38 protein-coding genes, 4 pseudogenes and 1 riboswitch (1 of these 43 cut by a window edge) are annotated in these 57,671 nt (G+C 63.8%); of the genes and pseudogenes, 24 read left to right on the top strand and 18 right to left on the bottom strand.

The features are described 5' to 3' along the window. Positions 1 to 1,405 carry the 5' portion of a GAF domain-containing sensor histidine kinase gene (locus MSIMFI_RS04935; protein WP_318187374.1) on the bottom strand. 74 nt of this gene lie to the left of the window's left edge, so the window shows 1,405 of its 1,479 coding nt (coding positions 1–1,405); its start codon is at positions 1,403 to 1,405; its stop codon lies beyond the left edge, outside the window. 86 nt (positions 1,406 to 1,491) lie between these two features. Beyond that, positions 1,492 to 2,162: pseudogene (locus MSIMFI_RS04930) on the bottom strand (response regulator). A 195-nt stretch (positions 2,163 to 2,357) separates the two neighbouring features. On the opposite strand from MSIMFI_RS04930, the gene MSIMFI_RS27805 reads away from it, so the two are divergent. After that, entirely contained in the window at positions 2,358 to 2,534 is a 177-nt protein-coding gene (locus MSIMFI_RS27805; protein ID WP_224770277.1) for a hypothetical protein, read from the top strand. On the opposite strand, the pseudogene MSIMFI_RS04920 reads toward MSIMFI_RS27805, so the two are convergent. The 4 genes and pseudogenes from MSIMFI_RS04920 to MSIMFI_RS04910 form a co-directional block, all read right to left on the bottom strand. Continuing rightward, positions 2,502 to 3,025: pseudogene (locus MSIMFI_RS04920) on the bottom strand (class I SAM-dependent methyltransferase); the annotation flags it as partial. The gene MSIMFI_RS27805 and the pseudogene MSIMFI_RS04920 overlap by 33 nt on opposite strands. Before the next feature lie 444 nt (positions 3,026 to 3,469). Continuing rightward, positions 3,470 to 4,282 (bottom strand): annotated as a pseudogene (locus tag MSIMFI_RS04915) (SAM-dependent methyltransferase); the annotation flags it as partial. Continuing rightward, entirely contained in the window at positions 4,239 to 4,340 is a 102-nt protein-coding gene (locus MSIMFI_RS29555) for a hypothetical protein (RefSeq protein WP_396820139.1), read from the bottom strand. The pseudogene MSIMFI_RS04915 and the gene MSIMFI_RS29555, both read right to left, overlap by 44 nt. 372 nt (positions 4,341 to 4,712) lie before the next feature. Further along, complete coding sequence (locus MSIMFI_RS04910) at positions 4,713 to 5,384, bottom strand: response regulator (RefSeq protein ID WP_191496357.1); 672 nt, start codon at positions 5,382 to 5,384, stop codon at positions 4,713 to 4,715. A gap of 573 nt (positions 5,385 to 5,957) precedes the next feature. Here MSIMFI_RS04910 and MSIMFI_RS04905 point away from each other — a divergent pair. From MSIMFI_RS04905 to MSIMFI_RS04870, 9 genes and pseudogenes are all read left to right on the top strand, one after another. Continuing rightward, the gene (locus MSIMFI_RS04905) at positions 5,958 to 7,241 is read left to right on the top strand and encodes an MFS transporter (RefSeq protein WP_224770078.1); all 1,284 of its coding nucleotides are present in this window, start codon (positions 5,958 to 5,960) and stop codon (positions 7,239 to 7,241) included. A 295-nt stretch (positions 7,242 to 7,536) separates the two neighbouring features. Further along, positions 7,537 to 7,767, top strand: a complete 231-nt coding sequence (locus tag MSIMFI_RS04900) for an MbtH family protein (RefSeq protein WP_191496355.1) — start codon at positions 7,537 to 7,539, stop codon at positions 7,765 to 7,767. A 64-nt stretch (positions 7,768 to 7,831) separates the two neighbouring features. Further along, a pseudogene (locus MSIMFI_RS29965) lies at positions 7,832 to 16,159 on the top strand (amino acid adenylation domain-containing protein); the annotation flags it as partial. A gap of 90 nt (positions 16,160 to 16,249) precedes the next feature. Continuing rightward, on the top strand, positions 16,250 to 21,424 hold the full coding sequence (locus MSIMFI_RS29960) for an amino acid adenylation domain-containing protein (RefSeq protein ID WP_449870717.1): 5,175 nt from the start codon (positions 16,250 to 16,252) through the stop codon (positions 21,422 to 21,424). A 678-nt stretch (positions 21,425 to 22,102) separates the two neighbouring features. Continuing rightward, a complete protein-coding gene (locus tag MSIMFI_RS04890) occupies positions 22,103 to 23,386 on the top strand; it encodes an MFS transporter (protein WP_224770077.1) in 1,284 nt (427 codons plus the stop codon). A 151-nt stretch (positions 23,387 to 23,537) separates the two neighbouring features. Continuing rightward, complete coding sequence (locus tag MSIMFI_RS04885; RefSeq protein ID WP_191496353.1) at positions 23,538 to 25,160, top strand: PE family protein; 1,623 nt, start codon at positions 23,538 to 23,540, stop codon at positions 25,158 to 25,160. Positions 25,161 to 25,293: 133 nt separating this feature from the next. After that, a complete protein-coding gene (locus MSIMFI_RS04880) occupies positions 25,294 to 26,958 on the top strand; it encodes a PE family protein (protein WP_191496352.1) in 1,665 nt (554 codons plus the stop codon). 152 nt (positions 26,959 to 27,110) lie between these two features. Continuing rightward, entirely contained in the window at positions 27,111 to 28,820 is a 1,710-nt protein-coding gene (locus MSIMFI_RS04875) for a PE family protein (RefSeq protein WP_191496351.1), read from the top strand. Positions 28,821 to 28,967: 147 nt separating this feature from the next. Then, complete coding sequence (locus MSIMFI_RS04870) at positions 28,968 to 30,698, top strand: PE family protein (RefSeq protein WP_191496350.1); 1,731 nt, start codon at positions 28,968 to 28,970, stop codon at positions 30,696 to 30,698. A 6-nt stretch (positions 30,699 to 30,704) separates the two neighbouring features. Here the strand turns inward: MSIMFI_RS04870 and MSIMFI_RS04865 are convergent, their stop codons facing one another. Genes MSIMFI_RS04865 through MSIMFI_RS04845 form a run of 5 tightly spaced genes read right to left on the bottom strand, consistent with a single transcriptional unit; the run spans position 30,705 to position 36,048 of the window. Next, complete coding sequence (locus MSIMFI_RS04865) at positions 30,705 to 31,673, bottom strand: NADPH:quinone oxidoreductase family protein (RefSeq protein ID WP_191496349.1); 969 nt, start codon at positions 31,671 to 31,673, stop codon at positions 30,705 to 30,707. Positions 31,674 to 31,678: 5 nt separating this feature from the next. Next, positions 31,679 to 32,539, bottom strand: a complete 861-nt coding sequence (locus MSIMFI_RS04860) for an SDR family oxidoreductase (RefSeq protein WP_191496348.1) — start codon at positions 32,537 to 32,539, stop codon at positions 31,679 to 31,681. 14 nt (positions 32,540 to 32,553) lie between these two features. Then, positions 32,554 to 33,987 carry an aldehyde dehydrogenase family protein gene (locus tag MSIMFI_RS04855; protein WP_191496347.1) on the bottom strand — a complete coding sequence of 478 codons (1,434 nt, stop codon included), beginning with the start codon at positions 33,985 to 33,987 and terminating at the stop codon, positions 32,554 to 32,556. A 32-nt stretch (positions 33,988 to 34,019) separates the two neighbouring features. Then, positions 34,020 to 34,835 (bottom strand): tyrosine-protein phosphatase, encoded by an 816-nt coding sequence (locus tag MSIMFI_RS04850; RefSeq protein ID WP_186241149.1) that lies wholly within the window; start codon positions 34,833 to 34,835, stop codon positions 34,020 to 34,022. 1 nt (position 34,836) lies between these two features. Then, the gene (locus MSIMFI_RS04845) at positions 34,837 to 36,048 is read right to left on the bottom strand and encodes an acyl-CoA dehydrogenase family protein (protein WP_191498028.1); all 1,212 of its coding nucleotides are present in this window, start codon (positions 36,046 to 36,048) and stop codon (positions 34,837 to 34,839) included. A gap of 190 nt (positions 36,049 to 36,238) precedes the next feature. Then, positions 36,239 to 36,349, top strand: a riboswitch (glycine riboswitch). Between the two features lie 46 nt (positions 36,350 to 36,395). On the opposite strand from MSIMFI_RS04845, the gene MSIMFI_RS04840 reads away from it, so the two are divergent. The 5 genes from MSIMFI_RS04840 to MSIMFI_RS04820 all read left to right on the top strand — a co-directional run bounded on the left by MSIMFI_RS04840 (position 36,396) and on the right by MSIMFI_RS04820 (position 42,223). Then, a complete protein-coding gene (locus MSIMFI_RS04840) occupies positions 36,396 to 37,829 on the top strand; it encodes an amino acid permease (RefSeq protein ID WP_191496346.1) in 1,434 nt (477 codons plus the stop codon). Beyond that, on the top strand, positions 37,826 to 39,214 hold the full coding sequence (locus tag MSIMFI_RS04835; protein ID WP_191496345.1) for an L-serine ammonia-lyase: 1,389 nt from the start codon (positions 37,826 to 37,828) through the stop codon (positions 39,212 to 39,214). The genes MSIMFI_RS04840 and MSIMFI_RS04835 overlap by 4 nt, the downstream gene beginning before the upstream one ends. Positions 39,215 to 39,372: 158 nt before the next feature. Then, positions 39,373 to 40,464, top strand: coding sequence for a Re/Si-specific NAD(P)(+) transhydrogenase subunit alpha (locus MSIMFI_RS04830; RefSeq protein WP_191496344.1), 1,092 nt, complete (start codon positions 39,373 to 39,375; stop codon positions 40,462 to 40,464). A gap of 2 nt (positions 40,465 to 40,466) precedes the next feature. Next, on the top strand, positions 40,467 to 40,802 hold the full coding sequence (locus tag MSIMFI_RS04825) for an NAD(P) transhydrogenase subunit alpha (RefSeq protein ID WP_186241153.1): 336 nt from the start codon (positions 40,467 to 40,469) through the stop codon (positions 40,800 to 40,802). After that, the gene (locus MSIMFI_RS04820; protein WP_191496343.1) at positions 40,799 to 42,223 is read left to right on the top strand and encodes an NAD(P)(+) transhydrogenase (Re/Si-specific) subunit beta; all 1,425 of its coding nucleotides are present in this window, start codon (positions 40,799 to 40,801) and stop codon (positions 42,221 to 42,223) included. Before MSIMFI_RS04825 ends, MSIMFI_RS04820 begins: the two co-directional genes overlap by 4 nt. Before the next feature lie 20 nt (positions 42,224 to 42,243). Here the strand turns inward: MSIMFI_RS04820 and MSIMFI_RS04815 are convergent, their stop codons facing one another. Then, positions 42,244 to 42,369: a hypothetical protein gene (locus MSIMFI_RS04815; RefSeq protein ID WP_023369539.1), complete on the bottom strand. Its 126-nt coding sequence runs from the start codon at positions 42,367 to 42,369 to the stop codon at positions 42,244 to 42,246. Positions 42,370 to 42,521: 152 nt separating this feature from the next. Between MSIMFI_RS04815 and MSIMFI_RS04810 the strand changes: the two genes are divergently transcribed. Then, positions 42,522 to 43,145: a TetR/AcrR family transcriptional regulator gene (locus MSIMFI_RS04810; protein ID WP_186241155.1), complete on the top strand. Its 624-nt coding sequence runs from the start codon at positions 42,522 to 42,524 to the stop codon at positions 43,143 to 43,145. 8 nt (positions 43,146 to 43,153) lie between these two features. On the opposite strand, the gene MSIMFI_RS04805 is transcribed toward MSIMFI_RS04810, so the two are convergent. Together MSIMFI_RS04805 and MSIMFI_RS04800 are read right to left on the bottom strand one after the other, a co-directional pair. Beyond that, a complete protein-coding gene (locus MSIMFI_RS04805) occupies positions 43,154 to 44,569 on the bottom strand; it encodes a PE family protein (RefSeq protein WP_191496342.1) in 1,416 nt (471 codons plus the stop codon). 94 nt (positions 44,570 to 44,663) lie between these two features. After that, entirely contained in the window at positions 44,664 to 46,181 is a 1,518-nt protein-coding gene (locus MSIMFI_RS04800) for a PE family protein (RefSeq protein WP_191496341.1), read from the bottom strand. A 186-nt stretch (positions 46,182 to 46,367) separates the two neighbouring features. On the opposite strand from MSIMFI_RS04800, the gene MSIMFI_RS04795 reads away from it, so the two are divergent. From MSIMFI_RS04795 to MSIMFI_RS04785, 3 genes are read left to right on the top strand one after another with little or no spacing between them, the layout of a single operon-like run. Next, the gene (locus MSIMFI_RS04795; RefSeq protein WP_191496340.1) at positions 46,368 to 47,456 is read left to right on the top strand and encodes an NAD(P)H-dependent amine dehydrogenase family protein; all 1,089 of its coding nucleotides are present in this window, start codon (positions 46,368 to 46,370) and stop codon (positions 47,454 to 47,456) included. 16 nt (positions 47,457 to 47,472) lie between these two features. After that, a complete protein-coding gene (locus MSIMFI_RS04790) occupies positions 47,473 to 48,222 on the top strand; it encodes a glucose 1-dehydrogenase (protein ID WP_191496339.1) in 750 nt (249 codons plus the stop codon). Positions 48,223 to 48,234: 12 nt separating this feature from the next. Continuing rightward, positions 48,235 to 49,584, top strand: a complete 1,350-nt coding sequence (locus tag MSIMFI_RS04785) for an FAD-binding oxidoreductase (RefSeq protein WP_191496338.1) — start codon at positions 48,235 to 48,237, stop codon at positions 49,582 to 49,584. Here MSIMFI_RS04785 and MSIMFI_RS04780 read toward each other — a convergent pair. The 3 genes from MSIMFI_RS04780 to MSIMFI_RS04770 are packed head-to-tail and all read right to left on the bottom strand — an operon-like array spanning position 49,568 to position 51,765. After that, positions 49,568 to 50,116 (bottom strand): TetR/AcrR family transcriptional regulator, encoded by a 549-nt coding sequence (locus MSIMFI_RS04780; protein WP_186241161.1) that lies wholly within the window; start codon positions 50,114 to 50,116, stop codon positions 49,568 to 49,570. The two genes, MSIMFI_RS04785 and MSIMFI_RS04780, sit on opposite strands and share 17 nt — an antisense overlap. Further along, on the bottom strand, positions 50,113 to 50,946 hold the full coding sequence (locus MSIMFI_RS04775; protein ID WP_191496337.1) for a thioesterase family protein: 834 nt from the start codon (positions 50,944 to 50,946) through the stop codon (positions 50,113 to 50,115). Before MSIMFI_RS04775 ends, MSIMFI_RS04780 begins: the two co-directional genes overlap by 4 nt. After that, complete coding sequence (locus MSIMFI_RS04770; protein WP_191496336.1) at positions 50,947 to 51,765, bottom strand: SMP-30/gluconolactonase/LRE family protein; 819 nt, start codon at positions 51,763 to 51,765, stop codon at positions 50,947 to 50,949. It lies immediately after the preceding gene. A 131-nt stretch (positions 51,766 to 51,896) separates the two neighbouring features. On the opposite strand from MSIMFI_RS04770, the gene MSIMFI_RS04765 reads away from it, so the two are divergent. From MSIMFI_RS04765 to MSIMFI_RS04755, 3 genes are read left to right on the top strand one after another with little or no spacing between them, the layout of a single operon-like run. Further along, on the top strand, positions 51,897 to 52,787 hold the full coding sequence (locus tag MSIMFI_RS04765) for an acyl-CoA thioesterase (RefSeq protein WP_191496335.1): 891 nt from the start codon (positions 51,897 to 51,899) through the stop codon (positions 52,785 to 52,787). 5 nt (positions 52,788 to 52,792) lie between these two features. Then, positions 52,793 to 53,713 carry an LLM class F420-dependent oxidoreductase gene (locus MSIMFI_RS04760; protein WP_191496334.1) on the top strand — a complete coding sequence of 307 codons (921 nt, stop codon included), beginning with the start codon at positions 52,793 to 52,795 and terminating at the stop codon, positions 53,711 to 53,713. After that, positions 53,714 to 54,877 carry an acyl-CoA dehydrogenase family protein gene (locus MSIMFI_RS04755; protein ID WP_191496333.1) on the top strand — a complete coding sequence of 388 codons (1,164 nt, stop codon included), beginning with the start codon at positions 53,714 to 53,716 and terminating at the stop codon, positions 54,875 to 54,877. Here the strand turns inward: MSIMFI_RS04755 and MSIMFI_RS04750 are convergent. After that, a complete protein-coding gene (locus MSIMFI_RS04750) occupies positions 54,853 to 55,431 on the bottom strand; it encodes a DUF427 domain-containing protein (RefSeq protein WP_191496332.1) in 579 nt (192 codons plus the stop codon). The two genes, MSIMFI_RS04755 and MSIMFI_RS04750, sit on opposite strands and share 25 nt — an antisense overlap. Positions 55,432 to 55,816: 385 nt before the next feature. Between MSIMFI_RS04750 and MSIMFI_RS04745 the strand changes: the two genes are divergently transcribed. Continuing rightward, the gene (locus MSIMFI_RS04745; RefSeq protein ID WP_224770076.1) at positions 55,817 to 57,181 is read left to right on the top strand and encodes an OFA family MFS transporter; all 1,365 of its coding nucleotides are present in this window, start codon (positions 55,817 to 55,819) and stop codon (positions 57,179 to 57,181) included. Positions 57,182 to 57,217: 36 nt separating this feature from the next. Beyond that, a partial coding sequence (locus MSIMFI_RS04740; RefSeq protein ID WP_191496330.1) for a DUF222 domain-containing protein occupies positions 57,218 to 57,671 on the top strand: 454 nt, incomplete at its 3' end.

Genomic DNA, 57,671 nt, shown 5'->3' with positions numbered 1-57,671 from the left:
CTTCTACTCGGTCGATCAAGCCGACAATGCCGGACCCCTTGTCGCAGTCCGCGCCACCGGCGCCGTCGTCGCGAATGGAGAGCAGCAGATCCGAACCTTTGGTTTTGGCGTCGATGTCTACCCCGGAAGCGCGTGCGTGTCGAGCGACGTTCGTAAGTGCTTCGGAGACAACGTAATACGCAGCGATCTCGGCCGACTCCGATAGTCGTCCTTCAATGGCCACATTAAGCCGGACTGGGATGGGACAGCGGCGGGCGAGGGCCTTGAGCGCCGGGCCGAGGCCGCCAGTGGAAACGATCGCCGGATGAATGCCCCGGGCAATCTCTTGGAGATCTGCCGAAGCCGCGGCCAGGTTGGCTACGGCTTGAGAGATTTGCGCCTTGAGCGGACCGAGTTCGGGAGGCGCATCCGCCTCGATCAAGCGTAGTTGAAGGGCAAGCGAAATTAGCCGTTGTTGGGCGCCGTCGTGCAAATCGCGCTCTAGACGCCGGCGAGCATCATCGGCGGCGGTGACGATGCGTGCGCGCGAGGCTTTCAGCGCGGAGTGAGCTTCAGCGTTGGCGATGGCGGTAGCGACGAGCTCGGTGAACTCGCCGATGCGTTGTTCGCTGTCCGGTGGCAGTGGCTTGGCCTGGCGAGATCCGACAACCGCAGCACCCCACAGCCGGCCGCCGACGATGATCGGCGTCCCTACTCCAGCGCGTAACCCCAACTCGCGAATGAGCGTCGGTATAGCACCGATCGCCTGCTCGCTATCGTCGACGCGGGCGGGCCGACCGGTGCGAGCCACCCGGGCGACGATGTTGTCGCCATCTACAGGCCAGCGAGTGCCGACCGGCTTCCGCTCGGTGTGCCCAGGGTCGTCGTGGGCGGCGACCAGGGTAGCGGTGTTGTCAGGTTCGTAGCGCCACAGCGACGTGTCGGTCGCATCGAGGCATTGCGCCAGCTCATCGGCTACCGCGGGGAAGATTTCGGATGCGGGGGCTCCGCGCGCGACCAGTGTCGCGATTTGTCGTAGCGCGGCTTGTCTGACGGCCAGGGCACTGAGCGCGGCGCCGCTCTCCTCGGCCTGCTGTCGACGTTTCTCTGCGTCCGTCGCGCGCGTTCGTGCGGTATGTGCCAAAGCGTGCGCCACCAGGGCGACGACGACGTAGATCAAGAAAACGACCCAGTCCTGGAGCTGGCTCAGCACCGTGCCATGGTCGGGCCAGCTACGGAAATATGAATAGGCAATCGCGCTTAGAACCGCCATCACCATGGTCAGTCCTGCGCCCCAGCCTGTTGCGACTACCAAGACGCCGATCAGATACACGACACCGAAGGCGTTGTCCGGGGCGAGCTTCTTGAGTAGAAGCAGTACGACGGTCTCCGCCGCGATGAATGCGGCCGCTACCGCAAGACCCAATGAGTTGGATCGTGGTGTCCGTGATAGCCGCATCGATTCCAACCGAGCACGCATTGGTGGCCTCGCCTTCGTTTTGGTGGCCGCAGTCAGCCAGTCTCGAGGAAGGTGATGACCGCGCGGACACGGCGGTGATCGTCGGGGGTCTCATGCAGGTTCAGCTTGGTCATGATGCTGCGGACGTGTTTTCCACGGTGCCTTCGGCCACCCACAACTGCCGGGCAATGCCAGCGTTGGAGCGACCCTCGGCCATCAGTGCCAGCACCTCCATTTCGCGCGGGCTGAGCGCGGCGAGGGGATCATCGCGCTTCTGCGCGCAGACCAATTCGTGAACCAGAGCGGAATCAACCACGGATGCCCCGCTGGCGATCCGCTGGAGCGCGTCGAGAAAGTCAGCAACATCGGCGATCCGGGTTTTCAGCAGGTAGCCCACCGCGTGGCCGCTGGCCAGGAGCTGGATCGCGTGTTCAACTTCGACGTGTGCCGACAGCACAAGCAACCCAATATCCGGCATCTCCTGCCGGATCACCATCCCCGCTTCGAGTCCATCGGTGGTGTTGGTAGGTGGCACCCGGATGTCGACAATCACGAGGTCCGGCCGCTCGGCGCGAACCACGTCGACAAGCGACGAAGCGTCGCCGATGTGGTCCACGACCTGGTAGCCCGATCGTCCCACCAGGCTGGCCAGTCCTTCGCGTAGCAACACATCGTCGTCGGCGAGCACAACCCGCAAACCTGCTTGCCCAGGGCGCACCGCCATGCCGTCCCTTCGCCTGCGACGCCACCGACAGTGTTGAGCGTAATTGCAGCTAGCAGAAATGCCGGCGCCAGGCTGGCGGTGTGTTCTCACCGGACGCCAGCAGTGACGACTTGGCCTGCCTTCGCCGGACAATCTAGGTCCACGGACGCAGCCGCTGCCGGGCGCTTCGCAGACATGCAGCCGTGCCTGGGCGTGATGAAGGTCGGCGCCGAGCGCGCCGCCACTGAACTGGCCGATGCCGATGTCGACGTGATGGCCTACGCCTGCTTGGAAGTCATCATGGCCGACAGTTATCGTCGTGACCACGTGGTATCCGACGGCCCAGGTCAAACGTTCGCCAAGCGTTGCGGCGACGAGGCTCATTTCGCCTAAGACAGCTGCGATCCCGTCGTCGGGAAACTCAAACCCGTTGTGCGCGTTAAGTTCCTTGGCGGTGCGGGCCGTCAGCCACCAGCCGTGCGTGGTCAGGTACTCGATGACGGTGTGGCGTTCACCGGAGTAGATCAACTCAGATCAGCAGGCCCTAGGCGATCCACGCCGACGGTTGGTTGACGTCAAAACCGTGCTGGCGCAACGCCGCCGGCCAGTCGTTGCGCAGATCGATGCCGATGGGTCGCCTGTCGGCGGTCGGGACGGCGCCGAGTTCGGCCAGCGTCCACGTCTTGAACTCGATGACCCGCGGCTGATCGATCTCGTAGACCACCATGTCGTCGGGCCAGCGCAACCGCCAGCGGATCGTTCAGCAGCGCGTCGCGTCCCTGTGCGGCCAGCGCCCGGTAGGCCGCGACCATGGTGGCCGTCGCAACCACGTGGGAGGCCGGATCCCAGCTGTCACCCTCAGTTCTTCCCGGTTCGCTAGTCATGCGGATAGCTCCTGTCTTGGGTGCTGTACAAGGGCGGCGCTGACATAGGGAACAACGGATTTCCTGCCGGATCGCTGGTTGGTGCTGCGCCGCGGAAGCGGACCATCGCAGGCGTGGAACGCAGTGAGTAGTCCGCCAGCCGCGTCGCCAAGCGTGCTCACTCGATCACGTTGTCTGAACCGAGCTGGTTGACGAAAAAGCCGTACGTAGCTTCATTCTCGGTGAAGAGAAGTTCGTGGGACATGTTAGATACCTCCTTTCGTGATCGCCGTTGCTCGAACAGTAGGCAGTGAGGATGGATTCTGAATCCCTGGCAGCGGTAGTCGTGTTGTCCCCCGATCGGGGGACACTCGTGGGTGGTTAGGTGGAGCATTAAACCCGGGGTGGTTCAGGATCCCAGTAGTCGTGCGTGAGCACGTGGTATGAGACGGCCCACGCCAAACGTTAGCCAAGCGTTGCGGCGACGAAGCTCATTTCGCCTAAGACGGCCGCCATCTCGTCGTCGGGAAACTCAAACCCGTTGTGCGCGTATAGTTCCTTGATGGTGCGGGCCGTCAGCCGCCAGCCGTGCGTGGTCAGGTACTCCATGACGGTTCGGCGTTCACCGGAGTAGATCAACTCAGACAGGTTGAGATCGAGTCCCATGCGATTCCAGCGCGCCGAAAGTTGCTGTGCGTGCTCACCGGACACCAGCGCGGGGTCTGGGAAATGCTCGGTGGCAACCTGGCTTGTTGGCGCGCTGAGCGCGGCGATGCTGTCGAACAATCGGTCCTGATCGTCGGGCGGCAGATAAATCAGCAGGCCCTCGGCGATCCACGCCGTTGGTTGGTTGACGTCAAAACCGTGCTGGCGCAACGCCGCCGGCCAGTCGTTGCGCAGATCGATGCCGATGGGCCGCCTGTCGGTGGTCGGGACGGCGCCGTGTTCGGCCAGCGTCCACGTCTTGAACTCGATGACCCGCGGCTGATCGATCTCGTAGACCACTATGTCGTCGGGCCAGCGCAACCGGTAGGCCCTGGTGTCCAGGCCAGAGGCCAGAATCACGGCCTGGCGGACACCGGCGTCGGTCGCTTCGGTGAAGAAGTCGTCAAAGAACCTGGTACGAACGGCGATCAGCTCATTCGCCGCCGCGCGGCACAGCAGCGGGTCATCGTCGAACGTTATCTCGCCGTCCAGCATTCGGACGAACTGCTCTACCGCACGCACTAGCGGATCAGCCAGAGGATCGTTCAGCAGCGCGTCGCCCGAAGCAGTGGCATTCCAGACGTCGGCCGTGGGCGCGGTTCACCAGGACTGCCGCACTGAATCCCGTCAGCGCCAGTAACGCGAGGACTGCCCCTTCGTAAGTCCATGCCCCGGTTGCAGTAACGTGACGCCGAATTCGGTTGCGATGATTACCGGTCGTAGAATCGCGGCCGCGGGTCTAGGCACACCGAATGCCACGACCGCCCGCCGCGCGCCTTCCGATCTGACAGCTTCGCCACCGCGGCGATTGCGAATATACCTCCCAGAAGAATTCGCGCTGCCAACATCGTCACTTGCCGGTCACCTCCGGTCCTGACAAGGCCAGCGCAGGCGTGCTGGCCTGACCCGCTCGGCCCAACTCATACCGGGGCGAGTCGTTACTGACCGTGCTTTGCACGAACAAAGTAGACGGCGTGGGTGAAATCCGAATGCCTGCCGCCAGTCAGCGAGCCTCGAGGAAGGTGACGACCGCACGCACGCGGCGGTGATCGTCGGGGGTTTCATGCAGGTCCAGTTTGGTCATGATGCTGCGGACGTGCTTCTCGACCGTGCCTTCGGCCACCCACAACTGGCGTGCAATGCCGGCGTTTGAGCGACCCTCAGCCATAAGTTCCAGCACCTCCGTTTCGCGCGGGCTGAGCACGGCGAGCGGATCATCGCGTTTGCGCGCGGTCACTAATTCGTGAACCAGAGCGGGATCTACCACCGATGCGCCGTTGCCGATTCGCTGGAGCGCATCGAGAAAGTCCGCAACATCGGTGATCCGGGTTTTCAGTAGGTAGCCGACACCTCGCCCGCTGGCCAGCAGCTGGAGCGCGTGTTCAACTTCCACGTGGGCCGACAGGACAAGCAGCCCGATCTCCGGCATCTCCTCATGGATCACCATCCCCGCATCGAGTCCGTCCGTGGCACCGCCCGGAGGCATCCGGATATCAACAATCACGAGGTCCGGCCGCTCGGCACGGACCAGTTCCACAAGCGTCGAGGCGTCACCGAGCTGGCCCACGACCTGGTAACCCGATCGTCCCAGCAGGCTGGCCAGCCCTTCCCGCAGCAACACATCATCGTCGGCGAGCACGACCCGCAAACCTGCCTGCCCTGGCGACTCTGACATGTCGGTCCCTTCGTCTGCGACACCGCCGACAATGGTGAGCGTATTGCAGCTAGCAGATATGCCCTAGTCATGCTGGCGGTGTGGCTCAGAATGGGTGCCAGCAGGGACGAAGTGGACTGTCCTGACCAGGCAAGCTAGGCCCACGGACACGATCGGAGCTTCAGCGACCGCCGCCGCGGCGGACTTCGGGCAGCTTTGCCGCCGATTTCCGCAGTGTGTTCGTGCGATGGCCAATTAGTCCACGCGAGGAAATGGCGCTTGCCACATAACATCACTGAGCCTAGGTATGGATGACTGTTGTGGGAGATGTTGTCGAAGCTGGGTTTTCAACCCTGGTCGGGGCGTCGGTGTTGGATGTCTGAGGTGTGAGCGAGGACGGGCCAGATGTATGCCTTGACTGAGGCCTGGCGCCGGGCGCGATTTTCGCCGATCCTCAGCACGGGATCCGATCGCGGTTACTGGCGACGTCGCCGAGTGCCGACGAAGTCCGGTTGGGGACCGTGTGGCGTTAGACCGCTCTGGTTACCTGTTGAGGCGCCTTTGGGCGATCGGCAGTTGCCGCCGTTGTGGCTAATGATTAGTTTGTTGGCGCTGCCGCAGGTTGGTGAGACGATCCTTGTTCCGGCTTTGCCGAATCTTGCGCGATCGCTTTCGGTTGATGTCGGCCAAACGCAATGGGTTATTGGAGTCTTCTTTTTCGGCTTCGCCACCGGTGTATGGGTGTGGGGACGCATTTGTGATCGGTGGGGGCGCCGTGCGGCTGTGCTGGCCGGGCTGGTAACCGCAGCGGTAGGGACCTTGGTGTGTGTAGTCGCACCGGTTTTCGGGTGGCTCTTGGCGGGACGGGTGATTCAGGCGTTCGGATTGGCGACTTGCTCGGTGTCTTCGCAAACAACACTGCGCGATCGGCTACACGGCCCGCAGTTAGTCGCCTACTTCTCCACTTTGGGCATGGTGTTGGCCTGGTCTCCTGCGATCGGCGCATTGATGGGGCAGTTGCTCAGCGACTGGCGTGGCTACCGCATGTTCTTGGCCATCGTGACAGGGGTGCTAGTGGTTTTATGTGTCGTCGCCGCACGGTCGTGGCCAGAAACCAAACCTGTTGAGCTGGTGCACATCAATACTTGCGCGCTCATCAAGCGAATGGCCGGTGATACTGCTTTGTACTTGGCGGCTATCCAGGTGGCCGGGCTGAATATTCTGGTCTTCTCTTTCTATGCGGCGGGCCCGTTTCTTATTGGACCGTTGCTGGGTCTCGGATTCGGCTGGGTGGGGCTGCCGGTGGCCGCCGTGGGCGCTGCCGGTGCCGCGCTGAACCGCCACCTGCCCGCGACCATGACATCCAACACCAGGGTACGGTTGTCACTTGTCATTGTTTCCGGCGCAGTGATGGGACAACTGATCGTTGCCTGCACCGTTACGAACCCAAGAATGTGGTGGGCGGTGCCGGGGTTGGCGCTGTTTGCCGGATCTGGATTAGCAATCCCCAATCTGCTCGGCCCAGCCTTACACGGCTATAGCGATAGCCTCGGCCGCGCCGGGGCGGTGTTCGGTCTTGCCTACTATTTGCTGATCGGAGCTGGGCTAGCGGCGACATCCGCGCTGTCGTTTGCCACACCGATTCCATTGGCGGTCTTTTGGCTTGGCGTCGTCGCGTGCGTGGTTTTGGCCAACCTCATTCCGCAGGTCTACCCCGGCACGCCGACGAGTCGCCCGCAGGGCGCAGAGCGTCAACCGTCGTTGCCATCGGTACTGCTGTGTCGAGGACTTCTGACCCGTAGCGCTGTCCTCCGATCGGGGGACATAGTGATTCCTGCTGCCGGGGATTCAGATTTCGTTCTCGCTGTCTACATTTGAGGAAACTCGGAAATTCTGAATTAGCCAAAGGCGGGTCCCGACGGTTGCATCAAAGCATTTCAACAACGATGGGCAGATCGGCGTTTTGTGAGCTGTGCTATGCGCGAATTGCATTGCGATGAAGCGCATATAAGCGATGTTGAGCCCTTCGGCTGAGCAACCGATTTAACGTCGGTGACCACATCCCTACGCGGCGGCGTACTCGCGCGCGCTGGCCAAAGCCGCCGACGGCATCCCTGAAAGTCAGACGCTAAATTGCGTCAACACTCCGGCCGTTAGGAGGTCACGAAAACATATGAGCGTCAATCCTTTCGACGACGACAAGGGAACATTCTTTGTGTTGGTCAATGATGAGGAACAGCACAGCTTGTGGCCTGCTTTCGCCGAGATTCCGGCGGGCTGGAATGTGGTTTATGGCGAGGCCGAGCGCCATGCGTGCCTGGACTATATCGAGCAGAATTGGACTGACATACGGCCGCGGAGCCTGCGTGAAAAGTTAGCGACGGGCCGCGCTTTCGATGCGTAATTCGGCTGGGTGTGACCAGATCATCGTTGAGTGCAACGACATCACCGCAACTACAGCGGGGGCAACAATCCCGCAACTCTTCGCCATGCAGGCCGCCCGGACACCCGAGGCACCAGCAGTTGAAGACCACGCTAGAAAATTGACCTACCGGCAACTCGATACCGAAGCCGACCATCTCGCGGCCCGCCTCAAAGCTCATGGCGCACGACCGGAAACCATCATCGCCGTCGCCCTGCCTCGCTGCACCCAGCTGGTAATCGCGCTACTGGCCATCTCCAAGACCGGCGCTGCTTATCTGCCGATCGACCCGAACTATCCGAGCGAACGCACCGCATACATTCTTAGCGACTCGGCTCCGTTACTTCTGATCACCGACTCCGCCACCGGCCAGACCCTGCCCGACTACAACACGGCCCGGCTCATTCTCGATACCTCCTCCAGCCACCGCAGGCTCGACACCGCCGTTGACCCAGAACCCGACGGCGTGGCACCACATCCAGACAACCTCGCGTACGTGATGTACACCTCTGGATCGACTGGACGACCGAAAGCCGTCGCCGTCACTCATCACAACGTGAGCAACATGGCGTTGTACGGCTGGCCTGACGGCCCTGAGCCACGCCGGACACCGATGAGCTCGTCGCAATCCTTCGACGCTTCGGCGTACGAGATCTGGTCAACCTTGCTTAGGGGCGGCACCCTGATTCCCCTGGCCGGTCAGCTGGATCCGGAAACCCTGCGACAGCTCACCGGGGAACGCGGCGTGACGTCAGCATTCGTGCCGACCCCGCTGTTTCATCAACTCGCCGAAGAAGACGCAGCCTGCCTGGACCAGTTGAAACAACTCGTCACAGGCGGCGACGCACTTTCGCCAGTAATAGCCAACAAGGTCCGTGCCGCGCACGCCCAGCTGGCCCTGTTCAATGCTTACGGTCCAACCGAGATAACCGTCTGCGCGACAGGGTATTCGCTCCCGAGCACAAGCGACCGCGATGGCCCGACGGTGCCGATTGGTAGCCCATTGCGCAACGTGCGCGTATTTGTGTTGGATGCGCTGCTATCTCCGGTGCCAGTGGGAGTACCGGGTGAGCTGTATATCGTCGGCGCGGGTCTGGCGCGTGGATACCGGGGACAGGCAGGGTTGACGGCCGAGCGGTTCGTGGCCTGCCCGTATGGGCCCGTCGGGACGCGGATGTATCGCAGCGGCGACATCGTGCGGTGGGTCGAGGAGGGTTTGCTCGAGTTCCTCGGGCGCGCCGATGAGCAGGTCAAGATCCGCGGATACCGCATTGAGCTGGGTGAAGTGCGCGCGGCACTCGCCGGGCTGGACGGGATCAAGCAGGCGGTGGTGATTGCCCGTGAGGATCGCCCCGGCGATAAGCGTCTGGTGGGCTATGTCACCGGGACACCAGACCTGGCACAGGTACGCACCAAGCTGGCCCGGCTGCTGCCGACCTACATGGTGCCGGCGGCGATCGTGACGGTCGAGTCACTGCCATTGACGGTCAATGGCAAGCTCGACACCCGTGCCCTGCCGGCGCCGGAGTACACCGCCGGTGAGTACCGCGCCCCAGCCAACGCCGTTGAGGAAATCCTGGCCGGCATCTACGCCGAGTTGCTCGGACTTGAGCGGGTGGGGGTCGACGACTCGTTTTTTGATTTGGGTGGGAACTCGCTATCAGCGATGCGCCTGGTCACGGCTATCAATACCGCACTGGATGCCAATCTCTCGGTACGCACGGTGTTCGACGCGCCAACGGTTGTCGAGCTGGCGCCGCGTGTCAGTGTGGGCACGGGCCGGCCCTCGCAATTGGTGGCAGCTGAGCGGCCGGCGGTGGTGCCGTTGTCGTTTGCCCAGAGCCGGTTGTGGTTCCTGGACCAGCTGCAGGGCCCCTCGCCGATTTACAACGTCGCGGTGGCGTTGCAGATGTGTGGACGGCTTGATGCCAGCGCGTTGGGTGCCGCGCTGGCCGACGTTGTGGGTCGCCATGAGAGCCTGCGGACGGTGTTTGCGGCGCCCGAGGGGACACCCCGACAGGTGGTGGTGTCCGCCGAGCGGGCCGATTTCGGGTGGCAGATCATTGATGCCGGAGGTTGGTCGGCGGACCAGCTGGGTGATGCCATCGACAGCGCGGCATGTCACACCTTTGATTTGGCAACCGAAGTCCCGTTCCAAGCCCGGCTTTTCCGCGTCGCCGCAGATGAGCACCTGCTGGTGGTCGTGATACACCATATCGCCGCCGATGGCTGGTCCATCGCCCCGCTGACGCGTGATCTGGGTATGGCTTATGCCAGCCGGTGTGAGGGGCAAGCCCCCGGCTGGGATGCGCTGGCGGTGCAATACGCCGATTACACGTTGTGGCAACGTGCACAGTTTGGTGATTTGGCCGATGGCCGCAGCCCTACCGCGGCGCAGTTGGCTTACTGGGAGGATGCCCTGGCCGGTATGCCGGAGCGCCTACCGCTCCCCACTGATCGGCCCTACCCGCCGGTGGCAAATCATCGCGGCGCCACTGTAGTGGTCAATTGGCCAGCCGAACTCCAGCAACGGGTTGCTCGAATGGCGCGTGAGCACAACGTGACCAGTTTTATGGTGGTTCAGGCTGCCCTGGCAGTCGTGCTGTCGAAGATCACCGCGAGCCCCGAGGTAGCGGTGGGGTTCCCGATCGCCGGGCGCCCGGCCCCCGAAGTCGATGAGCTAGTGGGTTTTTTCGTCAACACGTTGGTGTTACGGGTGGAGCTGGCCGGTGACCCCAGCTTTGCCGAGCTGCTTACCCGGGTTCGGCGGCGGACCCTGGAGGCTTTCGAGCACCAAGACGTGCCCTTCGAGGCGCTGGTGGAGCGGCTTAACCCGTCCCGAAGCCTGACCCATCACCCCCTGGTTCAGGTGATGTTGGCCTGGCAGAACTTCCCCGGACACACCAGCGATGCCGCCGCTGGGTTGGCCTTTGGGGATGCGCAGGTCACGCCGTTGCCGGTGCACATCAAGTCGGCCCGTATGGACCTGGTGTTTTCTTTGGCCGAACACTGGACGGAAGTCGGTGTACCCGCCGGGATCGGCGGCACGGTGGAGTTTCGCACGGACGTGTTCGATCGGGACACCATCCAAGCGCTGATCGAGCGGTTGCGGCGGGTGTTGGCGACCATGACCGTCGACCCCGCTCGGCGGCTTTCATCGATCGATGTGTTGGACGCCGGCGATCATGCCTGGCTGGACGATGTGGGTAACCGGGCGGTGTTGAGTCGGGCGGCGACCGGGGCATCGATTCCCGAGCTGTTTGCCGCGCAGGTGGCCCGGACCCCGGACGCGGTGGCAGTGGTATGCGAAGGCCGGTCCATAACGTACCGGGAGCTCGATGAAGCTGCGAACCGGTTGGCACACCTGCTGGCCGGCCATGGCGCAAGCCCTGGACAATGTGTGGGGCTCCTGTTTTCCCGGTCGGCTGAGGCGATTGTGGCGATCTTGGGGGTGTTGAAAACCGGTGCGGCGTATCTGCCGATCGACCCAGCGCTGCCGCCGGCACGGATAGAGTTCATGCTTGCCGATGCCGCGCCGATCGCGGCGGTCACCATTACTGGACTGGCCGACCGGCTCGAAGGTCAGGCCGTGTTGGTCATCGATGTCGACGACCCCGCCGTCGGCGCCCTACCCAGCACAGCACCGCCAGCACCGGCTCCCGATGACCTCGCCCACATCATCTACACTTCCGGCACCACCGGGGCGCCCAAGGGTGTGGCGGTCACCCACCGCAACGTAACCCGGCTGTTCGACTCACTCGAGGTCGGCCTTCACCTGAGCCCGGGGCAGGTGTGGACGCAGTGTCACTCCTATGCCTTTGACTACTCGGTGTGGGAGATCTGGGGCGCGCTGCTCCATGGTGGACGTCTAGTGGTGGTTCCCGAGTCGGTGGTGCGCTCACCGGAAGACTTCCACGCCTTGCTGGTGGCGGAACACGTCAGCGTATTGAGCCAAACCCCGTCAGCGGTGGGGGTGTTGTCGCCTGAGGGCTTGGAATCGACGTCGTTGGTGATCGCCGCTGAGGCCTGCCCGGCGCAGGTGGTGGATCGCTGGGCGCCCGGACGGGTGATGATCAACGCGTACGGTCCTACCGAGACCACGGTGTATGCGTCGATCAGTGCGCCGCTGATGACGGGTTCCGGGGCGCCGCCGATCGGTTCGCCAGCGCCGGGGGCGGCCTTGTTTGTGCTGGATGAGTGGCTGCGGCCGGTGCCGGCGGGTGTGGTCGGGGAGTTGTATGTGGCCGGTCGCGGCGTGGCGTGTGGGTACTGGCGGCGGGCTGGGTTGACCGCGTCGCGGTTTGTCGCCTGCTCGTTCGGTGGCTCGGGAGCGCCGGGAACACGGATGTATCGCACCGGGGATCTCGCCTGTTGGGGCTCCGATGGGCAGCTGCGGTACATGGGGCGCGCCGACGATCAGGTCAAGATCCGCGGCTACCGAATCGAGCCCGCAGAGGTCGAGGCAGTGCTCGCGGCTCATCCTCAGGTGGCGCACGCGGTGGTGATGGCGCACTCCGCCACATCGGCCTCGGCGGACGTGAGCGACAAGCAGTTGGTGGGCTATGTAGTGCCCAAGCGAACGATCACAGAGCATGGCTCACTGGTGGGTGAGTTGCGCCGGTATGCGGCCGAGCGGCTGCCGGCGTTTATGGTGCCGGCGGCGATCATGGTGGTGGAGTCGTTGCCGTTGACGGTGAACGGCAAGCTCGATCGGTCAGCGTTGCCGGCGCCGGAGTTTGCCAGCGGTGTGGCGTATCGGGCTCCGCGTGATCAGCGTGAAGGGGCGCTGGCCGCTCTGTTTGCTGAGGTGTTGGGGCTGGAGCGGGTCGGTATCGATGACGGGTTTTTCCAGCTAGGCGGTCATTCCTTGTCGGCGACGCGGCTGGTGACGCGGGTGCGCGCCGAGCTGGGTGTCGAGGTGCCGATCCGGGCCGTGTTCGATACCCCGACCGGCGCGGGGCGGGCCGAAGGGATCAACGCTCATGGTCGGGAGCGGGTGCGGGCGGTGTTGGCCACACGACCGCGCCCCGCGCGGGTGCCGTTGTCGTTCGCCCAGTCCCGGTTGTGGTTCTTGCACAAGTATGAGGGCCCGTCGGCGACCTACAACGTTCCGTTGGCGTTGCGGCTGACGGGCAACCTCGATACCGCGGCGTTGACCGCCGCGATCGGTGATGTGGTGGCCCGTCATGAGAGCCTGCGCACGGTGTTCGCCGAAGCCGACGGGATCGCCTGGCAGCGGATTCTGCCCGAGCAGGCAGTGCAGGTGCCGGTCTCGGTGACCGAGGTCCGGGGGAGCCAGGAGCTGGTTACAGCGCTGACCCGAGCCGCTTCTTATCACTTTGATCTGGCCACCGAAATCCCGATCCGGGCCGAGATATTGCGGGTATCGCCCACCGAGCATGTGCTGGTATTGCTGCTGCACCACATCGCCGCCGACGGGGCGTCGTTGGCGCCGCTGGCCCAGGATGTGACCGCGGCATACACCGCAAGGTGTGACGGGCGGCCGCCGGCTTGGGCGTCGCTGCTGGCCCAATATGCCGATTACACCCTGTGGCAACGCGAACTCGTTGGCGATGCTGACGATCCCGACAGTGTGTTGTCCCAACAGCTGGCGTACTGGCGCGTCGAGTTGGCTGGGGCACCCGAGCAGATCGTGTTGCCGTTGGACCGGCCCCGCCCACCGCGACAGTCGTTTGCCGGTGACCTGGTGGAGTTCACCATCGATCCGGCGCTGCGTCAACGGATCCACCAGCGGGCCCGCGAAACCGGAACAACCATGTCGATGGTGCTGCAGACGGCGTTGGCGGTGCTGCTACGCAAACTCGGCGCTGGTGATGATTTGACCATTGGTGGGCCTATCGCCGGGCGCACCGATGCCGCGTTGGCCGGACTGATCGGGTTTTTCGTCAACACCTGGGTGCTGCGGATCGACACCTCGGGCAATCCTCGTTTCAGTGACCTACTCGAGCGGGTCCGTGGCAAAGCGCTGGCCGCCTACGAACACCAAGATGCCCCCTTCGAACTGCTGGTGGAACTGCTCAATCCGACACGATCCACCGCACACCACCCCCTGTTCCAGGTGGCGTTTGCGTTGCAGAACAACCCCCTGCCCCAGTTCGACCTGCCCGCACTGGACATCGACCTGCTGCCCGCATACAACAACACCGCCAAATTTGACCTGTTCATCAACCTTCTCGATCTCCCACCCACCCCCGGACAACCACAACCACTGCCCGGAACCATCGAATACGCCATCGACCTGTTCAACCGCGACACCATCGAAAAGTTCGCCACCTACTACCTGCGCATCCTCGACGCCGCCACCACCGATTTCCACCAGAACATCGATCTGATCGACATCCTCGACTCCAGCGAACGCGACCGGCTAGTCATCGGTTGGAACGACACCGCCACCGCGATACCCGACGCGACCATCCCGCAACTGTTCGCTGCGCAGGTGGCACGCACGCCCGACGCCCCGGCAGTCGAAAACGACGGCGAGACACTGACTTACCGCGAACTCGACACTCGCGCAAACCATCTGGCCCACCACCTGAGGGCTCATGGGGCCCGACCGGAAACCGTCATTGCCGTGGCCCTGCCGCGCTCGGCCGGACTGGTTACCGCGCTGGTGGCTATCTGCAAAACGGGCGCCGCTTACCTACCGATCGACCCGGATTATCCCAGCGAGCGCACCGCATACATCCTCCCCGACGCCGCCCCCCGACTACTAATCACCGACACCCGCACGGCCGAAACACTGCCTGACACCGGGATCGCCGTGCTGATCTTCGACGCTGTCGACCTGCACGACGGCGGGGTTGCCACAGCCGATTCCCACAACAACAATCTCCGCCCGCGGCCGGACAATCTCGCCTACGTCATGTACACGTCCGGATCAACCGGGCAACCCAAGGCCGTCGCGATCACCCACCACAACGTGATCAATATGGCGCTGCACGCCTGGACCAAGGAACGCTCGGGCAGCCGGATGTCGATGATCGCGTCACCGGGGTTCGACGCCTCAGCGTATGAAATATGGCCAGCGCTGCTTAAGGGCGCGACCTTGGTGGCGTCGGAGGGTCAAGTAGATGTGATGGCCCTCCAACAGCTCATTGCCGAAGGCGGCGTGTCGTCCATGTTCGTGCCGACGCCGCTTTTCCACCCACTAGTAGAGGCGGACCCGCAAGGTCTCGACCGAATACAGCAACTGGTAGTAGCAGGCGACGTGCTTTCGCCCGCGGCGGTCGGCAGGTTGCGGGCCAAGCATCCCCAGCTCGCGGTGGTCAATGCCTACGGGCCGACCGAAATCACTATCTGCGCGACAACGTATGAGATTCCTACGGCCTCGATCCCCGCCGACGTTGGATATGACGCCGCGTCGGTGCCGATCGGTGCTCCGTTAGGCAATGTCCGGGTGTTCGTGCTTGATGCGGGGTTGTGTCCGGCGCCGGTCGGGGTGGCCGGTGAGTTGTATATCGCCGGTGCTGGCCTGGCGCGGGGGTATCGGGCTCGGGCGGGATTAACCGCGGAGCGGTTTGTGGCATGTCCCTTTGGTTCTGCCGGATCGCGCATGTATCGCACCGGTGATGTGGTCCGTTGGACCGCGGCGGGTGTGCTGGAATTCGTCGGCAGGGCCGATGAACAGGTCAAGATCCGCGGATTCCGGATCGAGCCGGGTGAGGTCGAGGCGGTGCTGGCGACCCATCCCCGCGTAGCGCAGGCAGTGGTCAACGCTTACACCCCGCCCGGTGCGGCCGAGGGAATCAACGACAAGCAGTTGGTGGGCTACATCACGCTTGATCGAGAAGTAATGCTGGCGCGCGACGAGGCGCGGGAAGCAGAATTTATCAAGCATTGGCTGCGGGTGCATGACGGACTGTACTCAGGGTCGACGTTCGCCGTGACCGCCCCGGCAGTACTGGGGGAAAATTTCGGGGGCTGGAACAGCAGTTATACCGGTGCGCCAATTCCGCTAGGGGAAATGCGCGAATGGCGTGCCGCTGCAGTGAACCGGATCGGCGGGTTGCGCCCGGCGCGAGTTTTGGAGATTGGTGTCGGCACGGGGCTGTTGCTAGCCAAGCTAGCCCCGGATTGTGTCGAGTACTGGGGTACGGACTTCTCCTCATCGACGATAGCGACGTTGCAGGATGCGGTCGCATCGCAGCCGTGGGGAAATCGAGTGCGGTTGCGGGTGCAGCCCGCGGATGTGGCCGGCGGCTTGCCGGAGGGCTATTTCGACACGGTGGTACTTAACTCGGTAGCTCAGTACTTCCCGAGCGCGGGTTATCTGCTCGACGTGTTGGCGACCGCGATGCGTCTCCTAGCTCCCGGCGGGGCATTCTTTATTGGCGACGTGCGGAACCTGACCTTGTTGCAGGCATTCATTACCGGACTTCTAGGCGCCGACGCCGCTCGGGGCGAGAATGCTGCCGCGGTCGTGCGTGAGCGGGTCCGCCGAAAGATGCTCGCCGAGCAGGAACTGTTGTTGGCGCCAGAATTTTTTGCCGCATTGCCGCAACACTTCCCCGACATCGCCGCTGTCGAGGTGCAACTAAAAAATATTGCGTCGTTCAACGAACTCAGCGGCTACCGATACGACGTCGTGCTGCGCAAAGCGCCGGTACCGGTTCAGTCGTTCTCCCATGTCCCGACCCAACCGTGGGAGCACTGGGGCAGTCTTGCGGCACTGGGCCAGCACCTGCAGACCTCGAAGCCGCCGGCGCTGCGCGTCACCGGTGTGCCCCACGCCGGGGTATGGCTAGACGTGACGCTAGCCGAAGCGCTTGCGCAGGCCAGCGACGAGCTCACAGTCATGCAACTGCGTGCCGACCCAGGGTTGTCTGCCTCTGATGCGGTGTCGCCGCACCAGGCTCATCGGCTGGGCCAGCAGCTGGGATACACCACCGCGGTGACCCCGTCACCGACGCCGGGTCTGATGGACCTCATCTACACCCATGCCACTCATACGCCCAACGACCACCGGGCCCCGGCGCCATCTGATCTCTACCTACCCGCCACGCCGGTCGGTCCACCTACCGCATACGTCAATGAGCCTTCAGTGCCACAACTGGTGGGTGAGTTGCGCCGGTATGCGGCCGAGCGGCTGCCGGCGTTTATGGTGCCGGCGGCGATCATGGTGGTGGAGTCGTTGCCGTTGACGGTGAACGGCAAGCTCGATCGGTCAGCGTTGCCGGCGCCGGAGTTTGCCAGCGGTGTGGCGTATCGGGCTCCGCGTGATCAGCGTGAAGGGGCGCTGGCCGCTCTGTTTGCTGAGGTGTTGGGGCTGGAGCGGGTCGGTATCGATGACGGGTTTTTCCAGCTAGGCGGTCATTCCTTGTCGGCGACGCGGCTGGTGACGCGGGTGCGCGCCGAGCTGGGTGTCGAGGTGCCGATCCGGGCCGTGTTCGATACCCCGACCGTCGCGGGGCTGGCCGAATGGATCAACGCTCATGGTCGGCAGCGGGTGCGGGCGGTGTTGGCCACACGACCGCGCCCCGCGCGGGTGCCGTTGTCGTTCGCCCAGTCCCGATTGTGGTTCTTGCACAAGTATGAGGGCCCGTCGGCGACCTACAACGTTCCGTTGGCGTTGCGGCTGACGGGCAACCTCGATACCGCGGCGTTGACCGCCGCGATCGGTGATGTGGTGGCCCGTCATGAGAGCCTGCGCACGGTGTTCGCCGAAGCCGACGGGATCGCCTGGCAGCGGATTCTGCCCGAGCAGGCAGTGCAGGTGCCGGTCTCGGTGACCGAGGTCCGGGGGAGCCAGGAGCTGGTTACAGCGCTGACCCGAGCCGCTTCTTATCACTTTGATCTGGCCACCGAAATCCCGATCCGGGCCGAGATATTGCGGGTATCGCCCACCGAGCATGTGCTGGTATTGCTGCTGCACCACATCGCCGCCGACGGGGCGTCGTTGGCGCCGCTGGCCCAGGATGTGACCGCGGCATACACCGCAAGGTGTGACGGGCGGCCGCCGGCTTGGGCGTCGCTGCTGGCCCAATATGCCGATTACACCCTGTGGCAACGCGAACTCGTTGGCGATGCTGACGATCCCGACAGTGTGTTGTCCCAACAGCTGGCGTACTGGCGCGTCGAGTTGGCTGGGGCACCCGAGCAGATCGTGTTGCCGTTGGACCGGCCCCGCCCACCGCGACAGTCGTTTGCCGGTGACCTGGTGGAGTTCACCATCGATCCGGCGCTGCGTCAACGGATCCACCAGCGGGCCCGCGAAACCGGAACAACCATGTCGATGGTGCTGCAGACGGCGTTGGCGGTGCTGCTACGCAAACTCGGCGCTGGTGATGATTTGACCATTGGTGGGCCTATCGCCGGGCGCACCGATGCCGCGTTGGCCGGACTGATCGGGTTTTTCGTCAACACCTGGGTGCTGCGGATCGACACCTCGGGCAATCCTCGTTTCAGTGACCTACTCGAGCGGGTCCGTGGCAAAGCGCTGGCCGCCTACGAACACCAAGATGCCCCCTTCGAACTGCTGGTGGAACTGCTCAATCCGACACGATCCACCGCACACCACCCCCTGTTCCAGGTGGCGTTTGCGTTGCAGAACAACCCCCTGCCCCAGTTCGACCTGCCCGCACTGGACATCGACCTGCTGCCCGCATACAACAACACCGCCAAATTCGACCTGTCCATCAACCTTCTCGATCTCCCACCCACCCCCGGACAACCACAACCACTGCCCGGAACCATCCGATACGCCACCGACCTGTTCAACCGCGACACCATCGAAAAGTTCGCCACCTACTACCTGCGCATCCTCGACGCCGCCACCACCGATTTCCACCAGAACATCGATCTGATCGACATCCTCGACTCCAGCGAACGCGACCGGCTACTCACTCAGCACACCGTCCGCACGGGGCCCTCGGCNGATCTCCCACCCACCCCCGGACAACCACAACCACTGCCCGGAACCATCCGATACGCCACCGACCTGTTCAACCGCGACACCATCGAAAAGTTCGCCACCTACTACCTGCGCATCCTCGACGCCGCCACCACCGATTTCCACCAGAACATCGATCTGATCGACATCCTCGACTCCAGCGAACGCGACCGGCTACTCACTCAGCACACCGTCCGCACGGGGCCCTCGGCGAGCATCCCCCGGCTGTTCGCTGCGCAGGTGGCACGCACACCGCACGCGGTTGCGGTGGCATCCGCAGACCGGTCTATGACGTACCACGAGCTCGATATGGCGGCCAACCGGCTCGCGCACCTGCTGGCTGACAACGGTGTAGGTCCCGGTGATGCAGTAGCGCTGCTACTGACACACAGCGCCCAAGCCATCGTCGCGATCCTGGCCGTACTGAAAACCGGGGCCGCCTACCTACCCATTGATCCGGCACACCCGCCTGCACGGGTGCACTTCATGCTCCACGATGCGGCACCGGTGGCTGCGATCACTGTTGCCGAACTGCGGCCTCGATTGAGCGACCACGACCTGATCATCATCGACGTGGACGATCTAATCATCGATACTTCCTACCCTTGCCATGCTCTGCCGCACCCCGCTGCGGAAAATATCGCCTACATCATCTACACCTCCGGCACCACCGGGAACCCCAAAGGGGTAGCGGTCACCCACACCGGTATCGCCAACCTGGTGGCCAGCCACGCCGAGCGTCTGGCTATCACGCCAGAAAGTCGGATTCTGCAGTTCGCTCCATTGATCTTTGACATGTCCGTCGGGAACATGTGGTGGGCATTGTTGACCGGAGCGGCTGCGGTGATTCCCCCCGATGACCAGGTGTCGCCGGGCAAGGAACTTGTCGACTTCATGGTCGAGCACAACGTCTCCCACGCGAAGTTCACGCCAAGCGTCCTTGCTGCACTCCCGGCCAACCAATTGCGCGGCGTGACGCTGATCGTGGGTGGCGAGGTGTGCCCACCGGACTTGGTGGACCATTATGCCGCGGTGACCACACTCATCAACGAGTACGGCCCAACCGAGACGACGGTAGACGTCACCATCGGATACCCACTCGAGGTGGGGTCGGGCGCAGCACCAATCGGATCGCCGGTGGCGGGGGCGGCGTTGTACGTCCTGGATGCCGGACTACGTTTGGTGCCGGTCGGGGTGCCTGGAGAACTGTACGTAGCCGGTACCGGGCTGGGATGTGGCTACTGGCGCCGGGGCGGGTTGACCGCGTCACGGTTCGGTGCCTGCCCCTTCGGGGAGGCCGGCGAGCGGATGTATCGCACTGGCGATTTGGTCCGCTGGGGCCCCGATGGCCAGCTCCATTATCTGGGCCGCACAGACGAGCAATTAAAGATCCGGGGATACCGCATCGAGTGCGGCGAGGTGAGGGCGGCACTGTCCGCACTTCCCGGGGTGAATCAGGCGGCAGTCATCGCTCGTGAGGACCGCCCCGGCGATAAGCGCCTGGTCGGCTACATCACCGGGACCGCCGATGCGGCCGCTGCCCGCCTGTCTCTGGCCGAGTGGCTTCCGTCGTATATGGTCCCCGCCGCAGTAGTCCGGTTGCAGGAGTTGCCGCTAACCATCAACGGAAAACTTGACACCCGTGCCCTACCGGCGCCGGACTACAGCGAGGCCGGTGGGCGGTATCGGGCTCCGAGCACACATACCGAGGAGATGCTGGCAAGCATCTACGCCGACGTGTTGGGGCTAGAGCGGGTGGGCGTCGATGACTCATTTTTCGACCTAGGCGGGGATTCACTGTCAGCAATGCGGTTGATCGCGGCGATCAACACCGCCTTTGATGCGCATCTTGTAGTGCGTACGGTATTCGACACACCTACCGTTGCTGGTTTGAGTCACCGGCTGGGCAGAGGTGCCGGTCCGGCGGAAGAAGTCGTTCCGCTGCAGACTCTCAAGCAGGGCACCGGCATTCCATTGTTCTGTATCCATCCCGCAGGTGGGGTGAGCTGGCCGTACCAGGCCCTGGGCAATTACGTGGATTGCCCGATTATCGGAATTCAACAAATAGCGCAGCACGATGAAACTGATTTCGGGTCGATTCTCGGGATGGCGAAAACCTACGCAGACCGCCTCCAAGCAATTCATCCGGCCGGACCTTACAATCTTCTCGGCTGGTCGTTTGGGGGTGTCGTCGCCCATGAAGTCGCCATTGAGCTTCGTCGACGTGGGTGCGTGGTCCAACGCCTTATTCTTCTCGACGCTGTACACTTTGTTGACCGTAGCGTTACTGCAGAAAGGGCGGCCTCAGGCGATAGTCGGATACTGCGAGAAGTCTTGCGTCACTGTTGCATAGAGATTCCAGAATCCTCTGAGCCGTTAACCTCCGCGCAAGTAGAAGAACTCATTGGCGAACGAAGAGCCGCGGCGCTTTCCGCTCCTTCTAAACAGCTTGTGGAGTTGTTGGTTCAAAATTATCGCGCTAATACGGCGTATCTGTCAGCGCACGTGCCTGGTGTGTTCGATGGTGATATGGTGCTCTTCTCCGCCACGCGAAATGAGAGCGGTTGGAGTTCATATCTTCAACGAATTTGGCGCCCTTATATTGCTGGCGACATTGTTGTGCACTCGACTGACTGCAGACATGACCAGATGCTGACCATTGAGTCGCTCAGTACGTATGGCAAACAACTCAAACTTTCATTAGGCGACCAGTGTCGCGACCGTGCGTAGCGCGGCTAGCCGGCTAGCCAGGGCACTGAGCGCTGCGCAGCTCGCCTAGGCCGAAGTTGCGTCGGCGCGTCGCTCGAAAAGGCCTTCTGAACTGCGTAGACGCAGAATTAGAGGGTCCCGGTGTAGCCAGAAATCCTGATCAGGCGGGTGATCTGGTACTTCTTTTGGTGCAACCGAACCCGTGAGCGCGCGTGTCTGTACACCGACACGCCGTTAGGACCGTACAACTGCGCGCGCTCACGCCCAGCGAGGCCCGCTTCGGTAATCGAATTCGCCATGTAGCCAGAACCGTTCGCCTCCGCACAGCGCAAAGCCCGAGGTCAACGACAGCTTTTGGGTGCACAATCAGCAGTAACTTCAGCCTAGGCTTGCTGCCGACGTTCCTCGGCATCCGCCGCACGCGTTCGCGCGGCGTGCTCGGTGCCCAACTCGGCGCGCAACGCCAGGGCGATTCAGGTCAGCTATCCGGCTCAAAACACACCTATTTGACACGTGTTTGGTTAGCATGAGGCTCCAGCCCGTGAGGGAAGGGGTCGCATGAGCCGCGCCGGCGACGATGCAGAGCGAAGCGATGAGGAGGAGCGGCGCATGAGCCTAGTCGCCGCGGTCGGATCACTAGCGTTCGCTCACTCATGGTTTCCGCCGGATGCGGACTGACGACGAACCCAGGATGCAGCCGTGTCGACCGAAAGTGCCGGTGAACACCGCCGCCACTTCGGCATCCTGGACCATATCGGGTTAAAGTTCGCCCCTGCCATCGACATCGATGCATTCGCAAGCACGCTGGCGCTGCTGACGGCCACGGCATTCCTGCTCTTCGCGCAGATATTCATGGTGGCGCCGATCCTGCCCGCTCTAGCCCGCGACTTCGCTAGCACTCCGGGGTTGGTCGGGCTTGGGGTGCCGGCGTTTCTGGTGCCCTATGGGTGGATGGTGCTGGTGTGGGGGCCGGTATCAGACCGGTGGGGCCGCAGGCCGGTCATTCTCGTCTCGTTGGCGGCTTTCGTTGTCCTGACCGCGGCCACTCCGTTGGCGAACAGCGGAGCGGAATTCATCGCGCTTCGGCTGGCCACCGGCATAGGCGCGGGCGGCGTTGTGCCGATCAGCGTGGCCTTGGTCGGTGACCTGGTGTCTTATCATCGCCGCGGCCGCGTCCTGGGTTGGCTCTTCGGTGGAATGGCCGGCGGCACGGCTTTCGGTGCTGCCGGCGGCGCGCTGGGCGAACCGCTGCTGGGTTGGCGCGGGCTGTTCGGCGTGGTGACTATCGCGGGACTGGTGCTATTTGTACTGAGCTTGTGGCTGATTCCGGGTACCGAGAGCGCTCGAACCCCGCAGTCGGTTAACCGGGTCGTCGCCGGATTCGCCGCGCTGTTACGTGTTCCGCGCGCCCGGCGCACCTATGGTTATGTGCTGATCAATGCCGTGCTGCACGCGGGGATCTACACCTGGCTGGGGGTGTATCTGCAGCAGCAATTTCAATTGGACGGCACGAAGATCGGGCTGGTCCTGCTCGGCTATGGCATCCCGGGTCTGCTGCTTGGCCCGGCAATCGGACACCTGGCCGATCACCACGGCCGCGCCCGGATCATTCCGCTTGGGCTGGCACTGGCCGGAGGCTGCGCGGCGGTGTTCGCCGCCGCACCCTCGCTGTTGTTGGCCCAAGCCGCGGTGGTGGGTCTGTCCCTGGGCTACGACATGACCCAGCCGCCATTGGTCGGCATCGTGACCGACCTTCCTGGCAACCGTGGGCAAGCGATCGGGCTCAACTCGTGCATTCTGTGGGTCGGCATGGGATGCGGCAGCCTCGTATTCCAAACGATATTGCTCCCCTGGGGTTTCAGTGCCGCCTTCGCCGCTTTCGCCGGTCTGGCGCTGCTCGGCGCCGCAGCGGCGGTACCGGTGTTCCGCGCCGAACGTCCGACCGCTGGCGTCGCCGCGGGGACTGCGTCGGGGGCCGGTTGACACTTCGCTTAAGAGCTAAGTGTCTGCGCAAAGGCCAGACATGCTCGCGGGGTCGCCGTAGGCTCACTAGTCACGGGCTGTTACCACCGAGTTCATCGGGTTCATCGGGTTTTGCGGGGAGCGACCCAGGCCGCCGGGGAAGGTTGACGCGATGACATATGTGAGCGCGCAGTTGCCGACGTTGGCGGCCGCGGTTACGGATTTGGCCGGCATTGGTTCGGTGATCAATGAGGCCGCTGCTGCTGCGGCGGCGCCGACGACCGCGGTGGCAGCGGCCGCTGCCGACGAGGTGTCGGCCGCCATAGCGACGCTGTTCGGCGCGTACGGCCAGGAGTTCCAAGCGATCAGCGCGCGACTTGGGGCGTTGCATCACCAGTTCGCCCAGACATTGGCCGCCGCTGAGAGCGCTTACGCGGCGACCGAGGCAGCCAATGCGGCCGCCGTTCGGGCCGCGATCAATCCTCCTGCCCAGGCGCCCGCTCCTATGCCGGCTGCAGCCGTCGCGCTAATCATGGGTGGCACCGGAATGCCGATACCCTCGCAAACATATATTGCCGACGTCGTGGCACGGTACATTCCATTCGTCCCGGACATAACCCAAGGACTAGTCACTCCCGAAGAGCTCTATCCGATTACCGGCGTCAAATCTCTGCCCCTCCAAATATCGGTGGAGGAGGGCCTCACTATTCTCAATGATGCGCTCATACCGCGGCTCGAAGCCGGCGATAACGTCACCGTTTTCGGGTATTCCCAAAGCGCCGTCATCGCGTCACTGCAAATGCAGCGCCTCATTTCCGAAGGTGCGCCGTATCAGGGGCAGCTCAGCTTTGTACTGACCGGCAACGAGATGAATCCCAACGGCGGCATCCTTGCGCGCATACCCGGTCTGAACATCACAAGCCTCGGCCTGCCGTTCTACGGGGCGACTCCGGACAACCCCTATCCGACAACGACCTACACGATCGAATACGACGGCTTCGCCGATTTCCCGCGGTATCCGCTCAATTTCGTGTCAGACCTCAACGCCACGATGGGTATTCTCACGCTGCACACGCAGTATGCGACCCTCCCGCCTTCGGACATAGCGAACGCCGTCCTATTGCCAACAGAGGGCCCCACGTCGAACACCTACTACATGATTCGCACCGAGCACCTGCCGTTGTTGGCACCGGTGCGGGCCATCCCGGTGATCGGTGAACCACTGGCCGCCCTGGTCGAACCCAACTTGAAGGTGATCGTCAATTTGGGCTACGGCGACCCGAACTACGGCTATTCGACGAGTCCAGCGAATGTTCCTACTCCGTTCGGATTGTCCCCGGACGTCCCCCCACAGGTGATCGCCGACGCACTGGTCGCTGGAACCCAGCAAGGTGTCACGGACTTCATGGCCCCCCTGCCGCCCGCTCTTTCGCCCCCGCCGGAAATGCCGTCGACTGCGTTCCCGCCGTACATCCAAGCCGTACTGCCGCCAGCCCCTCCGCCGGTACCCGGGACGCTCCTCAACGTCACTGAGGTTCTCACTCGTGCCATCTCGACCGGTTACTCGGTCCTTCTTCCGACGGCAGACATAGGCCTTGCTTTCGTTACCATCCTCCCGGCCTACAACCTCACCCTGTTCATGAACGCGCTAGCGCACGGAAGCCTCATCGACGCGATCGAACTTCCGCTCGCGGCGACCTTCGGGTTGGTAGCGCTGGGCGGCATGATCGAGGCCATCGCCGTCGTGGAAGCGGCGGCAGAGATTATTCAGGATCTCCAGAGCCTCAACTTCTAACACCCGGGCGGTTTTCGGCCAGCCGCACCAAAGGCCGTCAGCAACTCCAGGACCGCACCTTCTGACGTGCTCTGGTGAGCGCTTTGGCTCAAATGCCCGCCGGCTGTGGCCGGTCGCTCTACGCTGACCATCTATGACGCATCTGATCGCCGAACCACAGATCATGGCGGCGGCTGCCGCGGATGTCGAGGGGATTGGTTCGGCGATCAGTGCGGCCAATCAGGCTGCGGTGGGCCGGATCTCCGGTCTAGCCGCGGCTGCCGGCGATGAGGTGTCGGCAGCCCTCGCAAATCTCTTTGGCGCATACGGCCAGGAGTATGCGGCCGTGATGAGACAAGCGGCGGCGTTTCAGGCTGAATTCACCCAGGCGTTAGCCGCCGCCGGAATCGCTTATCAGAACGCGGAGGTCACCGCGGTCGCCGCCTTGCAAGGGGTGCTGGGAGCGCCCGCGGCCCCGGCCCCGGCGCCAGCTGCCGCCGTGCTTCCGCCATTTCCCGCAAACGAATTGTCGTTGATCATGGGCGGTACCGGAGTCCCCATCCCGTCAGCAAATCTCATTTCAAAAGCCAATGAGCTATATATCCGTTCGATGAGTGTCTTGCCGCCGATCGGGTTGGTCACGCCCGAAGAGTTGTACCCGCTCACCGGGGTAAAGAGTTTGGTACTCGACGCATCGGTGAATCAGGGCGTGGCCATTCTGGACGCTGCGATCAGAGAACAAATCGTTAACAATGGCCAGACGGTGACCGTTTTCGGCGTTTCCCAAAGTGCGGTAATCGCGTCGCTGGAAATGCAGAAACTCATGTCCGAGCCTGTTCCTCCATTTGTCGGATCCCTCAACTTCGTGTTGACCGGCAATGAAATGAACCCCAATGGCGGCATGCTCGCGCGGTTCCCTAATCTCTCCATCTCGAGCCTGGGGTTGACGTTCTATGGCGCAACACCGCCGGACACGCCCTACGACACGGCCATCTACACACTGGAATACGATGGGTTCGCCGACTTTCCGCGCTACCCACTCAATATCATTTCCGACCTCAATGCGGTAGCGGGCATCGTCTACGTGCATCCCAGGTATTTCGATATCACGCCGGAGTGGCTTGACCAGAACGCAATTGAGTTGCAGCCCAGCGTCCCGCGCAATACCCATTACTACATCCTTCCCGCGGATGATCTGCCGCTCCTGCAGCCGCTACGTGCCGTACCCGTGATCGGGGGTCCGCTAGCCAATCTGATCGAGCCGAACATGAGGGTGATCGTTAATTTGGGCTACGGCGACCCGTACCACGGCTACTCGACAAGTCCTCCGGACGTGTGGACGCCGTTCGGTTTGTTCCCAGACGTCAGCCCGGTCACCGTCGCCGAGGCTTTCGCGGCCGGGACGCAGCAGGGCATCAACAACTTCACATTCGACATGTCGCAGCTCCTCGCCAACCCGCCCACATTGCCACCGCTGCAGATGCCGGCCCCGACCGAACTCACGACCGACCTCATGGTGAGCGCAGCGGACCTCCCGTCGCCGCTCACCGTCGCCAACACCGTCGCGTCGATTGTTTCCACCGACTACGCCGTCCTGCTGCCCACGGCAGACATCGCCCTGTCCCTCGTCACCACCCTGCCCGCCTACAACGTCCAGCTCTTCGCCGAACAACTCGCGCAGGGCAACCTCATCAACGCGATCGGATATCCCATCGCTGCCAACGTGGGATTGGCCACGATCGCGGGTGCGGTTGAATTTCTCGTCCTCGCCGAAGCTCTGGCAACGACCATTCGCGATATTTCGAGCCTCGTTCCCTAAGGCAGAAATCTGGGGAAACGCCAAACGGCCGGGCGATATCGTCCTAGGCTAACAAATGCCGGGCTGCACGGTGACCGGCCTCGCTGCGACATCGGTTTCACAGCCTCGTCGGTGTATTGACGAAAAGTCCCGCGCGCTAAGGGGATTGGCCGATGACGTACCTAATGACGCAACCACAGCTGGTGGCCGAGGCCGCGGCGAATGTAGCGGGAATTCGTGCGGCGATCGAGGCGGCCAATGCGGCAGTGGCCGGCCCGACAACCAGCCTGGTGGCGGCTGCCGCCGACGAGGTGTCCACGGCTTCGGCGGCGCTGTTTGGCGCCTACGGCCAGGAGTACCAGGCGGTCATCAGGCAGGCAGCGGCTTTCCACGACGAATTCGTTCGGGCGTTGGCCGCGGCGGGGACGGCATATGCAGAGGCCGAGGCCGTCAACGCGGCAGCGGTCGGCGGTAGTGCGATCGCGGCGCCCCTGGCCGCGGTGTCCTACGACGTGGCTTTGATCATGACCGGTAGCGGCGATCCCATACCCTCACCGGACTACATGGCTAGCGTTCGTCCGTTCATCAACTTCGCCTACGTCGTGACCGGCGCGAACATACCTCTGAACACCCCCGAGGGGTTATACCCGTTTACCCAAGTCAAGGACTTGCCCCTCAACCAGTCGGTGACCCTGGGCGTACAGATGCTCGACAACGCCCTCTTTGGGCCCCAAGGTCTCATCACCAACGGACAAAGCGTTGCAGTTTTGGGCCTCTCGCAAAGTGCCGTCCTCTCCTCGATCGAGATGCGAAACCTGGCGGCCATCGGGAGCCCGAGCAAGGACATGCTCAGCTTCACCCTGCTGGGTAATCCGATGGCTCCCAACGGCGGCCTGCTGGCGCGCTTCCCGGGTCTGTCCATGCCGGCGCTGGGTCTGGAGTTCTACGGGGCGACACCGTCAAACACGGGTTACCCGCTCACCCAGTACACGCTCCAATACGACGGATTCGCCGACTTCCCTCGCTACCCGCTCAATATCTTGGCCGACCTCAACGCAGTTGCGGGTATCCAGTTCGTGCATAGCAACTATGGTGACCTGGATCCGGCCAACCTTCCCCCCGGCTACAACCTTGTCGAATTGCCGGTATCCCCGGGCAACAACGGCATCGAGCACTACTACATGATCACCTACCCGGGTCTTCCGCTCCTGGAGCCACTGCGGGCGGTCCCGGTGATCGGCAATCCGTTGGCGGATCTGGTCGAGCCGAACTTGACCTATCTGGTCAACCTGGGCTACGGCGATCCCCACTACGGCTATTCGACCGGGTACGCGGATGTGGCCACACCGTTCGGGTTGTTCCCCTCGATCAATCCGATAACGTTCGCGGGCGATATGGTCAGCGGCACCCAGCAGGGCGTCACTGCCTTCGCGAGCGACATTCAGGCCATGGTGCCGACATCGTTGCCCGACCTGTCGGTTGCGGGCCTCGCGCAGACCGGCGGCTCGTCGATGCCATGGGCGCTACCCAGCCTGCCAGCGGCCACAGGCTCGCCAATCGACGGCTTCATCGACGCCCTCAAGGCAGCAAACACGAGGATCGCCACAGCATTCTCGAGTGCGGCCGCTGACGGTTATGCCGTTCTGCTGCCGACAGCAGATATCTTGAACACCGCGGTGACCATCATTCCGGCCTATAACATCAACCTCTTCCTGGACGGGATCGAGCAACTGGCAAACGGTGACCCGGCCGGGATCATCAACGCGATCGGCTATCCGCTCGCTGCTGACGTGGGGCTGCTGACGCTCGCGGCCGGCGTCGAGCTCAATGTGCTCTTAAACGGCGCCCAATCGATTATTGGTGACTTCACCGGTGCCGGCTAAGCCCGTCGAATTGCCGAAACCGTTGCGGCGAATGGTTTCCGGGCTCACTCGCGCGGGTCGCCCGCCTGTGCTTGCTTCCGGAAGTTGCGTTGGCATAAATTCCAGGCAAACGCGCATCGACGCGTCATCGTCGTAAGGATTGGGCCGATGTCATACCTGGCCGTGCAGCCGGATTTCATTGCGACGGCTGCGGCAGACTTATCGGAAATTCGTGCGGCGATCGCCGCGGCGAGTGCGGCCGCCACGACGCCGATAACGGGTCTCGTGGCAGCGGCCGCCGATGAGGTGTCGGAAGCCTGCGCGAATCTGTTCAACACCTACGCCAACGAATATCAGGCGTTCATCCGCCAAGTGTCGGAATTCCACGACGATTTCGTCAGGACTGTGGCCGCCGCGGGGATCGCCTACGCGGAGACCGAGATCGCCAACGCCGGTGGCACCGCGGCAAGTGTGGCAGCGGCCGCGGCTCCGTTGGCGACGGCAATCTCGGACCCGGCCACGACTTACACCATCGTCATGGGCGCCAGTGGATACCCGATACCTGCCGTGGATTACATCGACGACCTTGCTGCGCTGTACGTATTCCCCTGGCGCACAATAGGTGACAATCTGCAGGGCCTGAACACACCTGAGGGCCTATATCCGCTCACCGGCATCAAAGACCTGACCCTGAACGACTCGGTTGCGCGGGGGCTGACGATCCTGGATAACACGATCCGCCCATTACTCGCCAGCGGTCAGACCGTCAACGTCCTGGGCTACTCGCAGAGCGCGGTCATCTCTTCGCTCGAAATGCAGTTGCTCAACCCCGCCAACACGCCGAACCCCGGCCTGGGCGACTTATCCTTCACCCTTCTCGGCAATCCGGCGAACCCCAACGGCGGCCTGCTCGCGCGTTTCCCGGCACTGAGCTTGCCGAGCATGGGCCTCACCTTCGGCGCCGCGACGCCCGACAATTCGTTCCCCACCAGGATTTACACGATCGAATACGATGGTTTCGCCGACTTCCCGCAATACCCCCTCAATTTCCTGGCGGACCTCAACGCGTTCATGGGCATCATGACCCTGCACGGCACATACCCATTCCTTACCGCAGACCAGGTCAGCAACGCCATTCAATTGACGAATACGGTGGGCCCCACCCAGACCGAGTACTACGTAATTCCCACCGAACATTTGCCGCTCTTGGACCCGGTGCGGGCAATACCGGTCATGGGGAAACCCATCGCAAGCCTGCTCGAACCCAATATGGAAGTCCTGGTCAACCTCGGCTACGGCAGCACCACACAGGGCTGGTCGCCCGACCCGCCGAACGTTCGTACCGAGTTCGGCGTGATCCCACCAGTTCCACCAGAAGAGATCATTGCCGCGCTGAGCGCCGGAACTCAGAAAGGGATCGCCGCATTCAACACCGACATGACCACCGAGGTATTGCCGCATCTGGCCAACCTGCCCAGCACTCTTCCCAACGCTCTGACTACGACGCTGGGAGAGGTCGGGACAGACGGGGCCAGCGTGCTCGCCGGCCTCCAATCGTCGCTGTCGTCGCCGACCAGCATTATCGAGTCCCTGCTGGAGGCGAATCTCAAGGTCGCCTACGCCAGCTCCAACGTCGCCGCGACGGTTTACGCGACTGTGTTTCCGACCATTGATGGCGTAAATGCGATCGTGACGGCCATCCCGGCCTACAACGTCTACCTGTTCGGCACCGGACTATTGCAGGCGGTCAACGGTGATCCCGTCGGAGGGCTTATCAATGCGTTCGGCCGCCCGATTGCCGCTAACGTCGGATTGGCAACGCTGCTAGCCGGATTCGAACTGCGAGTTCTGCAGCTGGCAGCACAATCGATTGCAGCTGATTTCCAGGGCTTGGTGTAACCGCGCCTACGGCTCCAGGACGAGCTTGCCGAGCACACCGCCGTCATCGAGGCTCTGCAATGCGGCCTTGGCCTCGCTTAACGGATAACGTTGCGGCGGAGGCGGTCTCAGGCCCAGGAACACCAGCTGATTGAGACCCCAGGAGAATAGATCGGCGGAACCGGGGACGGTATTTAGGTATTCGCCCCACGCGACGCCCACCACACTGATATTGCGCAGCAGCAGGCGGTTGACCTTGAGGGTGGGGATGCTTCCCGCCGCGAAGCCGATCACCAACAGCTTGCCGTCGATCGCCAGCACGTTAATCGCGTCGTCGAAAGCGGAACCACCGATGGGATCGACAATGATGTCCACCCCTCGCCCATAAGTGTGCTCACGAATCTGCTCGACCCAGGCGTCGGTCAGCGGCAGCACAACGTCAGCCCCGAGTGAGGCGACGTAGTCGATCGCGCTCTCCCGGTGCACGACAGCTAGCACCTGACTGGCGCCCATCGCCTTGGCGATCTGGACGGCGGCCGTGCCCACCCCGCCGGCCGCGCCCAGCACCAGCACCGAGTCGCCCGGCCGCATGGCGGCCCGACGTGACAGGGCGAAGTACATGGTGTTGTAGTTCACCAATAACGACACCGCTTCGGCATCATCGAGCTCTGCGGGACTGCGCACCACGTTTGCCGCCGGAACCGCCACCTGTTCGGCGTAGCAGCCGAGCACTCCGAACGCCGAAACGCGTTCGCCCACATGGAAACCCGAATCCGGCGGTGCGGAAAGCACGACACCCGCGGTTTCCATGCCGGGCACGAACGGCGGAGGCAACTTGAGCTGGTACTCGCCCTTGCTCAGCAGCAGATCGGGAAAGCACACTCCGGCGGCGCGAACCTCAATGACCAGGTTGTCGTCGCCGCCGGAGGCGTCATCAATATCGGTATAGACTATGCCGGATGGCCCGGAAAGCTCTTGTACAACACAAGCTTTCATGAAAGCTACAGCTTGAATCCAGCTTTTGTGGCGGCGGACAGGTCGGTGATCTCGGCCCAGTGCTCCGCGACATCCTGAACCGACGGCGGCTTGTCGAAGACGGTGCCGTCGTTCTGGAACAAGGCCGCTCGTTGCACCTTGCCGCCACCGACAATGAACACCGATGCGTTGTCCGCGCATTCCTCGGTGCACAGATAGGCCACCACCGGCGCAACGAAGTCTGGCGTCAGTTTCTCAAAGATCTCGGGCGGAAGAATGTCCTGAGTCATCCGGGTCGCCGCGATCGGGGCGAGCGCGTTGGCGTGAATGTTGTACTTGGCACCCTCCAGCGCCAGGGTGTTGATCATGCCGACCAGGCCGAGTTTGGCTGCCCCGTAGTTGCTCTGGCCGAAGTTGCCGAACAGCCCGCTGGTGGAGGTGGCGACGACGACCCGGCCGTAACTCTGCTCGCGGAAATGCGGCCACGCCGCACGGATGACGTTGTACCCGCCGTAGAGGTGGACCTTGAGCACGGCGTCCCAGTTCTCGAACGACATCTTGTGGAAGGTGCCGTCGCGCAGGATCCCGGCGTTGCTCACCACACCGTGCACGGCGCCGAACTCGTCGAGCGCGGTTTTGATGATATTCGCCGCGCCCTCGGGCTCGGCCACGCTGTCATAGTTGGCGACCGCGCGGCCACCGGCTTCGCGGATCTCGGCGACGACGTTGTCGGCCATCGCCGACCCGGCGCCGGTCCCGTCGCGGGCTCCACCGAGGTCGTTGACAACCACGCTGGCGCCCTCGCGGGCGAGGGTGAGGGCGTATTCACGGCCCAATCCGCCGCCGGCCCCGGTAACAACAACGACGCGATCCTGCACTCCGGGCATCAGTTTCCTCTCTGTCAGAACAGCTTGCGAGCCAGCTTGAAAGCCCGCTCGGTGTAGGGCGGGTAGATCATCTTCGACATGTCGGGCCGAGTCGGTTTCGTCAGCACCGACTTACGGTGGCTGAACTCATCGAAGCCCCACTTGCCGTGGTAGGCGCCCATGCCCGACGCACCGACGCCGCCGAACGGCAGCTTGGCCGTTGACACTTGAAAGGCCAGGTGGTTGACCAGCATGCCGCCGGCCGAGACTTCTTTGATGACCCGTTCGCGGGTGGCGCGTGCCTTAGTGAATAGGTACGCGGACAACGGCTTGGGCCGCGAGTTGACGAAGCCTATTGCCTCGTCCAGCGACTTGACCGTGATCACCGGCAGGATCGGCCCGAAGATCTCGTTGGTCATCAGCGGCCCGTCCGGGTCGGGGTCGACGACCACGGTTGGTTGGATGCGCAGGCTGGATGCGTCACATCCGCCTCCCACGGCGACGTTGCCTTTGCCGTCGGCTTTCACGGCGTCGAGGTAGCCGCTGAGTCGGTCGAACTGGCGCTGGTTGACGATGCGCAGTCCGGTCGGGTCTTCTTCGCGCCGGAACTTGGTGAGGGCGGCGCCGATCTTGCTGACGAGTTCGTCGCGGATCGTTGCGTCGGCCAACACATAGTCGGGTGCGACGCAGGTTTGGCCGGCATTGAGCAGCTTGATCCAGGCGATCCGTTTGGCCGCGACATCCACGTCGGCGTCGGCCGCGACGATCACCGGGCTCTTGCCGCCGAGTTCGAGGGTGACCGGGGTAAGGTGCGGTGCCGCGCCTTCGTAGACCTTGCGGCCGATCTCCGTGCCACCGGTGAACATGACGCGGTCCAAGCCCTGCGCGATCAGCTCCTGGCTGACCGCGCCGTCGCCCTCGACCACCGCGATCGCATCGTTGTCGAGGTAGCGAGGTACCAGCTCGGCCATCAAATGCGATGATGCTGCGGCGATCTCGGAAGGCTTGAGCAAGACGGCGTTCCCGGCGGCAATCGCCCCGACGGCCGGACCCAGCGTCAGGTAGAACGGGTAATTCCAGGCCCCGATGATCAGCACGGTGCCGTACGGCTCGTACTCCACCCAGCCACGACCCGGTAGCTGCGGCATCTCCAATAGCAGGTACTTGCGGCGCGTCCACCGACGCAGCCGTTTGGCCGCGTACTTCGCTTCGCCGACAGTGGTTGCAACGTCGGCGATAAATGCCTCGACCGCGTTGCGGTCCAGATCTTCGGCGAGCGCTTTGCCGATCGCGGCCTCGTTCTCCTCCATCATGCGTTGCAGCGCGACCAACTGCTGCTTACGCCACTCGATGCTGCGGGTGCGCCCCGTGGCAAAGGTCTTACGAAGCCGAGCGACCGTCCGGGCGACGTCGGTTGATTCGGATGCACCAGCCGCGGGCGCGGCTTTCGGTGGGGATTCGGTGGTCATCGTTGTCCTTCCTTTCCCTATTAACGGCGATCCTAGGCCAGTAGGGCGCCGCGCAGTTGGTCCACGTCCGCCTCGGTGACACCGGCGGCACGCAGGTAATCGGCAATCGACCCGTATGTCTCGTCGATCGTCTGCCAGGCGGCGCCCAGATACTCCGCCCGGACGCCCAGGACCCCGTCGGACAGCCGGGCCTTCGTGAACGTCTCTACCTCGGGCGTCACGGTGTCCACGCGCTGCTGGATCATGTCGGTGATCTGGGCTCTGAGCTGGGGGACGGCGTCGTTGCTGCGCAGGTAGTCGGCGACGATGACGTCGCGGTCCAGGCCGACGGCTTCCAGCACCGTCGCGACCACGAAGCCGGTTCGGTCCTTGCCCGCAAAGCAGTGCGTGAGCATCGGGCGTCCGGCGGCCAGCAGCGTGAACACGCGATGCACCGCGCGTTGGGCCCCGTTACGGGTTGGGAATTGGCGGTATTCGTCGGTCATGTAGCGGACGGCGGATTCCTCGATGGCTTCTGCCGATTCCACGTATTCGCCGTTGGTCAGCAGCTTGCGGAATGCGGTTTCATGCGGTGCCGCGTCCTCGGCGTCGGCCTCGTCCTCAGCCAGATCGGGGAACGGCAACAGGTGGATCTCGATGCCCTCGGGAACCAGGCCCGGACCACGGCGGGCGACCTCTCGCGACGCGCGCAGGTCGGCTACGTCGGTGATCCCCAGACGGCGCAGTGTCGCGCGGCCGTCGTCGTCGAGGCGGCTCAGCTCGCTGGAGCGGAACAACCGTCCGGGTCGCAGGGCTGGAGTGCTTTCTGAGACGTCACGAAAATTCCATGCGCCCGGCAGATCAGCCATGTCAGGTGACCGCCGTCGCGAACGCGGATTTCTCCCGGCCCAATTCCGCGCGCGCGATGCTGCGCATGTGCACCTCGTCGGGTCCGTCGAAGATGCGCATGGCGCGATGCCAGCCGTATAGCCGGGCCAGCACCGTGTCGTCGCTGACGCCGGCGGCCCCGTGCACCTGAATTGCGCGGTCGATGACCTCACAGGCCACGCGTGGTGCGACCGCCTTGATTTGCGATACCAATATGTGAGCGGCCTTGTTGCCGTGCTGATCGATCGTCCACGCGGCCTTCTCGCATAACAGCCTGGCCTGGTCGATCTCGTTGCGGGACTTGGCAATTGCCTCTCGAACAACACCCTGGTCGGCCAGCGGGCGGCCGAACGCCACCCGGTTGCGAGCCCGGTCCACCATGAGCGCAAGCGCTCGCTCGGCCCCACCGAGGGCGCGCATGCAGTGGTGGATGCGGCCTGGCCCTAGCCGGGCCTGGGCGATCGCGAAGCCGCTGCCCTCTTCGCCGAGCAGGTTGGTGGCCGGGACCCGGACGTTGTCGTAGCTGATTTCGCAGTGTCCGTGCTGGTCCTGCCACCCAAAGACAGGTGTCGAGCGAACGACCGTCACGCCCGGAGTGTCCATCGGCACCAGAACCATCGACTGCTGCTGGTGGCTCGCCGCGTCGGGATTGGTGCGGCCCATCACGATGAGGATCTTGCAGCGCGGGTCCGCCGCGCCGGAGGTCCACCATTTACGCCCGTTGATCACATAGTCGCCGCCGTCGCGCACGATGGAGGTCTCGATGTTGCGGGCGTCGCTGCTGGCAACCGCCGGCTCGGTCATCGAAAAGGCGCTACGGATCTCGCCGGCCAGCAACGGTTCCAACCACTGCTTGCGTTGTTCGTCGGTGGCGAACAGGTGCAGGGTTTCCATATTGCCGGTGTCCGGCGCGGCGCAGTTCAATGCCTCGGGCGCGATCTCCAGGCTCCAGCCGGTCAACTCGGCCAGCGGCGCGTATTCCACGTTGGTCAGTCCCGACTCGGCCGGTAGGAACAGGTTCCACAGGCCGCGTTCCTTGGCCTTCGTTTTCAGGTCCTCGACGATCGGGGGCACGGTGTGGTCGCGCGGGCCGGCCTCGTGGCGGTAGCGGTCGTATTCAGCCTCGGCCGGAAAGACGTACTCGGTCATGAAGTCGGACAACCGCTTCTGGTAGTCGATCGCTTTGGCCGACATCGCGAAGTCCATGTCCGCCACGATAGGACACGTGCGGCGGCGCTCACTTTGCCGGTCGCGAAAGGGCAATCGGTCGGATACTCTCTGAATGCCCTTGAGTCGCGGCGGGAGAGTCCCGCCGATTCATTTCGGCAGGCGCCGCAGGAGCAAATCCTCCCCGGGAATCTCTCAGGCACACCTACCGCCGCGACGAGGCACCTCTGGAAAGCAGCCGTGCAATGCGGCTCACCGACGGGGCAAGCGAATCGTCACGAGACCGACGGTTCGCGAAACTCTCAGGTACAGCGACAGAGCGGGGAGGGACCGCGTTCGACCCTTCCCATTGTCCTGAGACCCGTAAGGCTGAGATGGCGCAACCCACTGCTGAAGCCGCAGCGCACAGAGATCTTTCCCGGCAACTGTCCAACCGGCACATTCAGCTGATCGCGATCGGGGGCGCCATCGGCACCGGTCTGTTCATGGGATCGGGCAAAACCATCGCGCTGACCGGCCCGTCAGTGATTGTCGTCTACATGATCGTCGGGTTCATGTTGTTCTTCGTGATGCGTGCGATGGGCGAATTGCTGTTGGCCAACCTGCATTACAAGTCCTTCATCGACTTCGCCGTCGATCTGCTCGGCCCGTGGGCGGGCTTTTTCACCGGCTGGACCTATTGGTTCTGCTGGATCGTCACCGGCTCGGCCGACATCATTGCCCTGGCCGGATACGTGAGCTTTTGGTGGCACGGTCTGCCACTGTGGCTACCCGCGTTGTTAGCGGTGCTGCTGTTGATCACGCTGAACCTGCCTACCGTCAAGGCATTCGGCGAGACCGAATTCTGGTTCGCGTTGATCAAGGTCATCGCCATCATCGCGTTGATCGTCGTAGGCCTCGTGATGGTGCTCAACCATTTCAAGGCGCCCGGCGGTGCCACCGCGAGCTTCGCGAACTTGTGGAAGGACGGGTTCTTTCCCGCCAGCTCGATGGGATTCGTCGCCGCCTTCCAGATCGCGACATTCGCGTTCGTCGGGATCGAGTTGGTCGGCACCACCGCGGCGGAAGTGAAGGCCCCCGAGCGCAATCTCCCGAAAGCCATCAACTCGATCCCCTTACGGGTGATGCTGTTCTACGTGGCCGCGTTGACCACGATCATGGCGGTGACGCCGTGGCGCGAGATCAGCGCCGAACACAGTCCGTTCGTTGCCATGTTCAGCCTTGCCGGCCTGGCCATCGCGGCGTCGGTGATCAACTTCGTCGTGCTGACTTCGGCAGCGTCAGCTGCGAATTCCGGAGTCTATTCGACATCGCGAACGGTTTACCGGCTGGCAATGGCGGGCGACGCACCCCGCCAGTTCGCCAAGCTCACCGCGCGGCGGGTACCGGCCAATGGGTTGTTCTTGTCAGGGGTGTTCCTGCTGTCCGCGGTGGTGATGGTTGCCATCGGCGACTCGATCATCGGGCCATTCACCGTTGTCACCACGATTTCCGCGTTGTGCTTCATGTTCGTTTGGTCGATCATCCTGGTCAGCTATCTGGTGTATCGGCGACGTCATCCGCACTTACACGAGGCTTCCCAGTTCAAGATGCCGGGCGGGAGTGCCATGTGCTACGTGGTGCTGGGGTTCTTCGGGTTCCTCATCTGGGCGTTCGCCCAGAAGCACGACACGCTGCAGGCCCTGCTCGTGACGCCGGTGTGGTTCGCGGTGCTCGGTGTCTCCTGGTTGGTGCTGCGCCGACGGCCGCGCCACCTCGTCCGCGAGGCGGACTTCACGTCGGAATTGCATGCCGGGGATAGCCCGTGACCATTAGCGTGTTCGACCTATTCAAAGTGGGAATCGGGCCGTCTAGCTCCCACACGGTCGGCCCGATGCTGGCCGCAGCCCGATTCGTTGCCGACCTCGAGCGGCGAGGAACGCTGCCCGACGTGTCCGGCCTGCGGGTTGATCTGTACGGGTCGCTGGCCGCGACCGCGCTCGGGCACGGCACCTTGCCGGCGATCCTGCTGGGCCTGCAGGGCTATTACCCCGACACCATCGAAAGCGACGAGATGGAGCAGCGCCTGGCGGCCGTGCGGGCAACCGGACAGGTCACCTTGGCCGGCTCAATCCCGATCGCCTTCGCCGAGGATGACATCGCGCGGCATCCACGGACGGTGCTGCCGCGGCACCCGAACGGCATGACGATCACGGCGACCGCGCGCGATCGACGCGAATTGCGCTCGGAGACCTACTTTTCCATTGGCGGTGGTTTCGTCATCACCGAATCCGAACCCGACCAGGCTGGCCCGGCCGCGGCGACGCCATGGTCGTTCAGCTCGGCTGCGCAATTGCTCGTCCTGACCGACCGTCATAACCTGCGGATCAGTGACGTGATGCTCCGGCACGAGCTGGCCACTCGCTCCCACGCAGCCGTGCGTGAACAGCTGCTGCACCTGCGCGATGTCATGATCGCCTGCGAGCGCCGCGGCATCAGCCGGGACGGGTACCTGCCCGGCGACCTGCGGGTGCGCCGCCGAGCGCGGGACTGGTACCTGCGACTCATTGACGAGGACCCCGGGCGTGATCCCGCCTTCGCTGAGGATTGGGTGAATCTGGTCGCCCTCGCAGTGAACGAGGAGAACGCGTCGGGAGGGCGCATCGTGACCGCCCCGACCAACGGTGCCGCGGGAATCATTCCAGCCGTAATGCACTACGCGGTGCACTACACCGGCAAGGAGGCAGACCCCGATGACCCCGATGACACTGCCATGCGCTTCCTGCTTACCGCGGGTGCGATCGGCTCTCTCTACAAGGAGCGGGCATCGATCTCCGGGGCTGAGGTCGGCTGCCAAGGCGAGGTGGGATCGGCCGCTTCCATGGCCGCCGGCGCCCTCGCCGAAATCCTTGGCGGGACACCGCGTCAAGTCGAGAACGCCGCCGAAATTGCGATGGAACACAGTCTCGGCCTGACCTGCGATCCGATTGCAGGCCTGGTACAGGTGCCCTGCATAGAACGAAACGCCATCTCGGCAGGCAAAGCCATCAACGCTGCCCGGATGGCGTTGCGCGGAGATGGCACCCACCGGGTCAGTCTCGACGAGGTGATCGCCACCATGCGGTCCACTGGTGCGGACATGAACACCAAGTACAAGGAAACCGCCACAGGCGGGCTCGCCGTCAATGTTCCGGTGAATCTGGTCGATTGTTGACGCGCAGGATGGACAACCGCGAGCAGACGCGGAATCGCATGTTTCGGAGACCAAAGGTGCGATTCTGTGTCTGCTCGCGCGGGTTGGATAGGGTGTCTGGGCACGCCGGCGATTGGCCGGCCGGTAACTCATGAATCAAGAAAGTAGATGTACGCGCGATGACAGATCCGCAAACGACGGTCGGGGTGGTGGCTGAGTCCGGGCCCGACGAGCGGCGCGTTGCGCTGGTACCGAAGGCGGTCGCATCGCTGGTTAATACCGGTGTGGCGGTCGTGGTCGAGGCCGGTGCCGGGGGGGGGGCTTTGCTTCCCGACGAGCTCTACACAGAGGCCGGAGCCAGCATCGGGGATGCGTGGGGCGCCGACATTGTCGTAAAGGTGGCGCCACCCACCAAGGACGAGGTCGGCCGGCTGCGCAGCGGACAGACGTTGATCGGCTTCCTCGCGCCGCGCAATGCCGAGAACTCGATCGGCGCCCTGAAGCAGGCCGGTGTGCAGGCGTTTGCGCTCGAGGCCATCCCGCGTATCTCGCGGGCCCAGGTGATGGATGCGCTTTCGTCGCAGGCCAACGTGTCCGGCTATAAGGCGGTGCTGCTCGCGGCTTCGGAATCGACCCGGTTCTTTCCGATGCTGACCACCGCGGCGGGCACGGTTAAGCCGGCCACCGTGCTGGTGCTCGGTGTCGGCGTGGCTGGCCTGCAGGCGCTGGCCACGGCCAAGCGCCTGGGCGCGCGCACCACCGGTTACGACGTGCGTCCCGAGGTGGCCGACCAGGTGCGTTCGGTGGGTGCGCAGTGGCTGGATGTGGGCATCGAGGCCTCCGGTGAGGGCGGGTATGCGCGGGAGCTGACCGAAGACGAACGCGCCCAGCAGCAGAAGGCTCTCGAAAAGGCGATCAGCGGTTTCGATGTGGTGATCACCACCGCGCTAGTGCCGGGGCGGCCGGCGCCGCGGTTGGTGACGGCCGACGCGGTGGAAGCGATGAAGCCCGGCAGCGTGGTGGTGGACCTGGCCGGGGAGACCGGCGGCAACTGCGAGCTGACCGAGCCCGGACAGACCGTCGTCAAACACGACGTCACCATCGCGTCACCGCTCAACCTGCCCGCGACGATGCCCGAGCACGCCAGCGAGCTCTACAGCAAGAACATCACCGCGCTGTTGGACCTGCTGATCACCGACGGCAAGCTGGCGCCCGACTTTGACGACGAGGTCATCGCGGAGTCGTGTGTGACCCGAGAACAGAAAGCTTAGATATGTACGACGAACTACTGGCCAACCTGGCGATCCTGGTGCTGTCCGGATTCGTGGGGTTCGCGGTGATCTCCAAGGTGCCCAACACGCTGCACACCCCGCTGATGTCGGGTACCAACGCCATCCACGGCATTGTCGTGCTCGGCGCCTTGGTGGTGTTCGGTGAGGTTGAGCACCCGTCACTGGCGGTGCAAATCATCCTGTTTGTCGCGGTGGTGTTCGGCACGCTGAACGTCATCGGCGGGTTCATCGTCACCGACCGGATGTTGGGCATGTTCAAGGGCAAGAAGAAGGCCTCGGCCGACAAGGCCGAGAAAGCGGAGGCGGTCGCCAAATGAACTACTTGGTGATCGGCCTTTACATCCTCGCGTTCTCGCTCTTCATCTACGGCCTGATGGGCCTTACCGGGCCCAAGACCGCGGTGCGCGGCAACCTGATCGCTGCGGTCGGCATGGCCATCGCCGTGGCGGCGACGCTGGTCAAGATCCGGCACACCGACCAATGGGTGCTGATCATCGCCGGCTTGGTGGTTGGCGTGGTGCTCGGCGTACCGCCGGCCCGCTACACCAAGATGACCGCCATGCCGCAGCTGGTGGCGTTCTTCAACGGCGTCGGCGGCGGGACGGTCGCCCTCATTGCGCTGTCCGAATTCATTGAGACCAGCGGCTTTTCGGCGTTCCAGCATGGCGAGTCGCCGACCGTGCACATCGTGGTGGCCTCGTTGTTCGCCGCGATTATCGGTTCGATCTCGTTCTGGGGTTCGATCATCGCGTTCGGCAAGCTGCAGGAGATCATCTCCGGCCGGCCGATCGGTATCGGAAAGGCGCAGCAGCCGTTCAACGTGCTCTTGCTGGTGGTGGCCGTCGCCGCCGCGGTGATCATCGGTCTGCACGCGCATCCCGGCACCGGCGGGGCGTCGCTGTGGTGGATGATCGGCCTGCTGGTTGCCGCCGGCGTGCTAGGCCTCATGGTGGTGTTGCCGATCGGTGGGGCCGACATGCCGGTGGTCATCTCGATGCTGAACGCGATGACCGGCCTCTCGGCCGCTGCGGCGGGCCTTGCGCTGAACAACACCGCGATGATCGTGGCGGGCATGATCGTCGGCGCGTCCGGCTCGATCCTGACCAACCTGATGGCCAAGGCGATGAACCGGTCCATCCCGGCAATCGTCGCGGGCGGCTTCGGTGGCGGCGGTGTTGCGCCCGGCGGCGACGGCGGCGGCGACAAACACGTCAAGTCCACTTCTGCAGCCGACGCCGCCATTCAGATGGCCTACGCGAACCAGGTGATCGTGGTGCCGGGCTATGGTTTGGCCGTCGCGCAGGCCCAGCATGCCGTCAAAGACCTGGCGAGCCTGCTCGAAGACAAGGGTGTGCCGGTGAAATACGCGATTCACCCGGTTGCCGGTCGGATGCCTGGGCACATGAACGTGCTGTTGGCCGAGGCCGAGGTCGACTACGACGCCATGAAAGACATGGATGACATCAACGACGAGTTCGCACGCACCGACGTCACCATCGTCATCGGGGCCAACGACGTCACCAACCCAGCGGCCCGCAACGAGCAGTCCAGCCCGATCTACGGAATGCCGATCCTGAACGTGGACAAGTCAAGGTCGGTGATTGTCCTCAAGCGGTCAATGAATTCCGGATTCGCCGGCATCGACAATCCGCTGTTCTATGCGGACGGCACCACCATGTTGTTCGGGGACGCAAAGAAATCGGTGACCGAGGTCGCCGAGGAGCTCAAAGCGTTGTAGCTCGACGACGATGCGGCGGGCTATACGGGCGGGTATGCCGGTGGCGGGTATCCGTTGCCGTCTTCGACCCCCCGTATCCCCCAGGTGAGGTAGTTGAAGAAGAACTCGATCTCGTCGCTTACGTCGTAGTCAGGACTCGGGTCCATTGCTCCACCCTTCTACTCACAAACGACTCGCGACTTGATCCGCTACATGAGTCTAGGCCCATCCGCGTCGATGCGGTAGGCGGCCGCGGCTTTAAACTGTCCAACCAGTTGATTGATACCCGGACGCCCGGCAACGACGATAGTGAGTACAGATGCCATCCGAAACTGGCCTTTCGCGCCGCGAGGAGTTGCTGGTTGTTGCCACCAAGCTGTTCGCTGCGCGCGGCTATCACGGCACCCGGATGGATGACATCGCTGATGTGATCGGGCTGAACAAGGCGACGGTGTACCACTACTACGCCAGCAAGTCGCTGATCCTCTTCGACATCTACCGTAAGGCCGCCGACGGCACGCTGGCCGCCCTTCACGACGAACCATCCTGGACCGCCCGCGAAGCGCTCTACCAGTACACCGTCCGGCTGCTCACAGGGATCGCGAGCAATCCCGAGCTGGGCGCGGTGTACTTCCAGGAGCAGCCCTACATCACCGAGTGGTTCACGGACGAACAGGTTGCCTGGGTCCGCGACAAGGAATCGCAGGTCTACGAGCACGTGCACGGCCTCATCGACCGCGGGATCGCCAGCGGCGAGTTCCACGCGTGCGATTCGCACGTGGTGGCACTCGGCTACATCTACATGACGCTCGGCAGCTACCGCTGGCTACGACCGACCGGCCGGCGCACCGCCAAGGAGATCGCGGCCGAGTTCAGCACCGCGCTGCTGCGCGGGCTGATTCGCGACGAGTCAATCCGCAATCAGTCTCCGCTGGGGCAGTAACTTGAAGCTCAGGTGACTGGCGGTATCAATCTCGTTACCGACCCGATGGCTCCGCTGAGCACAGACAGCTCCGTCACACTCGATTGGCCGAAGTTGAACATCAGGCCTGGATTCGCCGACGGAAGATAGGGGTAGGTATTCGGCAGCGAGGACTGCGGTAACAATCCGATGTTTACCAGGGCGGCTTGGGGGCCTTGCACGGCCCCAGTCGCCAGGGCGGAGGCCACCGCGATCGGATTGATTGGCGGCAACAGGCTGGCCGGGGTGGGCACATCCGCGTACCCGTAGCCATAGCCCAAGTCAACCAACACCCGTAGGTCGGGCTGAATCACGTCCGCCACCAGTGGCCCTGCGAAGGGGATGGCGCGAAGGGGCGCCAACAGCGGCAGGTCCTGGGTCAGGAACATGTAGTAATGGGTGTTGCCGGTGTAGCCCGGAGACGTTGCCAACGGCACGGCATTCGCGACCTCCTCGGGGGTGAAGGGGTACGCGTTGTGCACCTGGCTGATGCCCATGAAGGCGTTGAGGTCCGACAAGATGTTGAGCGGGTATTGCGGGTTGTGGGCATAGCCGTCGTATTGGCCCGTGTAAATGTAGGTCTGGTAGGGGGAATCCGGTGGAGTCGCGCCGGTGAACGAGATATCCAGGAACGGGATGTAAAGGCCGGCGTAACGCTGCAGGATGCCGCCGTTGGGGTTGTTGATATCACCAATCAACGTGAAAGCTAGCCGGCTTGGATCTGGGGCTTGGCCGGAAGGTAGCGCCATAAGGGCGCGTATTTCATTGGTGGCTACCGCGGAACTTTGCGAGTAACCGAAAACGACGACGTCATTCCCTTTTTGTAGTTCCGCGTTGATTCCGTTGTTCAGGAGAGTGACGCCCTGGGCGACAGACTGATCGAGTGACAGGTTTCCGATAAACGGCCACCATTGCTCGGGCGTGTACTGGGCGACCGGGGTGTTGGGCCCGAAGATTGGCGAGATGTACGCGCTGTCAATGATCGCCAAGGCGCGGGGAGGCAGTATCGGTTGCCCCGTGCCGCCCATCATTAACGCCGTTATCGGGTTCCCTGACAGCATCGCGACGGAAGTCGACGTGCCGATGGCGCCGCTGGACCCGGCGTTGCCCAACATGACTGCGGCATTGGTGGCCTCGGCCTGTGCGTACGCGGCCCCGGCGGCGGCCAGCACCTGGGTGAATTCGCTGTGGAACGCCGCAGCCAGCCTTAGGACCTGTTGATATTCGCGCGCGTATTCGCTGAATAGCGCCGCAGTCGCGGCCGACACTTCATCGGCGGCTGCCGCCAGCACTCCGGCAGTTGGGGCCGCAGCGGACGCGCTGGCCGCGCGGATCGCAGACTGGATCCCGTCCACGTCCGCGGCCGCCGCCGCCAACATCTCCGGGGCCGCGATCACGTACGACATCTGGTCTCCTGTTCGACGCCGGGGCCCTTAGAGACTAGAGCGCGCCCGCCGGGAAGTCGGGCATTTCCGACTAATCCCCGCGATCGCGGCCGCGTCAGTTCAAGATCGGCGGAATGAGATGCAGGACGTTCCCGAGCCCACCGCTCAGCAGCGACAGCGCCGTCACCTGCGGCTGGCCGAAGTAGAAATTCAGTCCGGGGTTGATCGACGGAACCCACGGGTAGGTGTCGGGGAACCACTCGGGTCCCCAGAGCCCAGCCTGGACCCCAATTTCCACCGCGGCGCCGTAGGGTGCCTGCAAACTTCCCAAGGCCAGGTAATACGTGACCGCGAACGGGTTGGGAATCGAGAACAGCCCCGCCGGCGTAGGAATGTCCGCATAGTTGCCGCCGGGCCCGTAGTCGGCATAGCCCAGGTCGACGAGCACTCGTAGTTGCGGCTGGATCAAATCGGCCAGCACGGGACCCGCATAGGGAATGTCGCGGATCGGCTGGACCAGTGGCAGATCTTGGGTCAGGAGCATGTAGTACTTGGTGTTCCCGGCGTAGCCAGGAGAGGTCGGCAGCAGTACCGCGTTGGACATATCCTCCGGCGTGAGAAGCGGGTAATCGCCGTGCACGTAGAAGTAGCCCATGAAGGCGTTGATGTCCGACAGTATGTGCAACGGGTACTGCGGAGCGTGCGCGACGCCGTCGTACTGCGCTGTGTAAATGTAGGTCTCGTAAGGGGTATTCGCCGGAGTCGCACCGTTGAACGACACATCCAGGAATGGGATGTAAAACCCGGGGAAGCGTGCGAGAAGCCCGCCGACCGGGTTGTTGGGAGAGCCAATCATCGTGAAGGCAAGCTTGTCTGCGTTAGGTGCGCCCAACGCCATGAGATTGTTGATGTAGTTGTTGACGATCGTTGCGCTCTGCGAGTAGCCGAAGGCGACGACACTGTTCCCAAGGTTCAGTTCGTTGGTGACCGCGGTGCTTAGCAGCGAAACGCCCTTGGCGACCGACTGGTTGAACGTCATGTTGCCGAGATCAGGGGTCACCGGCCAGAACTGTTCGGGTGTGAACAGCCCCTGAGGGGTGGCCCCCGTGAAGAGCGGCTGAATGAACCTCTTGTTGATGTCCGTCACGTACTCGGCGGAAGGCAGCGGGTTGTTGGTGCCGCCCATGATCAATGCGACTATCGGGTCGGCCAGCAGAGCCGACTCTGCGGCCGCAACTGTGCCGACGCCGCTCGACGCGCCGGCGCCCAGCGGCGCCTGCCCCATCAGGGACCGGATCGGTGCGTTAATCGTATTGACCGCGTTCGTCACCGCGCCGTTCACCAGCGCTGCGTTAGTGGCCTCGGCTTGCTGGTAGGCGTTTGCTGCGGCAGCTAGGGTCCGGGTGAACTCGTCTTGAAAAGCCGCCGCCTGCTTGATAACTGCTCGATAGTCCTGGGCGTATGCGTTGAACAGCGCGGCGGTGGCCGCCGACACCTCATCCTCCGCCGCGGCGATTACACCGGATATCGGAGCCGCCGCAGCCGCATTCGCCGCGTGGATCGTTGATGCGATGCCGTCCACATTCGCCGCTGCGGACACCAACATCTCAGGCGCAGTGAACACGTACGACATCTCCCCGTCCTTCCCACAACCGGGCCCGTCCCGGCCTAACGGGGGACTGACCCGCTACCGCGGGTATTAGGTAGTTATAGAGAGTAGAGCGGTCCCGCCGGTACGTCCGGCGTTTGATGAGATGCAGTTCGCCGAGACTACTGTCTAAAAGGGTTGCAGCGTTGCACCTTCGGACGGAGGACACTCATGGCGATTCGCGTCGCTCACGTCGGCACCGGGAATGTCGGGAGGCTGGCGCTGACCGAACTCGTCACCAACCCCCAGTTTGAGTTGACGGGCGTGTGCGTGTCCGCACCGGAGAAGGTCGGGCGCGATGCCGCAGAGCTGTGCGGGCTCGATGTGCGAACGGGGGTCGCGGCGGTGAACGACCTCGACGCCGTCCTTGCCGCCGCGCCCGAATGCATCGTCTACTGCGCCATGGGCGATACCCGCCTGCCCGATGCCATGAACGACGTCCGGCGCATCCTGGCCGCGGGCATCAACGTCGTCGGATCGTCGCCGGGGCTGCTGCAATATCCCTGGGGCGTGATGCCCGACAAGTACATCGATAGGGTGGAAGTCGCTGCCCGGCAAGGGAATTCGAGCATCTTCATCAGTGGTGTTGACCCGGGGTTCGCCAACGACCTGATCCCGTTTGCGCTCGCCGGGACCTGCCAGCGCATCGAGCAGGTGCGCTGTATGGAGATCGCCGAGTACGCGACGTACGACGGCTCGGAGGTCATGTTCGATGTCATGGGGTTCGCCAAACCCTTGGACGAAGTGCCGATGCTGCTACAGCCCGGGGTGCTCAGCATCGCGTGGGGGACAGCGATCCGACAGCTCGCGGCCGGCCTGGACATCGAGGTCGACGAAATCACCGACTCATACCAGCGCGAGCCGGCGCCGGAAGATTTCGAGATCGCTGTGGGACGCGTTGCCAAGGGTACGGTGGCCGCGTTGCAGTTCGAAATCCGCGGCATCGTCAACGGCCGCCCGGCCATCGTCATCGAGCACATCACCCGCCTGCGGCCCGACCTGCGACCCGACTGGCCGCAACCCGCAGCGGGCGGTGGCTCGTATCGCATCGAGATCACCGGGGAGCCGTGCTACGCCGTGGACATCGTTCCGAGCAGCCGGAGGGGCGACCATAACCACGCGGCGATCGTGGGCGCCGCGGGGCGCATCGTCAACGCCATCCCGGCGGTAATTGCGGCGCCACCGGGTATTAGGACCACACTCGACCTGCCGCTGGTCACCGGAAAAGGGCTCTACTCGCCGGGGCTGGTATCGACCTAAATCGAAAGGAGCCCACGTGGGACGGGTAGACGGCAAAGTTGCATTGATCAGTGGCGGCGCGCGGGGGATGGGCGCGTCCCACGCGCGGCTGCTGGTGGAGGAGGGCGCCCAGGTGGTGATCGGCGACATCCTCGACGACGAGGGAGAAGCCCTGGCCCGTGAACTAAATGCGAGTGGTGAATCCGCGCGCTACGTCCACCTCGACGTGACCCAGCCCGACCAGTGGGACGCCGCGGTCGCGACGGCATTGGGAGAGTTCGGCAAGCTCAACGTGCTGGTGAACAACGCTGGCATCGTCGCGCTGGGACAACTGAAGAACTTCGACCTGGCCAAGTGGCAGAAGGTGATTGACGTCAACCTGACCGGCACCTTCCTGGGCATGCGGGCCGCCGTCGACCCGATGACCGAGGCCGGTAGTGGCTCGATCATCAACGTGTCGTCGATCGAGGGACTGCGCGGTGCGCCGGCGGTGCATCCCTATGTCGCATCGAAGTGGGCGGTACGCGGTCTTACCAAGTCGGCGGCCCTGGAACTGGCACCGCTGAACATCAGGGTGAACTCGATCCATCCCGGTTTTATCCGCACCCCGATGACGGCCAACATTCCCGACGACATGGTCACCATCCCGCTAGGCCGGCCGGCCGAGGCGAGGGAGGTGTCCACCTTCGTCGTATTCCTTGCCAGCGACGACGCGTCCTATGCGACCGGCAGCGAATTCGTCATGGACGGCGGGCTGGTGACTGACGTACCGCACAAACATCTCTAGAGGCGCGGGAGCATGCTGCGCAGCTTGGCAAGTGTGGTGGGGTCCAGCCACGTCGTTACGGACCCCGACGTGCTGGCCGGCCGCACTGTCGACCACACCGGCCGCTATCGGGGTCGGGCCAGCGCGCTGGTGCGGCCGGGATCGGCGGATCAGGTCGCCGAGGTGCTGCGGGTTTGCCGAGACGCCGGGGCGCACGTCACCGTGCAAGGTGGCCGCACTTCGCTGGTGGCCGGCACCGTTCCCGAGCACGACGACGTGTTGTTGTCCACCGAAAGGCTTTGCGCGGTAGGCGATGTCGATATCGTCGAGCGGCGCATCGAGGTGGGCGCCGGAGCCACCCTGGCCGCGGTCCAGCATGCGGCGACCGCGGTTGGTCTGGTGTTCGGCGTGGACCTATCGGCCCGCGACACCGCGACGGTCGGCGGGATGGCCTCGACGAACGCCGGAGGTCTGCGCACGGTCCGCTACGGCAACATGGCCGAACAGGTCGTCGGCCTGGATGTGGCGTTGCCCGACGGCTCCGTGCTGCGCCGGCACAGCTGGGTGCGTCGCGACAACACCGGTTATGACCTGCCGGCGTTGTTCGTCGGGGCCGAGGGCACCCTCGGAGTCATCACCGCGCTGGATCTGCGGCTGCACCCCACCCCGTCGCACCGGGTGACGGCAGTTTGTGGGTTCGCCGACCTCGAGGCGCTCGTCGATGCCGGCCGGGTGTTTCGTGACATCGACGGCATCGCTGCGCTGGAATTGATCGATGGCCGGGCCGCCGCGCTTACCGGTGAGCATCTCGGGGTGGGTGCCCCGGTCGAGGGCGACTGGTTGCTTCTGGTGGAACTGGCCGCGGACCACGATCAGACCGACCGGCTTGCGGAGTTGCTTGACGGCGTGCAGCTATGTGGGGGACCTGCCGTCGGCGTGGATGTGGCTGCACAGCAACGGTTGTGGCGGCTACGCGAATCGCTGGCCGAGGTGCTCGGCGTGTACGGGCCGCCGCTGAAGTTCGACGTGTCGCTGCCCTTGGCCGCGATCGATGGATTCGCAAGGGACGCAGTCGCATTGGTCCATGCGCATGTACACGACGCGCTGCCGGTGTTGTTCGGCCACGTCGGTGAGGGCAGCCTGCATCTCAACGTGCTGCGCTTTCCGCTGGAGCGAGAGCAGGACTTGTATCCGGAGATGATGGGGTTGATCTCAGATAGCGGCGGCAACGTCAGCTCTGAGCACGGAGTCGGCACCCGCAAGCGGCCGTACCTTTCGATGTCCCGAGAGGCGACCGACATTGCGACGATGCGGGCGGTCAAGGCGGCGCTGGACCCGACGGGGTACTTAAACGCGGCAGTCTTGTTCAGTCGGAGCCCTTGATCCCGACGGCGTGGCGCAACTGTGCCAGGAATTGGTCTGCGTCGTCGCTTCGAACCACGTAGTGCGAGATCGCAATTCGAATCACCGTCGCCGCCTTGACCGCGGCGTTGGGTCCGGGAAGGAGCCGCTGCAAACCCTCGCGCATCTCCGGTATGACTCCGGACATCTGCGCGATGACGAGCTCCGGCTCGATGTCGACCATGCGCACACCCGAGTACGAGTACTGGTACTCGACGATGAACCGCAGTGCCGCGTCGAGCCTGTCGACGCCCTTGAGCCCGGAAGTTGCCTTGGCCAACCCGATTTCGAATACCTGTCGTTCGTAGCGCGAGAAAGCTGAGAGCAACTCCTCTTTGGACGCGAACCAGCGGTAGAGGGTGGGGCGGGACACTCCGGCCTGGGCGGCGACCTCAGAGAGGCTGAGCTTGGTCTTGCCGTTGCGCGCGAGCACTTCGGCGGTCGCCGAGAGAATGCGCTGGCGAGTCGAGGTGTCGGTCTCGGTCATGGTTGTCGTGTGTGCCGGCTGGCTCATGTCTGTCTCCCCGGGCGTCGGCGCACCAGCACGGACTGCTGGATGGCGCCGATCGCACTCTGTTCGTCGAAAAGTGTGCCGACCGTTGTTCCGATCCCGTCCGGACCGTAGTTGGTCTCGGCTCGAATACCGATCCAATCACCTTCCGGGATTCGGAACACGTGTACGGCGATGTCGGTGTTGAGAAATGTCCACTTGGTGATGTCCAGCTTGCTGCCGATGCCGTTGGCGCAATCGGCCACCGCGAATAGCCGTTCCAGCTGCGTCATGGTCTCGCCGTTGACCAGATCGACGGTCGGCTTGATCCAGGATTCACCCGGGCCCGGCGTCAGCGGTTCGGTCAGCCAGAGCCACTCGAGGCTGTGTACGTAGTTGCGGTCCCACTTGAGTGCCGTGAGGTTGCGGTCGCGCGCCTCGGCGAGCGGGCGCGGTGGTTCGGTGGCCGCATGGGCAATGGCCTGGGTGTCGAGTTGCTGCAATCGCCAACCGCTGGCGCGGGCGACGGGCCGGGGCTCGCCGTCGGGACCCAGCGCCAGCATCTGGGCGGTCACCAGCTCGATCTGCTTACCGCCGCGGTCGAGTTGCGGGCGCACCCACAGGTCCCCCTCGGCCGGCACCGGACCCAACAGGTCGATAACCACCCGGGACAGGCGGGTGTCGTCGCGCTGCCCGCACCTCTCCAGCGCACGCACCAGCAGCGCCGACACCGGTCCGCCGTGCTGTATCGCCGCCGACCAAGTGCCCCGCGCCAGGTCCGTCGCCCGGAATTTTTCGCCCAGTGCGTCGGCGGCCCCGGTGTTTTCGATCAGCTCGTAGTAAGCGTCGGTCATTTACGGCAGCCCTGCGCCGGGAGCGGCGACCAGTACGGCATCCAGTCGGGAGAGCCGGGTGCCGGCCAGGCGCTTGGGGTAGGCGTCGGTGCTGGTCAACATGAACAGCGTGCGCCGCTGGGGACCGCCGAGCGTGCAGGCGACGGCAACCCGGTCGCCCATGTCGATGCGGTCTGTCACCTGTCCGCCTTCGGTGATCCGCTCGAACTGATGAGCCAGCGTCATGGAGGTCCACACGCCGCCTTCGGTGTCGAGCGCGATGCCGTCGGGGGGTCCGTCCAGGCCATCGGCGAAGATTCGGCGGTCGGTGAGCGTTCCTTGCGCGCCGATGGTGAATGCGGTGAGTCGGCGCGCCATGGATTCGGCGACGATCAGGGTCTGGTGGTCCGGTGTGATGACCATTCCGTGGGGAAAGTCGAGGTTCTCGGCGACAACGGTCGCGGAGTCGTCCGGGTCGAGCCCGATGATGACGCCGCCGGTGAACGCCTGGGAGCCGATGTAGGCCCGCCCCTTGTCGTCTATCACCATGTCGCCGAGGTTGGCCGGCGCGAGACCGGAGAGGTCGGCGATGGCCTGCACGGTGTCGCCGTCGTAGCGCAGTACCAGCCGGTCGTCGGCCGAGGCGATCAGCAGGGATCCGTCGGGCCGGAAGCCCAGGCCGGACGGGGAGTGGCCCGGCAGCGGCAATGTGGTCAGCGAGCCACGCATGTCCGCGGTGTGCACCGCTTCGCCGAGCATGTCGGAGAACCACAGCAGTCCCTCGAACCAGCGCGGGCCTTCGCCAAAGCAGAAGTCGTCGGCCAACGGGGTCGGGGTCATCAAGCCTTTACAAATCACCGCAAAAGTGTCACGCACTTCGGGCGTCGCTGTCAACGTGGGCCCGGTTTCGGGCTTGCTTTACAAATCATGCGCAAAGTGTCACGCTGGGCCGTGAGCTGCTGTAACGAGAGGTGAGCGCTTTGACCACAGATTCTGAACAGGCCCAGTGGTCGGTCGAAAGCCTGCTTGAACTTTTCGAGGTGCGGGCCGACGGGGCGGACCGGTTCACCGCCGACACGGGAATTGCCGGGCAGGATGAGCGGCAGGTGGTGGAAGGCACCCAGGTTTTGGCGCAGGTGATTGTCGCGGTGGCGCATCGGTTCCAGGGCAAATCGGTGCGCTCGGCACACGCGGTGTTCTCCCGCGCCGTTGCGGTGGGCCCGCCCATCGAACTCGGCATCGACGTGGTGCACGAGGGCCGGTCGACGGCCACCGCGGTCGTCGGCGTGCGCCAGAACGGCCGGCGCTGCCTGAGCGTGACGGTGTTGGCCGACGTCCCGACGGGCGACGTGATCCGTCACCACCTGCCGCGGCCCGACGTCGCGGCGCCCGCGGATGCCAACGTGTCGGAGATGCCGATGATCGGACGGGAACTGCGAGTCGTCGACGTGCTCGACGTCAACAGCCCGGATGAGGTCGGGCCGCCGGAATTGCACGCATGGCTGCGCTACGACATCATCCCGACTCGCGATGAGCTGGCCAAGGCGCTCGTCGCGTACTTCACTGGGCACCTTGGTATTTCCACCACCATGCGGGCGCACCGGGGTATCGGAACCAGCCAGGCACACCTCACGGTGTCCACGGCTCCCATGACGATCGCCGTCGCCTTTCACGAACCGGTGCGCTGGGACGGTTGGCTGCTCTACACCCACGAGAGCACCCAGGTCGGCGCTGGCATGTCGTACGTGCGCGGCACGGTGCACACCGAGGCGGGTGAGCTGCTGGCGTCCTTTGCCCAGGAGGCGTTGATCCGGCCGCTGCGCACCAGCGACACCGTTATCGATGCGCGGGCGCGGTTGTAAATCCCATGCGCTTCACCATCACCCACCCGATGCACAGCCATCCCTATAACCCGGAGTTGGTGAGCGGGTCCGGCATCGCGGCGGTGGCGACGGCGGCCGAAGCGGCGGGGTTCGATGGGTTCGGTTTCACCGACCACCCCGCCCCCTCGCAGCGCTGGCTGGAGGCCGGGGGGCCCGACGCCCTCGATCCTTTCGTCGCACTGGGGTTCGCGGCGGCCAGAACGTCGACGCTGCGATTGATTCCCAATATCGTGGTGCTGCCCTATCGAAATCCGTTCGTAGTGGCTAAGTCCGGCGCGACCCTGGACCTGCTGTCCGGCGGGCGGTTCACGCTCGCGGTCGGAGTGGGTTACCTCAAACGGGAATTCTCCGCGCTGGGCGTTGACTACGACGAGCGCGCGGAGTTGTTCGAGGAGGCCTTGGCGGTGATCCGCGCGGTGTGGACCACCGACGACATGTCCTTTGACGGACGGCATTTCCCCGCGAGAGGCATCCCCGCGCATCCCCGTCCGGTCTCCAGCCCGCATCCGCCGATCTGGATCGGCGGTAACACGGGGTCGGCCCGCCAGCGCGTCGCGCTGTACGGCGATGGGTGGTGCCCGTTTCCCGCGCCCCCGGGTTTGGCCCGCACCGCCGGAACCGCGACCATCGACTCGCTGGATCTGCTGGCCGACGGTGTTGACGATCTGCGCCGCCGGTGCGATGCGGCCGGCAAGGATTGGTCGGCCATCGACGTGACCTTCACCAACTTCGAGGGTGGCAGCCCGGCCAGCGACGCTTTCGACCCCGAGGCGTACCTCGCTGGCGTGGAAAAGCTGGCGGGGCTTGGTGTTACGTGGCTGCAGGTCGGCCTGCCCGGCGATAGTTTGGCGCATGCGCTGGAAACTATCGACCGATTCCGGACACTGATTATCGACGTGATCTAAATGGACTTCTCCCGCGTCGCGCTTTCTTCCGAGGACCAGGCTTTCCGTGATCAAACGCGCGCGTTCGTCAGCGAGCACGTCACGGATGAAGTGCTGCGGCGGAACCGGGAGTTCGGCGAAAACTTCGATGAGCACTTGCATTTGGCGTTGGGCGCAGCCGGATACCTGGCAGGCGACTGGAAGACCGAGTCCGAAGGTGGGTTCAGCCCAGTTCGCCGGCGGATCTTCGGGCTGGAAATCGGGCGGGCGCATACACCGTGGTACCACTGGGGCACGACGTCGGTGGTTGCGCGCTTGGTGGAACGGTTCGGTGCTCCGGATCTTGTCAGCAAGGTCTTGCCGGGCGTGCTGTCCGGGGAGATCCGGCTATGTCTCGGCTACACCGAGCCGGATGGCGGCTCGGATGTCGCCACCTGCAAGACCCGGGCGGCACGTGATGGCGGCGCGTGGATCATCAACGGCTCCAAGATGTTTACCTCGAATGCGCAGCACGCCAAATACGTCTTTCTGCTCACCAATACCGACCCGCAGGGGCCAAAGCATAAGAACCTGACGATGTTTCTGGTGCCGCTCGATTCGCCGGGTATCGAGATACAACCCATCCGCACCTTGGACGGCGACCGCACCAACATCGTCTACTACAGCGATGTGCGGGTCGACGACTATTACCGGGTCGGTGCGGTGAACGGCGGCTGGACGGTGATGCGGGCCGCGCTGGATGCCGAGCACGGCCTTGTGGATCGGGAAGACCATGGCCTGGAAGATGTTGCGGCGATGTCTGGTCACGGCACGCTGATGGCCGAGGCGGTGGACAGGGTCGCGGGGCTCGTCGCCGACGTGGCCGACGAGTCCGTGAAGTACCGGCTGGGACGCAGTTTCGCGCGGATGGAGGCGGCGCTGTCCACTCCGGGAATGTTCGGTCGCGTCGCGATCGGGCAGACGATGCGCGATATCTCGGGCGATTTGATGGATGTGTTGGGGCCGGCGTCCGTGCTGCCGACGGATGCCGTAGGAGCTGTTGGAGACGGCGCCGCGGAATACCTTTCCCGGCTGGCGTTACCGATGGGGATCTACGGCGGCACCCTGGAGGTCTTCCGCAATATGATCGCCCAACACGAGCTCGGGCTCGGACGTCCCAACTACGGTAGCTCGGCGACAACCTGAATGCGGGCGTCGTCAAAGCTGAAAAACCCTTTAACGGGCAGGCTTTCCGGCGGCGGGTCGTCGTAGCTCCACGCGACGTCCCGGGTGACCGTGTCGCCCAGTACCGCCGACCAATACGTGGCGACGCCCTTGTAATTGCAGTAGGTTTCGGTTTCAGATTTCTGCAGTAGATCCGTGCGGACCTGCGCGGGTTCGACGTAAAGCCTTGGTGTCAGGGCGGTTTCGAAAACGATCACGGTGTCGGCGGTGTTCACCAGGTCGGTGTCGCCGATGGTGACGTGCAGTCGTCGTTTGGTCGGGCGACAGTCGACGCGGTGATACGGATTCGGCGGGTTGACCGCATCGGCCGGGAATGCGTAGCTGAGCTGGTGATTTCGTCGGTGCACCAGCAGCGCCTGTTCGCTGTCGATGACCACTTGGCCGTCTCGCAACGCTTGGATTCGACGCGGGTGCGGTTCGATGTAGATCCCAATGTCGAGGTCGGCGGGGATCGACGGCGCGAACCAGCCACTGGGATCGCTACTGAGCGGACCACGTCCGGCCACTAAACTCATGCTTCACAACGCCTTTCGTTAAGGGGCTCATCCCCGTGACAAGCGTGTACGCGGCGCCGACACCGACGACACCGGGCGTCGCATGATCCGCGACAACGATGTCGCATCGACATTTGCGGCCGAGGTGCGTGGTCCGCCGGGCCCCGTCCATGATGTGCTGCTCCGACACCCGTCTCCTTCGCATTACAAACTTCGTGGACAGTGTAAATGTTGTCGGACCTGGGACCCAGGTGCTATCGTTTCTTGCTTCTACTATTTCCGCAGTAGACCCTTCATCACATTGGCGTGAGCGGAACCGTCCCCTTGCAAACCTGAAGGGATTCCGGCACGCATGAATGCGCCAATGCCAGCGATGTACCGAGAGGTAGTCGATACAAACGGCCGCGTGTATCGGATTGGGGAGACCGATCGCGACATCTTGGGCCGTTCGCGGGTGTGGATGGTATGGCTTCCGTGGATCGCGATGATGGCCATCAGCTCGTCCGAATATGCCTTCACCTCGGCCCGCGACACGCTCTCCGAAGCACACGGCTGGCGCGGCGCTCACATCTTTTGGCTGCTGGGCATCTGGGTGCTCTTCCAGGCCGCAGCCGCGTTCCCGGTGGGTCGGCTGCGGGAAAGCGGACGGTTGTCGGCGCGTACGGCCATGATGCTCGGCGCGGTCGGGGCGCTGCTGGGTTACGTCTCGCTGGCGTACGCGCCGCATATCGCCCTCGCGTATGTGGGCTTTGGGATGTTCGGCGGAGCCGGAGCCGGTTTCGTCTACGCCACCAGCGTCAGCATGGTCGGCAAGTGGTATCCCGAACGGAAAGGCGGCAAGATCGGCTTCGTCGACGGCGGCTTCGCTTACGGGTCAATGCCTTTCATCTTCTTGTTCGCCAACTACTTGGCCCCGGACAACTATCAGGGCATTCTGTTGGCGGTCGGAGTTTTCCTGGCCGGCGTGGTAGCGGTCAGCGGCATCTTCTTCAAAGACCCGCCGAAGAACTGGTGGCCGCCGCACGTCGACCCGCTGCGGGTCCACGATGACCCGCGGATCTGCCGCTCGCTGCGCAAGAACCCACCGGCGGCCAAGCAATACGCCCCGATGGGCGCGATCAAGACCGGCATCCTGCCGCTGATGTGGTTCGTGCTGCTGTGCACGTCGGGCATCAACATCTTCGGGATCGCCATGCAGGTGCCTTTCGGCAAGCAGATGGGCTTCGCCGGCGGAATCGTGGCGCTTGCGATGAGCCTCAAGGCGTTCATCAACGGCACCGGACGCGGCGTGATCGGCTGGATCTCGGACCGCTACGGGCGCCGGGACACGCTCATCCTCGTGTGCGTGGTGCTCGGGGTCGCGCAGTATGCGGTGTACTTCTCGGGCTCGGTCGGCAATATGCCGCTGTTCCTTCTGGCGTCGATGGTCTCCGGCTTCGGCGGCGGGGCGATTTATCCCCTGTTCGCGGCGATGACCGCCGACTACTTCGGCGAGAACAATAATGCCGCCAACTACGGGCTCGTCTATAGCTCGAAGATGATCTCCGGACTGGTGGGGGCCGGCATGGGGTCGCTCGTGGTCGACGCGTGGGGTTATCGCGCCGCGTTCCTCATTGCCGGTTCGGTCGGTGTCGGCTGTGCTGTATTGGCGATCTTCCTGCGCCGACCTAACCTGCCGCAGCCAAAGACGACGAAGGCGCCGGTGCCGCCGGCCCGGGTGAAGAAGCGCGTCAGCGTGTTTCCCAACTTGGTGGCACCGATCTGGGCGTGAGCCAGTCCGTCGGCCGGCGCTGCTATTATCGAAAGTATGTTCGAACGGCCGTCGGGTTGCGTGTCTTCGCCGGAGGTGATCGCCCGCTTTGATGAGATGTTCGAGCGCTGTTATCCGTCGACGACGGCGGAGTCGGCGGCGATGGTGGATCGGGTCTGTGCGTCGGCGCGGGCGGAGAACCGGGCGGCGGCCGAGCAGTTGGTGGCGATCGGGGAGTTGTTCGCCTACCGGCTGTCGCGGTGTTCGGACACCGAGCAGTGGGCGGTGGACACCGAGGCGGCAGTCAGCGCTGAGGTGGGTGCGGCGTTGCGGATCAGTCAGGGCCTTGCCGGCAGCCAGTTGCGCTACGCGCGGGCGATGCGTGAGCGGCTGCCGCAGACCGGTGAGGTGTTCAAGGCCGGGGATATCGACTATCGGATGTTTCGCACGATCGTGTATCGCACGGATCTGATTATTGACCCCGATGTGCTGGCCGGTGTGGATGCCCGGT

The organism is Mycobacterium simulans, from assembly GCF_900232995.1.
GTDB lineage: Bacteria > Actinomycetota > Actinomycetes > Mycobacteriales > Mycobacteriaceae > Mycobacterium > Mycobacterium simulans.
This window is presented reverse-complemented; position numbering and strand designations above follow the sequence as displayed.

Excerpts from the sequence above, each read along its gene's own strand:
- MSIMFI_RS27805 (WP_224770277.1), top strand. The coding sequence starts at position 2,358 with ATGAAGGTCGGCGCCGAGCGCGCCGCCACTGAACTGGCCGATGCCGAT.
- MSIMFI_RS04910 (WP_191496357.1), bottom strand. The coding sequence starts at position 5,384 with ATGTCAGAGTCGCCAGGGCAGGCAGGTTTGCGGGTCGTGCTCGCCGAC.
- MSIMFI_RS04905 (WP_224770078.1), top strand. The coding sequence starts at position 5,958 with ATGATTAGTTTGTTGGCGCTGCCGCAGGTTGGTGAGACGATCCTTGTT.
- MSIMFI_RS04900 (WP_191496355.1), top strand. The coding sequence starts at position 7,537 with ATGAGCGTCAATCCTTTCGACGACGACAAGGGAACATTCTTTGTGTTG.
- MSIMFI_RS04885 (WP_191496353.1), top strand. The coding sequence starts at position 23,538 with ATGACATATGTGAGCGCGCAGTTGCCGACGTTGGCGGCCGCGGTTACG.
- MSIMFI_RS04880 (WP_191496352.1), top strand. The coding sequence starts at position 25,294 with ATGACGCATCTGATCGCCGAACCACAGATCATGGCGGCGGCTGCCGCG.
- MSIMFI_RS04875 (WP_191496351.1), top strand. The coding sequence starts at position 27,111 with ATGACGTACCTAATGACGCAACCACAGCTGGTGGCCGAGGCCGCGGCG.
- MSIMFI_RS04870 (WP_191496350.1), top strand. The coding sequence starts at position 28,968 with ATGTCATACCTGGCCGTGCAGCCGGATTTCATTGCGACGGCTGCGGCA.
- MSIMFI_RS04865 (WP_191496349.1), bottom strand. The coding sequence starts at position 31,673 with ATGAAAGCTTGTGTTGTACAAGAGCTTTCCGGGCCATCCGGCATAGTC.
- MSIMFI_RS04860 (WP_191496348.1), bottom strand. The coding sequence starts at position 32,539 with ATGCCCGGAGTGCAGGATCGCGTCGTTGTTGTTACCGGGGCCGGCGGC.
- MSIMFI_RS04855 (WP_191496347.1), bottom strand. The coding sequence starts at position 33,987 with ATGACCACCGAATCCCCACCGAAAGCCGCGCCCGCGGCTGGTGCATCC.
- MSIMFI_RS04850 (WP_186241149.1), bottom strand. The coding sequence starts at position 34,835 with ATGGCTGATCTGCCGGGCGCATGGAATTTTCGTGACGTCTCAGAAAGC.
- MSIMFI_RS04845 (WP_191498028.1), bottom strand. The coding sequence starts at position 36,048 with ATGTCGGCCAAAGCGATCGACTACCAGAAGCGGTTGTCCGACTTCATG.
- MSIMFI_RS04840 (WP_191496346.1), top strand. The coding sequence starts at position 36,396 with ATGGCGCAACCCACTGCTGAAGCCGCAGCGCACAGAGATCTTTCCCGG.
- MSIMFI_RS04830 (WP_191496344.1), top strand. The coding sequence starts at position 39,373 with ATGACAGATCCGCAAACGACGGTCGGGGTGGTGGCTGAGTCCGGGCCC.
- MSIMFI_RS04825 (WP_186241153.1), top strand. The coding sequence starts at position 40,467 with ATGTACGACGAACTACTGGCCAACCTGGCGATCCTGGTGCTGTCCGGA.
- MSIMFI_RS04820 (WP_191496343.1), top strand. The coding sequence starts at position 40,799 with ATGAACTACTTGGTGATCGGCCTTTACATCCTCGCGTTCTCGCTCTTC.
- MSIMFI_RS04815 (WP_023369539.1), bottom strand. The coding sequence starts at position 42,369 with ATGGACCCGAGTCCTGACTACGACGTAAGCGACGAGATCGAGTTCTTC.
- MSIMFI_RS04810 (WP_186241155.1), top strand. The coding sequence starts at position 42,522 with ATGCCATCCGAAACTGGCCTTTCGCGCCGCGAGGAGTTGCTGGTTGTT.
- MSIMFI_RS04805 (WP_191496342.1), bottom strand. The coding sequence starts at position 44,569 with ATGTCGTACGTGATCGCGGCCCCGGAGATGTTGGCGGCGGCGGCCGCG.
- MSIMFI_RS04800 (WP_191496341.1), bottom strand. The coding sequence starts at position 46,181 with ATGTCGTACGTGTTCACTGCGCCTGAGATGTTGGTGTCCGCAGCGGCG.
- MSIMFI_RS04795 (WP_191496340.1), top strand. The coding sequence starts at position 46,368 with ATGGCGATTCGCGTCGCTCACGTCGGCACCGGGAATGTCGGGAGGCTG.
- MSIMFI_RS04785 (WP_191496338.1), top strand. The coding sequence starts at position 48,235 with ATGCTGCGCAGCTTGGCAAGTGTGGTGGGGTCCAGCCACGTCGTTACG.
- MSIMFI_RS04780 (WP_186241161.1), bottom strand. The coding sequence starts at position 50,116 with ATGAGCCAGCCGGCACACACGACAACCATGACCGAGACCGACACCTCG.
- MSIMFI_RS04775 (WP_191496337.1), bottom strand. The coding sequence starts at position 50,946 with ATGACCGACGCTTACTACGAGCTGATCGAAAACACCGGGGCCGCCGAC.
- MSIMFI_RS04770 (WP_191496336.1), bottom strand. The coding sequence starts at position 51,765 with ATGACCCCGACCCCGTTGGCCGACGACTTCTGCTTTGGCGAAGGCCCG.
- MSIMFI_RS04760 (WP_191496334.1), top strand. The coding sequence starts at position 52,793 with ATGCGCTTCACCATCACCCACCCGATGCACAGCCATCCCTATAACCCG.
- MSIMFI_RS04755 (WP_191496333.1), top strand. The coding sequence starts at position 53,714 with ATGGACTTCTCCCGCGTCGCGCTTTCTTCCGAGGACCAGGCTTTCCGT.
- MSIMFI_RS04750 (WP_191496332.1), bottom strand. The coding sequence starts at position 55,431 with ATGAGTTTAGTGGCCGGACGTGGTCCGCTCAGTAGCGATCCCAGTGGC.